Origin of the sequence: Dokdonella fugitiva, from assembly GCF_004342425.1 — a bacterium.
In the GTDB taxonomy this organism is placed as follows: domain Bacteria; phylum Pseudomonadota; class Gammaproteobacteria; order Xanthomonadales; family Rhodanobacteraceae; genus Dokdonella_A; species Dokdonella_A fugitiva.
Genome location: NZ_SLWQ01000001.1, coordinates 1 through 57,671, shown reverse-complemented (window position 1 = coordinate 57,671; position 57,671 = coordinate 1). Strand labels below are relative to the sequence as shown.

37 protein-coding genes and 1 tRNA gene (1 of these 38 running past the window's edge) are annotated in these 57,671 nt (G+C 69.9%); 29 read left to right on the top strand and 9 right to left on the bottom strand.

Annotated elements, in window-relative coordinates:
• The 5 genes from EV148_RS00185 to EV148_RS00170 form a co-directional block, all read right to left on the bottom strand.
• Window positions 1-245, bottom strand: partial view of a tetratricopeptide repeat protein gene (locus tag EV148_RS00185; protein ID WP_131991679.1) — the 5' portion only. 1,603 nt of this gene lie to the left of the window's left edge; only the first 245 of its 1,848 coding nucleotides appear in the window; the start codon lies at window positions 243-245; its stop codon lies off the left edge, out of view.
• Between the two features lie 49 nt (window positions 246-294).
• Window positions 295-3,330, bottom strand: coding sequence for a spermine/spermidine synthase domain-containing protein (locus EV148_RS00180; protein ID WP_158287240.1), 3,036 nt, complete (start codon window positions 3,328-3,330; stop codon window positions 295-297).
• A 71-nt stretch (window positions 3,331-3,401) separates the two neighbouring features.
• The gene (gene tfpZ, locus EV148_RS18280) at window positions 3,402-4,145 is read right to left on the bottom strand and encodes a TfpX/TfpZ family type IV pilin accessory protein (protein WP_158287239.1); all 744 of its coding nucleotides are present in this window, start codon (window positions 4,143-4,145) and stop codon (window positions 3,402-3,404) included.
• A 158-nt stretch (window positions 4,146-4,303) separates the two neighbouring features.
• Window positions 4,304-5,725: a sigma-54-dependent transcriptional regulator gene (locus tag EV148_RS00175; protein WP_131991673.1), complete on the bottom strand. Its 1,422-nt coding sequence runs from the start codon at window positions 5,723-5,725 to the stop codon at window positions 4,304-4,306.
• Between the two features lie 106 nt (window positions 5,726-5,831).
• Window positions 5,832-7,469 (bottom strand): ATP-binding protein, encoded by a 1,638-nt coding sequence (locus tag EV148_RS00170; protein WP_131991670.1) that lies wholly within the window; start codon window positions 7,467-7,469, stop codon window positions 5,832-5,834.
• A gap of 193 nt (window positions 7,470-7,662) precedes the next feature.
• Here EV148_RS00170 and sucC point away from each other — a divergent pair, with 193 nt between their 5' ends.
• The 4 genes from sucC to EV148_RS00150 all read left to right on the top strand — a co-directional run bounded on the left by sucC (window position 7,663) and on the right by EV148_RS00150 (window position 14,461).
• Complete coding sequence (gene sucC, locus EV148_RS00165; RefSeq protein ID WP_131991667.1) at window positions 7,663-8,829, top strand: ADP-forming succinate--CoA ligase subunit beta; 1,167 nt, start codon at window positions 7,663-7,665, stop codon at window positions 8,827-8,829.
• A gap of 17 nt (window positions 8,830-8,846) precedes the next feature.
• Window positions 8,847-9,716 carry a succinate--CoA ligase subunit alpha gene (gene sucD / locus EV148_RS00160; protein ID WP_131991664.1) on the top strand — a complete coding sequence of 290 codons (870 nt, stop codon included), beginning with the start codon at window positions 8,847-8,849 and terminating at the stop codon, window positions 9,714-9,716.
• Between the two features lie 367 nt (window positions 9,717-10,083).
• Window positions 10,084-12,753 (top strand): cadherin-like domain-containing protein, encoded by a 2,670-nt coding sequence (locus tag EV148_RS00155; RefSeq protein ID WP_131991661.1) that lies wholly within the window; start codon window positions 10,084-10,086, stop codon window positions 12,751-12,753.
• Window positions 12,754-12,814: 61 nt separating this feature from the next.
• A complete protein-coding gene (locus EV148_RS00150) occupies window positions 12,815-14,461 on the top strand; it encodes an NAD+ synthase (RefSeq protein WP_131991658.1) in 1,647 nt (548 codons plus the stop codon).
• On the opposite strand, the gene EV148_RS00145 is transcribed toward EV148_RS00150, so the two are convergent.
• On the bottom strand, window positions 14,462-15,301 hold the full coding sequence (locus EV148_RS00145) for an outer membrane protein assembly factor BamD (RefSeq protein WP_131991655.1): 840 nt from the start codon (window positions 15,299-15,301) through the stop codon (window positions 14,462-14,464).
• A 170-nt stretch (window positions 15,302-15,471) separates the two neighbouring features.
• Here EV148_RS00145 and rluD point away from each other — a divergent pair, with 170 nt between their 5' ends.
• The 3 genes from rluD to EV148_RS00130 are packed head-to-tail and all read left to right on the top strand — an operon-like array spanning window position 15,472 to window position 17,728.
• Window positions 15,472-16,464 carry a 23S rRNA pseudouridine(1911/1915/1917) synthase RluD gene (gene rluD / locus EV148_RS00140; protein WP_131991654.1) on the top strand — a complete coding sequence of 331 codons (993 nt, stop codon included), beginning with the start codon at window positions 15,472-15,474 and terminating at the stop codon, window positions 16,462-16,464.
• 14 nt (window positions 16,465-16,478) lie between these two features.
• On the top strand, window positions 16,479-17,213 hold the full coding sequence (gene pgeF, locus EV148_RS00135; protein WP_131991652.1) for a peptidoglycan editing factor PgeF: 735 nt from the start codon (window positions 16,479-16,481) through the stop codon (window positions 17,211-17,213).
• Window positions 17,210-17,728 (top strand): DUF4166 domain-containing protein, encoded by a 519-nt coding sequence (locus EV148_RS00130; RefSeq protein WP_199222687.1) that lies wholly within the window; start codon window positions 17,210-17,212, stop codon window positions 17,726-17,728. The genes pgeF and EV148_RS00130 overlap by 4 nt, the downstream gene beginning before the upstream one ends.
• A gap of 117 nt (window positions 17,729-17,845) precedes the next feature.
• Here EV148_RS00130 and EV148_RS00125 read toward each other — a convergent pair whose 3' ends face one another.
• A complete protein-coding gene (locus EV148_RS00125) occupies window positions 17,846-18,985 on the bottom strand; it encodes a saccharopine dehydrogenase family protein (protein WP_131991646.1) in 1,140 nt (379 codons plus the stop codon).
• A gap of 134 nt (window positions 18,986-19,119) precedes the next feature.
• Between EV148_RS00125 and clpB the strand changes: the two genes are divergently transcribed.
• The 3 genes from clpB to EV148_RS00110 all read left to right on the top strand — a co-directional run bounded on the left by clpB (window position 19,120) and on the right by EV148_RS00110 (window position 24,697).
• Window positions 19,120-21,702, top strand: coding sequence for an ATP-dependent chaperone ClpB (gene clpB / locus EV148_RS00120; protein WP_131991643.1), 2,583 nt, complete (start codon window positions 19,120-19,122; stop codon window positions 21,700-21,702).
• Between the two features lie 141 nt (window positions 21,703-21,843).
• On the top strand, window positions 21,844-22,146 hold the full coding sequence (locus EV148_RS00115; protein ID WP_131991640.1) for an FmdB family zinc ribbon protein: 303 nt from the start codon (window positions 21,844-21,846) through the stop codon (window positions 22,144-22,146).
• A 178-nt stretch (window positions 22,147-22,324) separates the two neighbouring features.
• Window positions 22,325-24,697 (top strand): winged helix-turn-helix domain-containing protein, encoded by a 2,373-nt coding sequence (locus EV148_RS00110; protein ID WP_158287238.1) that lies wholly within the window; start codon window positions 22,325-22,327, stop codon window positions 24,695-24,697.
• Window positions 24,698-24,704: 7 nt separating this feature from the next.
• Here the strand turns inward: EV148_RS00110 and EV148_RS00105 are convergent, their stop codons facing one another.
• The gene (locus tag EV148_RS00105) at window positions 24,705-26,228 is read right to left on the bottom strand and encodes a DUF7453 family protein (RefSeq protein ID WP_131991634.1); all 1,524 of its coding nucleotides are present in this window, start codon (window positions 26,226-26,228) and stop codon (window positions 24,705-24,707) included.
• A 265-nt stretch (window positions 26,229-26,493) separates the two neighbouring features.
• On the opposite strand from EV148_RS00105, the gene EV148_RS00100 reads away from it, so the two are divergent.
• The 17 genes from EV148_RS00100 to EV148_RS00020 all read left to right on the top strand — a co-directional run bounded on the left by EV148_RS00100 (window position 26,494) and on the right by EV148_RS00020 (window position 41,175).
• Entirely contained in the window at window positions 26,494-27,105 is a 612-nt protein-coding gene (locus tag EV148_RS00100) for a DUF3011 domain-containing protein (RefSeq protein ID WP_182517242.1), read from the top strand.
• Window positions 27,106-27,241: 136 nt separating this feature from the next.
• Entirely contained in the window at window positions 27,242-29,020 is a 1,779-nt protein-coding gene (aspS, locus tag EV148_RS00095; RefSeq protein ID WP_131991628.1) for an aspartate--tRNA ligase, read from the top strand.
• Window positions 29,017-29,718: an esterase/lipase family protein gene (locus tag EV148_RS00090; protein ID WP_241987927.1), complete on the top strand. Its 702-nt coding sequence runs from the start codon at window positions 29,017-29,019 to the stop codon at window positions 29,716-29,718. The genes aspS and EV148_RS00090 overlap by 4 nt, the downstream gene beginning before the upstream one ends.
• A 43-nt stretch (window positions 29,719-29,761) precedes the next feature.
• On the top strand, window positions 29,762-30,322 hold the full coding sequence (gene ruvC / locus EV148_RS00085; protein WP_241987926.1) for a crossover junction endodeoxyribonuclease RuvC: 561 nt from the start codon (window positions 29,762-29,764) through the stop codon (window positions 30,320-30,322).
• Window positions 30,319-30,912, top strand: a complete 594-nt coding sequence (ruvA, locus tag EV148_RS00080) for a Holliday junction branch migration protein RuvA (protein WP_131991625.1) — start codon at window positions 30,319-30,321, stop codon at window positions 30,910-30,912. Before ruvC ends, ruvA begins: the two co-directional genes overlap by 4 nt.
• A 16-nt stretch (window positions 30,913-30,928) precedes the next feature.
• Window positions 30,929-32,818: a potassium transporter Kup gene (locus EV148_RS00075; protein WP_131991622.1), complete on the top strand. Its 1,890-nt coding sequence runs from the start codon at window positions 30,929-30,931 to the stop codon at window positions 32,816-32,818.
• 208 nt (window positions 32,819-33,026) lie between these two features.
• The gene (ruvB, locus tag EV148_RS00070; RefSeq protein ID WP_131991619.1) at window positions 33,027-34,079 is read left to right on the top strand and encodes a Holliday junction branch migration DNA helicase RuvB; all 1,053 of its coding nucleotides are present in this window, start codon (window positions 33,027-33,029) and stop codon (window positions 34,077-34,079) included.
• A 48-nt stretch (window positions 34,080-34,127) separates the two neighbouring features.
• The gene (gene ybgC / locus EV148_RS00065; protein WP_241987925.1) at window positions 34,128-34,574 is read left to right on the top strand and encodes a tol-pal system-associated acyl-CoA thioesterase; all 447 of its coding nucleotides are present in this window, start codon (window positions 34,128-34,130) and stop codon (window positions 34,572-34,574) included.
• A complete protein-coding gene (tolQ, locus tag EV148_RS00060) occupies window positions 34,571-35,254 on the top strand; it encodes a protein TolQ (RefSeq protein ID WP_131991613.1) in 684 nt (227 codons plus the stop codon). The genes ybgC and tolQ overlap by 4 nt, the downstream gene beginning before the upstream one ends.
• Window positions 35,255-35,291: 37 nt before the next feature.
• On the top strand, window positions 35,292-35,732 hold the full coding sequence (tolR, locus tag EV148_RS00055) for a protein TolR (protein WP_131991610.1): 441 nt from the start codon (window positions 35,292-35,294) through the stop codon (window positions 35,730-35,732).
• A 4-nt stretch (window positions 35,733-35,736) separates the two neighbouring features.
• The gene (gene tolA / locus EV148_RS00050; RefSeq protein WP_131991607.1) at window positions 35,737-36,657 is read left to right on the top strand and encodes a cell envelope integrity protein TolA; all 921 of its coding nucleotides are present in this window, start codon (window positions 35,737-35,739) and stop codon (window positions 36,655-36,657) included.
• Between the two features lie 4 nt (window positions 36,658-36,661).
• Window positions 36,662-37,984 (top strand): Tol-Pal system beta propeller repeat protein TolB, encoded by a 1,323-nt coding sequence (gene tolB / locus EV148_RS00045; RefSeq protein ID WP_131991604.1) that lies wholly within the window; start codon window positions 36,662-36,664, stop codon window positions 37,982-37,984.
• A gap of 99 nt (window positions 37,985-38,083) precedes the next feature.
• Window positions 38,084-38,593, top strand: a complete 510-nt coding sequence (gene pal, locus EV148_RS00040) for a peptidoglycan-associated lipoprotein Pal (RefSeq protein ID WP_131991601.1) — start codon at window positions 38,084-38,086, stop codon at window positions 38,591-38,593.
• Between the two features lie 7 nt (window positions 38,594-38,600).
• Window positions 38,601-39,527, top strand: a complete 927-nt coding sequence (gene ybgF / locus EV148_RS00035) for a tol-pal system protein YbgF (RefSeq protein ID WP_131993862.1) — start codon at window positions 38,601-38,603, stop codon at window positions 39,525-39,527.
• Between the two features lie 7 nt (window positions 39,528-39,534).
• Window positions 39,535-40,254, top strand: a complete 720-nt coding sequence (gene queE / locus EV148_RS00030) for a 7-carboxy-7-deazaguanine synthase QueE (RefSeq protein ID WP_131991598.1) — start codon at window positions 39,535-39,537, stop codon at window positions 40,252-40,254.
• A gap of 113 nt (window positions 40,255-40,367) precedes the next feature.
• A complete protein-coding gene (queC, locus tag EV148_RS00025; protein WP_131991595.1) occupies window positions 40,368-41,048 on the top strand; it encodes a 7-cyano-7-deazaguanine synthase QueC in 681 nt (226 codons plus the stop codon).
• A 55-nt stretch (window positions 41,049-41,103) separates the two neighbouring features.
• Window positions 41,104-41,175: transfer RNA gene (locus tag EV148_RS00020), tRNA-Lys, on the top strand.
• Window positions 41,176-41,180: 5 nt separating this feature from the next.
• Here EV148_RS00020 and EV148_RS00015 read toward each other — a convergent pair.
• On the bottom strand, window positions 41,181-42,770 hold the full coding sequence (locus tag EV148_RS00015; RefSeq protein ID WP_131991592.1) for a multicopper oxidase family protein: 1,590 nt from the start codon (window positions 42,768-42,770) through the stop codon (window positions 41,181-41,183).
• 264 nt (window positions 42,771-43,034) lie between these two features.
• Between EV148_RS00015 and EV148_RS00010 the strand changes: the two genes are divergently transcribed.
• Window positions 43,035-52,994, top strand: coding sequence for a carboxypeptidase regulatory-like domain-containing protein (locus tag EV148_RS00010; protein WP_131991589.1), 9,960 nt, complete (start codon window positions 43,035-43,037; stop codon window positions 52,992-52,994).
• A gap of 107 nt (window positions 52,995-53,101) precedes the next feature.
• On the top strand, window positions 53,102-57,671 hold a 4,570-nt coding region (locus tag EV148_RS00005; protein WP_199222686.1), incomplete at its 3' end, for a transglutaminase domain-containing protein.

The following is a 57,671-nucleotide window of genomic DNA, read 5'->3' as shown; positions in this document are numbered from 1 at the left end:
TTGGTCTCGACGATGTAGAGCGCGACGCCCAGTGGCCGGTAGTACCCCGCCCACTCCGGAAACCCATGTGCGAGCAGGGCAGGCCATTGGCTGCGATCGGTCATCCAGCCCGACTCGAGCAGGAACTTGAAGTCGTCCCAGGCGAAACCGGCGCGGCGCACGGGCCAGTAGACCGCGATGGCGAGCACGGCTGCCGCCAGCGAAACGAGGGCGTCGCGCCGTGGGATCCGGAAAATGCGCGGCATCTGCGGCTCCGCTCGATGGGGTGCGTCGTCTTGGGCTCCGGGCCCGCCGTCAATGTACGCTTGCATCCTGCGTCCGAGGGGGCGCCTCGCCGGCCGCCTTGCGGTCCGCCAAGGCCAGCATGTAGCCACGATGCGCCAAGGTGACGCCATTGCCGGCCACATCGCGGCCGACCCCCTCGTCGATCGCGGCAACAGCGGCATAGTCCCCGCCGGCGATCGCCGCGAGCATCGCGGCGCGCAGCAGCCAGTCCTTCGACGTCACCGACAGGTACTCGCCCTTCTCGCCCAGCAATGCGGTGGCGTCTCGCTGCACCACCGGCCAGTCGGCTCGAGCCAAGGCGGCGACGATGTCGAGCACTGCCCGCACGGGTTTCGTCTGGGACGTGCAGTGGATCCACTCCGGCGTATTCCAGAGCTCGCGTGCAGCCGCGGTATCCATGTATGGAATCGTGCGGCCGGCGACGTGCACGATCGCGTCGATCGTGCGGCCGTCGAGCTTCTCGTCGCCATCGCATGAACCTACGGCATCCCTGAGTACGAGGGCGCTGGCAATCGCCTCGGCATCTGCATTGCCCTGTCCGATGTGGCCGGTCCGCAATGTCGATGCCAGGCGCGCGGCGCGATGCACGGTCCCGGTGAACGCATACGACGGGTTGTCGGTGATCCTGTCCGCAGGCGGCAGCGACAGTCCGGCGATCGCCGCGCGATAAGGCAGGTCCGCCTTGGGGAGGCCGGCGATGGCGTACGCCGCGAGGCCTACGAATCGCGTCTTTGGTGCTTCGAGGGACAGGGTCGGGTGGAAATCGGACGTGGTGCGCCCGGACAACGCGTCGAACAGGGGTTCGAGTGATCGCCTGTCGCCCAGCCGGTGCACCTCGATGTCGTCCACGCTCGCGATGTCCACGCGCTCGACCAGGCCCTTCAGTCCCGCGTCGGCAAGCGCTTCCGGATGAAGGTCGCCGAGTGGGCCGTCGGCTCGCGCGACGATGAGCATGTCCGCGTCGTACGAGAGGTAGATGCGATAGTCGTGGAAGGACGAGGAAAGCGCGTGGGCGACAGAGGCGACGAGCTCGTCGTTGATCTCGTACAACTGGATCCATTGCACGAAGATGCCGCCCGGCTGCAGGTGGCGCGGCACGAACTCGTAGAACTCCTTGCTGAACAGGCTGGCGACGCCGGAAACCCACGGATTGGACGGTTCGGCGACGACAATGTCGTAACGTGAGCGGTTGGTCGCGAAATACGTCTTGGCATCCTCGATGTGGATGTGGGACCGTGGATCCGTGTAGGCGCGCTCGACGAATTTGCCGAACACCTTGGCGCCCTCGACCATTGCAGGCTCGATCTCGATCGTATCCACGCGCTCCAGTCGCGGATCGCCGAGCAGGGTGTGCGTGGTCAGGCCGGAACCGAAACCGATGACGCCGGCCGTGCGTGGATGCGGGTTGTACAGCAGGGGCAGGACGCCGGCCATCACCATCGTGATTTCATCGGCCGACGGCTTGCCGTCCGGCGCCATGCTGATGCCCGCGTCGACCTTGCCGTTCGTGCTGATCGTGACCAGCCCGCCGCGACTGGCCCGCGTCGCCACGCTGGCGGTCTTGCCGTCACGATAGAACAGCACCTTGAAGCCCTGCTCGGAGATCGTGCGGATGCCGCTACGATAGACGCCGCCCGCCATTGCGTCGGGATCGAAGCGCGCGGCTACGAGCGCGACCGCGAGCGCAAGGCCGGAGGCGACGAGCGCGCCCAGGTAGGTGCCGTCGGTGCGCGTCGTCGCGGTGCTCGCGCGGCGCAGCAATACCAGGCCGAGGACGAGGTCGCCGGCTGCGCTGGCGCACATGGCGAGCTTCAGTCCGAGGATGGGAATCAGGAAATGCACGGTCGCCAGCACGCCGACGATGGCGCCCACCGTATTGGCGGCATAGATGCGGCCGACGCTCGCTTCGCCACCGCCGCCGCGCAGGAGGGCGAAGGTGAACAGCGGAAGCGTCATGCCGGCGAAGAACGCCGCCGGCGCCATCAGCACCATCGAGACCGTCGCGGTGACGATGTTGTACAAGGCGTATCCACCGTCGCTGCGGGACAGCGCCTTCATGAACCAGGCGACCCAGTCGAACGAGCGGTCGTAGAGCACAAGGCTCGCCAGTGCGGCGAGTCCCATCCCGATCTGGACGAAACCGCCGATCCTGATCGGTTGCGCATAGCCGTCAATGCGCTTGCGTATCCACAGTCCGCCGAACGCGAGTCCGCCGATGAATGCGGCGAGCATGAGTTCGAACGCATGCACGGTGCTGCCGAATGCGAGGCTCAGCATGCGAACCCAGCCGATCTCGTAGACGAACGAAGTGGCGCCCGTGATGAATGCGGCGACGAGCAGCAGGCGCGTGATCCCGCCGCGCCCGTGCAAAGCCGCGGTTGGCGCGGCCGCGGCCGGCACCTCCTCCGGCGATCGCGCGAGCAGCCATGCCGCGATCGCGACGACGAGATTGAGCACCGCGCCGAAGCGCATCGCGCCGGGCAGGCCGACGGCGGGCAACAGGATGAACGTTGCCACCAGCGCGCCGATGGCCGCGCCGAGGCTGTTGGTGAAGTAGAGGCCGCCGAGGATGGCGCCGTCTTCCTTGCGCAGGCGGCGCATGAGCCCATTGCTCATCAACGGAAAGGTCGTGCCCAGCAGGACCGCTTGCGGCAGGATCAGCAGTGCACCGCTCGTCCACTTGAACGCCTGTACGGCCCAGCCGCCAGGCATGGCCGGGAACGCGCTGTCGTAGGCGAAGCCGGTCGCGGCGAGATAGATCGGATGGAACAGCGCGGCAGCGATGCCGATGACCAGCTCGACCACGGCATACGCGCGCAGCAGGTTGCGCCACTGCAGGCTGCGCCGGCTCGCCCACCAGGCACCGAGTGCCATGCCGCCCATGAAGATCGCTAGGACCAGGCTCTGCGCGTAGGCGGCATGGCCGAGGTAGAGGCCCAGGTATTGCGACCAGATCGACTGGTAGATCAGGCCGGCCGTGCCGGAAAGCGCGAATACGAACAATGCTGCCGGCTTCAGCCAGCGCGACCCCTGATGCTCCGCCATCGCTTGATCCCCGCCCTTGTATTCATCCGAGCATACACGAGCGTGCGCGTCGTTCGACGTGGCGTGGTTCGCTACCAGGGGTCGATCGGCAGGGCATCCAGGGGCGCGCCTGTCCCGGCGTCGAGCAGCATGGTCAATGTCGCCCGCCGCGCGGCCAGGGGAACCCAGCGGACGTCCGTCGCCTCGCGCCCGTTCGCATGCAGCCATGCATCGATGGCGCTCCGGGCATCGGGGTGGCTCTTGAGAAGGTCATCGATGGTCTTGGCACGTTCGAGCAGCTGCGCGGCGGCCACGGCATAGTCGGCGTAGTACTGCGGCATCACGGCGATGTCCTTGCCGCCGGGCCCGGCGAGGATGATGCGGTTGCGTTCGGCGACGTCGGTCGGCGGCAGGGCGCCGATCACGCGCGGTCCCGTCCAGGGTGGCGCGGCAAAATCGGGACGCTTCGCCTTGGCGTAATCGGTCGGATCGATGTCGTTCGCGGCGACCAGGTTGAAGCGGTCGACGTTGGCGACGACGAAGGCCGGGCGCGCGCGCACGACTACCGACATGCCGTAGAGGAACGCGCACGCCTGCGCGATCGCGATCACCGTGAGGTCGAAACGCATGCCCCACTTGCCGGCGCGGAACACGATCAGGGTCAGCAGCGGGCCGAGCACGACGTCGACGCCGAGCAGCAGCAGGACCAGCTTGTCCGCGCCGGCCGCATGGCTGTAGGGACGCGGATACCACACGCCGAAAATCAGCGTTGCCGCGACCAGCGCGACGAGTGCGCTGATGCAGACGTGGATGCCGGCAGCCTTCCAGCGGGACATGCGGGGACCTCCTCGATGGACTCGGGAAAATATATGGCAGATGCGCCGCGATGCGCGAGCGCTCACACGGGTCGCAGGCGACGGCGGGTAGCCCCATTCGCCGCGTCGCGGAGGGATGCACCCGGCGGCGAGTGCGACGGCATCGCGCTGCCCGACGCCTACTCGATGCCGAGCTTTTCCAGCCGGTAGCGCAGCTGGCGCAGCGTCAGCCCGAGCTGCTTCGCCGCCGCGGTGCGGTTCCAGCGCGTCGCCTCGAGCGCCTTCATGATCGCCGCGCGCTCGGTCTCGGCGACGGCGGCGGCGAGGTCGCTCGGGAAGCCTTCGTCCTCGGGCGGTTCGGCCGCGTGGGCGGGCGGGCGGGGCTCGAAGTGCGACCCCGCGGGCGGCGTCGGCGTGTTCGCCCACGCCTCGGCGGAGGCGCTCGCCGCGCGATCGCCGGCGGCGAGGCGCAGGTCGCCGATGCCGATGCTGTTGTTCTCGCACAGCGCGACCGCGCGCTCGAGCACGTTCTCGAGCTCGCGCACGTTGCCGGGGAAATCGTAGGACAGCAGCGCCTTGAGGGCCTCCGGCTCGAGCCGTGCGGGCGCGGTGCCGTTGTCCTTGCCGAGGCGTTCGAGCACGCGTCCGGCGAGCTTGGGGATGTCCTCGCGCCGGTCGCGCAGCGGCGGCACCTTCAGCTCGATCACGTTGATGCGATAGAACAGGTCCTGGCGGAACGAGCCGAGTTCGACCAGTCGCGCGAGGTTCTTGTGCGTCGCCGAGAGGATGCGTACGTCGACGCCGACCTCGGCGCGCGCGCCGATCGGTCGCACGGCCTTTTCCTGGATCACGCGCAGCAGCTTCACCTGCATGTGCATCGGCAGTTCCGCGACCTCGTCGAGGAACAGCGTGCCGCCCTGGGCGGCATGGAACAGGCCGTCCTTGTCGGTCTGCGCGCCGGTGAAGCTGCCGCGCTTGTGGCCGAAGAACTCGCTTTCCATGAGTTCGGACGGGATCGCGCCGCAGTTGACCGGCACGAACGGCGCGGTCGAGCGCGGGCCGAGTTCGTGGATGAGGCGGGCGACGAGTTCCTTGCCGGTGCCCGACTCGCCGGCGATGTAGACCGGCGCCTGGCTGCGCGCGACCTTGGCGATCGTCGCGCGCAGGTCGTTCATCGGCGCCGAATCGCCGATCAGCTTGTTGCCGCTGTTGGACTGCTCGGCGCGCTTTTCCTCGGACAGCTTGAGTGCCGTCTGCACGAGGCGGCGCAGCACGCTGATGTCGACCGGCTTGGAGACAAAATCGAACGCGCCGGCCTTGAGCGCGTCGACCGCGGCATCGACGTTGCCGTACGCGGTGATCATCGCGATCGGCGTTTCCGGGTACTGCGCGGCGACCAGCGCGATGATCTCCTGGCCGGAGCCGTCGGGCAGGCGCATGTCGGTGAAACACAGCGCGTAGCGGCGCTCGGCGAGTCGCTGCCTCGCCTCGGCGACGGTCGCCGCGGTTTCGACGATGAGATCCATGCGACCCAAGGTGAGCGTCAGCAGCTCGCGGATGTCGCGTTCGTCGTCGATGACCAGTGCGTAGTGCTTGCTCATGCCGTCGGGGTCGGGCTTTCGGTCGGGAGGCTGCGCAAAGGGTAAATCGCGCGGCAGTACAAGGCAAAGGCTGCGGGTTTGTGCTAGGGCGCCCTTCAGCCGATCGTCAGGCCGACTGCGGCGCGATGCGCGAGGCGAGCAGCGCTCCGGCCGGCGTCAGGGTGATGCGGAAACAGGCGCCACCGCCCGCCACCGGGACGTATTCGAGCGAGGCCTGGCTCGCCTCGCTCATCTGCTTGGCCAGGTACAGGCCGAGGCCGGTGCCGTACTCGTGGGTGGTGTAGAACGGCTCGAAGATCTGCGCGGCGACCTTCGGCGGGATGCCCGGCCCGCGGTCGATCACCTCGAGCAGCGGCGGTCCCTTGTCGACCGCGAGGCGCGCGACGACGCTGACGCGTGCGGGCTGGTTCGGCTGGCGGCCATAGCGCAATGCGTTCTGCACGAGGTTCCAGACCACCTGCTGCAGGTGCTGCGGGTCGACCATCGCCTCGAGCGTGCGGTTGTGCGTGACGGCGCGCAGCTGATCCTGGCCGAGGTCGTTGGACTGCTTGTAGTCCTCGACGAAGGCGAGTACCCAGGCATTGAGGTCGATCGTCTCCGGGCGCGAACGTTCGCGCCTGGACAGCTGCAGGATGTTCTCGACGACGTCGTTGGCGCGCGTGCAGTGGTTGTTGATGATGTCGACGAGGCGCTTGTCCTCGGCATTGAGCTCGGGCGACTCGGCGAGCAGCTGCGCCGAATAGCGGATCGCCGCGAGCGGGTTGCGGATCTCGTGCGCGATCGACGCCGACAGGCGGCCGAGCGACGACAGGGTGAGTTCCTCGGCGCGTCGCGACAGCAGGGACGTGTCGTCGAGGAAGATCAGCACATTGGTGTCGTCGTTCGGCGCGAGGCGGGTGAAGCGCGGGATCACCTCGGGCACGTCGTGCGCGAGCGCCACCGCGGTCTGGTCGCTCTTGCCGGTATGGCGCCAGTGGTACAGCCGGCGCGACAGCTCCGGCGCCGCCGAGCCGAGCTCGCGCTGGTTCGGCGGCGGATTGCCGATCAGGTGCCAGGCCGACTCGTTGATGCGCAGGATGTGGTTGGCGCGGTCGACCAGCAGCACGCCTGTCTTCATGCGCTGGATGATGAGGTCGTTGATCTGCTCGAGGTTGAGCAGGTCCACGCCGCGCCGCGCGGCGAGATCCTCCGCCGCGCGCATGTGCCCGCCGAGGTAGCGCAGCAGCGCGGCGACGATGAAGTACGCGACCACGACTGCGATCGTCTCGACGCTGTTGTTTTCCCGGCCGGGCTCGCTCAGCAGTTGATACGCGTACGGCACCGCGACGCCGAGCGCCGCGGCGGTCGCGAACACGTAGGCACGGTGCGGCAGCAGCAGCGCGGCGATGCCGACGTTGACGAGCAGCATCATTGGCACGAGGCTGTGGCCGGTCAGCGCGATCAGCACCAACGACGCGGCGACGATGTCGATCAGCAGCGACGTGCTGATCGTGCCGGCGAGCCGGGAGCGCAGGCGCTCCGTGCTCACCAGCAGCGCGAGGGCGACGACGAGGTAGACCGCCGAGGCCGCCTGGCCGAGCAGCGGGCGCGAGACGCGCACCCAGTCGACCGCGAACGGGCTGAACACGAGGCCGACGTACACCACGGCTTCGAGGCAGCGGTAGAGGTTGAAGAAATACAGTTCGCGCCGGGTGATGTCGCCCGGTGATGCCGTCGTGTCAAGCAATTGGGCACCCGTGCTCACGTAGGCTCCGTGGCGCCAGTATAGCCTGCGGGGCCTGCCGCAGCGGCGACGGTGGCGCTTCTTTTGCTTTCACCGCGGCCATCCCCGAGAATAGGCGACCCGTTTTTCCGTCGGCTCAGCGTCGACGCTCCCCGGATAGCGCTGCCGCGGTGATTCGCGCCGCGCGCGTGCGTCCCTTCGCACAAGGTGTCTCATGAATTTCCACGAATACCAAGCCAAGGAACTGTTCGCCGAGTACGGCATCCCTGTGCCGCCGGGCAAGGTCGCCGCGACGCCGGAGCAGGCGGTCGAAGCCGCCCGCGCGCTCGGTGGCGAGCAATGGATGGTCAAGGCGCAGATCCACGCGGGCGGCCGCGGCAAGGCCGGCGGCGTGAAGTTCTGCCGTTCGCTCGACGAGGTGAAGGCGGCCGCCGCGGGCATGCTCGGCCGGCGCATGGAGACCTACCAGTCCGGCGGCCGCGCGCTGCCGGTCAACCTGGTGCTGGTCACCGATGCGACCGACATCGCCAAGGAGCTGTACCTGTCGATCCTCGTCGACCGCGGCAGCAAGACGGTGTCCTTCATCGCCTCCGCGCAGGGCGGCGTCGATATCGAGCAGGTCGCGCGCGAAACCCCCGAGGACATCCACACGATCGAGGTCGATTTCGTCGAGGGCCTGCAGCCCTACCAGTGCCGCAAGCTCGCTTTCGACATGGGCCTCAACGCCAAGCAGGCGAACCAGCTGACCAAGATCATGCTGGGCCTGTACAAGCTTTTCAACGAGAAGGACCTCGCGCTGGTCGAGCTCAACCCGCTCGCGATCGTCGCCTCGGGCGACCTCATGGCGCTCGACGGCAAGGTCAATTCCGACGACAACGCGGAATTCCGCCATCCGAAGCTGGTCGCGATGCGCGACGAGTCGCAGGAAGACCCGGCCGAGGCCGCCGCGGTCAAGAACAACCTCAACTACGTCACGATGGACGGCAACATCGGCTGCATGGTCAACGGCGCCGGTCTCGCGATGGCGACGATGGACGTGATCAAGCTCGCCGGCGGCGAACCGGCGAACTTCCTCGACGTCGGCGGCGGCGCGACCAAGGAACGCGTGACCGAGGCGTTCAAGCTGATCCTGTCCTCGGACAAGGTGCAGGCGATCCTCGTCAACATCTTCGGCGGGATCGTGCGCTGCGACCTCATCGCCGAGGGCATCATCGCCGCGGTCAAGGAAGTGGGCCTCGAGATCCCCGTCGTCGTGCGCCTGCAGGGCACGAACGTCGAGAAGGGCCGCGAGCTGCTCGCCAATTCCGGCCTCGCGATCACGCCGGCCGACGATCTCAACGACGCCGCGCAAAAGGCGGTCGCGGCGGTCAAGGCCGCCTGAGCGAAGGACACGAACACATGAGCGTTTTGGTCAACAAGAACACCAAGGTCATCACCCAGGGCTTCACCGGCCAGCAGGGTACGTTCCACTCCGAGCAGGCGCTGGAATACGGCACCAAGCTCGTCGGCGGCGTCACGCCGGGCAAGGGCGGCGGCACGCACATCGGCCTGCCCGTCTACGACACCGTGCTCGATGCGGTCAACGACACTGGCGCCGACGCGTCGATGATCTTCGTGCCGCCGCCGTTCGCGGCCGACGCGATCCTCGAAGCGGCCGATGCCGGCATCAAGGTCATCGTCGCGATCACCGAAGGCATCCCGGTGCTCGACATGCTGCGCGTCAAGAACGTGCTCAAGCAGCGTCCGGGCACCGTGCTGATCGGACCGAACTGCCCCGGCATCATCACGCCGGGTGAATGCAAGATCGGCATCATGCCGGGCCACATCCACAAGCCGGGCAAGGTCGGCATCGTGTCGCGTTCGGGCACGCTGACCTACGAGGCGGTATTCCAGACCACCAACGTCGGCCTCGGCCAGTCGACCTGCATCGGCATCGGCGGCGACCCGATCAACGGCCTCAACTTCATCGACTGCCTCAAGCTGTTCCAGGACGATCCGCAGACCGAAGGCATCATCATGGTCGGCGAGATCGGCGGCAGCGCCGAGGAGGAAGCGGCCGAGTTCATCGCCGAGTACGTGAAGAAGCCGGTCGTCGCCTTCATCGCCGGTGCCTCCGCTCCGGCCGGCAAGCGCATGGGCCATGCCGGCGCGATCATCTCCGGCGGCAAGGGCACCGCGGCGGCGAAGTTCGCGGCGCTGGAAAAGGCCGGCGTCACGACCGTGAAGTCGCCGGCCGACCTCGGCAAGACGCTCGCATCGAAGATGTAGGCGTCGGGAGCAACCCGCGTTGATGATGAAGGGCCGCGGGGTGATTCGCGGCCTTTCGTTTTTCGGGCGCGAGTGCTGAAGGCCGGCTGGCCGCACCGGCGGCATGCGTGAGCATGCTTCCGTGGGAGCGGTTGTTCCGCGCGCGGACACGCCGCACAGGTTCGTTCGCGCCGAGCGCGGCCCGCGGCGAACGAATGGGATGGGCGCCGCTTCCGTGGGCGACGGAAGCCGCGATGCCTTGCGGGCTTCCGCGAGGCGCCACGCGGGCGACGCCCGTCCGGCAAACCTGAACGCACGACCGAATGTCCACGCCCGGTCCGAAACGACGTTAGGATGACACCCAGCGCGCCGTGTCCGGGGAGGGATCATGCGCCGTCGCCTCGTTCCGCTGTTCGCCCTCGCCTGCACGGCGGTCGTCTCCGCGCAGATCCTGCCCAGGGACCCCGCTGACGAGGGCGTGCCATCGGTCACCGACGCCTCGGTGCCGCTGACCTACGTCGGCGGCGACGGCAGCGTTTCGATCGGCATCAATCGCGAAGGGCGCACCGAGGGCCAGTTGCTCGGCGTGTTCGCGCGCAACAATGCGCGCGCGCTCGTCGGGCAGGTGTGGTGGGACCAGTCGGGCGCGGGTGGCGCGCAGGCCGATTTCAACTGGCTCTGGGGCGGCGATCCGGTCGCCGCGCGCATGCATCCGGACCAGGCGACCGTGAGCCGCCTCAGCTTCGCGCTCGACCAGAACGGGCAGCACGACCGCAAGGCGACGCTCGGCTTCGGCATCGAGCGGCGCGCGTATTCGGTCGAGGCATGGCTCGCCCACGGCGTCAGCGGCGCGCGCGGCGCGCGCCACAGCCTGCACGACGACGTCGTCCAGCTCGACGGCAGCGACGAAGTCGGCAGCTACACGCAAGCCGAGACGACGACGACCGACACGCTGTTCGAGAGCCGTCCCTACGGCACCGAGATCGGCCTGCAGTTCGGCCACGTGTTCGAGCCGTTCGCGATGCGCGTGCATGGCGGCGCGAGCACGCAGGATGGCGACGGCGCGCGTGCGACGACGTTCTCGCTCGGCCTCGATACGCCGCTCGGCACGCGTGGCTGGGGCTTGTCCGCGCTGGCCGAGCACGTCGCGCGCCAGGGTGGCGCGGGCGGCGGCGACGACGATCGCCTGTCGCTGTTCCTGCGTTACGAGTTCGGCCGGCACGGTGCCTTCACGCCGACCGCGAACCTCGAGGACCCGGCGTGGATTTCCCGCTCGCTCGCGCGACCGTCGAGCGCGCACCCGCGCACGGTCGAGAGCTATCGGCGCACGCGTTCGCAGACGGTGTCGGTCACGCGCGGGCCGCGCCAGTACACCAACCACTTCCCGCTCGCGCAGGCCGACGTCGCCAACACGAGCACGGGCGTCGCGCTCGCGATCGACGTCCTCGCCAACGACAGCGATGCCGACGGCGATGCGCTCGCCATCACCGCCGTCACCGCGCCTGCGCACGGCACGGCGGTCGCTTCCGGCGGCACGATCCTGTACACCCCCGCGGCCGGTTTCAGCGGTTCGGACACGTTCGCCTATACGATCGCCGATGGCCATGGCGGCAGTGCGGGCGCGAACGTGACGGTGACCGTCGGCATGCGGCCGAACCAGCCGCCAATCGCGCGCGACGATGTCGCGACGACCACCTCCGGGCAGCCGGTCACGATCGCCGTGCTCGCCAACGACGGCGACCCGGACGGCGATGCGCTCGTGCTCGCGAGCGTCGGCGTCCCGGGCCACGGCACCGCGTCGATCTCCGGGCACGGCATCGTCTACCGGCCTGCAGCCGGCTACAGCGGACCCGACGCCTTCACCTACGTCGTCGAGGATGGCCACGGCGGCCAGGCGAGCGCGACCGTCACGATCACCGTCGCCGTGCAGCCGAACCGCAATCCGGTCGCGCGCGCGGACGCGGCGACGGTCGCGAGCGGGCAGCTCGTCGCGGTCGACGTGCTCGCCAACGACATCGACGCCGACGGGGACGCGCTGTCGCTCGCATCCGTCGGAGCACCCCTGCACGGCAGCGCGGCGATCAGCGGCAACCGGGTGCTGTACGCGTCCACGCCCGGTTACGTCGGCGCCGACGCGTTCGTCTACACGATCAGCGACGGCCGTGGCGGCATGTCGACCGCACGCGTCGCTATCACCGTCACGGCGTCGCCGAACCGTCCACCGGTCGCGCTCGACGACACCGCGACCGCGACGTCCGGCGGCGGCGCGGTCGCGATCGCGGTGCTCGCCAACGACAGCGACCCTGACGGCGATCCGCTTGCAATCACCGCGACGACGCCGCCCGCGCTGGGCACGATCGTGATCGCCGGCGGAGCGATCAGCTACACGCCGCCCGCCGGCGTGGTCGGCATCGATCGCTTCACCTATACGATCTCGGATGGTCGCGGCGGCAGCGCGAGCGCCCTCGTCACGGTCAACGTGACTGCGGCGCCGAACCAGCCGCCGGTTGCCGTCGACGACACGGCGACGACGCCGTTCGCGCAGCCGGTGCAGATCCCCGTGCTCGCCAACGACAGCGATCCCGACGGCGACGCGCTCGCCATCACGGGCGTCACCGCGCCGCTCTACGGCACCGTCGCGATCATCGGCAACGCGGTCCTCTACACGCCGCTGGCCGGCTTCAGCGGCGTCGATCGCTTCGCCTACACGATCTCGGATGGCCGCGGCGGCAGCGCGACCGCATTCGTCACCGTGATCGTGTTGGCGGCGCCGAACCGGCCGCCGATCGCGGTGAACGACAACGGCGGATTCAACCAGACGGTGATCGCCGTGCTCGCCAACGACAGCGATCCGGACGGCGATCCACTCACGATCATCGCGGTGACGCAGCCGGTCGCGGCCAGCGGCGCCCCGGCCGGCAGCGTCGCGATCACCGGCACGACCGTGACCTGGTCGCCGAACGGCTATCTCGGCGCGGCGGCGTTCACCTACACGATCAGCGACGGCCGCGGCGGCACGGCCACGGCCATCGTCAACGTCGTGACCGGGATTCCGTAGCGAGCGCGGGCGTCGGACCGCTGGGCTTACAATGGCGTTTTCGTGCCGCCCGCCACGCCGCATGCCGAAGTTGCGCATCGCCCTTGCCCAGTTCGATTTCCCGGTCGGCTCCGTCGCCCGCAACGAGGAGCGCATCGCCGCCCTCGTCGCGCAGGCGCGCGACGAGCACCGCGCCGACCTCGTGCTGTTTCCCGAACTCGCCCTGAGCGGTTATCCGCCCGAGGACCTGCTGCTGCGGCCGAGTTTCCTCGCCGAATGCGAAGCCGCGCTCGGCCGCCTCGCCGCGGCGACGCGCGGCATCGTCGCCGTGGTCGGCTGGCCGCAGGCCGCCGGCTCCGTCGTCTACAACGCGGCGAGCGTGCTGCGCGACGGCGCCGTGGCCGCGACCTATCGCAAGCGCGAGCTGCCCAATTACGCGGTCTTCGACGAACGCCGCTACTTCGACGTCGATCCGGATCGCGACGACTGCGTATTCGACGTCGGCGGCGTCCGCGTCGGGCTCATCATCTGCGAGGACCTGTGGTTCGCCGAGCCGTTCGCGGGCACGGTCGCCGCGGGCGCCGAACTCGTGCTGGTGCCGAACGCATCGCCGTTCGAGCGCGACAAGCACGCGCAGCGCGACGCGCTGCTCGCCGAGCGCGTGCAGGAGTCGCGCCGCGACGGCCGCGGCGTCGGTGTCGCCTACCTCAACACGGTCGGCGGGCAGGACGCGGTCGTGTTCGACGGCGCGTCCGTGCTCGCCGACGGTGACGGCCACGTCCATCCGGCCGCGCGTGCGTTCGAGGACCACTGGCTCGTCGCCGACTACGATGCGGCGACGCGCCGCTTCACCCCGGTCGCCTGGCCGGTCGAGGAGGACGAAGGCCGCGACGCACTCGCCTGGCGCGCGATCGTGCGCGGCACGCGCGACTACTGCGTGAAGAACGGCTTCTCCAAGGCGTGGATCGGCCTCTCCGGCGGCATCGACTCCGCGCTCGTGCTCGCCGTCGCGGTCGACGCGCTCGGCGCCGGGAACGTGACCGGCGTACGCCTGCCGTCGCGCTACACCTCCGAACTCAGCAACGACCTCGCCGACGAGCAGGCGCGCGCGCTCGGCGTCCGGATCATGAGCGTGCCGATCGAGGCGCCGTTCCGCGGTTTCCTCGACGCGCTCGCGCCCGCGTTCGCGGGCGTGGACGCCGACGTGACGGAGGAGAACCTGCAGTCGCGCTGCCGCGGCGTGATCCTCATGGCGCTGGCGAACAAGTTCGGTGGCCTGCTGCTGACGACCGGCAACAAGAGCGAGTACGCGGTCGGCTACGCGACGATCTACGGCGACATGTGCGGCGGCTACGCGCCGATCAAGGACCTGTACAAGACCGAGGTGTTCGCGCTCGCGCGCTGGCGCAACGCGGTCGCCGGCACGCCGGTGATCCCGCCGGCGGTGATCGCGCGCCCGCCGTCGGCGGAATTGCGCGAAAACCAGACCGACCAGGATTCGCTGCCGCCCTACGACGTGCTCGACGCGATCCTGCTGCGACACGTCGACCAGGAGCAGTCGCGCGAGGAGATCGTGCGCGCCGGTTTCGACGCGGCGACGGTCGAGCGCGTGCTGCGGCTCGTGAAGATCAGCGAATGGAAGCGCCAGCAGGCGGCGCCGGGGCCGAAGGTTTCGCGGCGCGCGTTCGGCCGCGAACGCCGCTATCCGATCACCTCGGGCTGGCGCTGATCAGCCGCGGTTCTGCAGCGGGATCAGCTTCCACCAGTTCGAGCGGTAATTCGGCCAGCGGCCCTTGAGCGACGGGTGGTCGGGGTAGTTGAGCTCGAGCACGCGCCTGGCGTCGTCGGCGAGCTTGTCCTGGCCGAGCTCGTGGTAGCTCCTGACCATGATCGCGAGCGCGTCGCCCGCCTGCGGCGTCTGCGGGTAGGTCTCGATGATCGACTTGGCGCGGTTCGACGAGGCGACGTAGGCGCCGCGCTTGAGGTAAAAGAGGGCGATGTTGAGGTCCGACTGCGCCATCATGTTGCGCAGGTGGACCATGCGCTGGCGGCTGTCCTGGGCGTAGCGGCTCTGCGGATAGCGCGTGAGCAGCGCGCCGAAATCGTCGAACGACTGGCGCAGGTTGGCCTGGTCGCGCTGCGTCATGTCGAGGCCGACGTAGCGCTCGAGGAAGCCGCCCGAGCGGTTGAAGTTGATCAGCCCGCGCAGGTAGTAGGCGTAATCGACGTGGCGGTGCGTGGGATAGGTCTTGATGAAGCGGTTGATGGTGGAGTACGCATCGTCGGGCTTGTCCGACTTGTACTGCGCATAGGCGAGATTGAGCTGCGACTGCTCGGTGTACGGGCCGAACGGGAAGCGCGCGATCAGGCGCTGGAACGTGCGCACGGCATAGTCGTTGTTGCCCGACTGCAGCGCTTCGTTGCCCTGCTGGTAGAGCTGCTCGACCGACAGCGTGTCCATCGGGTCGCCCTTCTTGCCACGATGGAACAGGGAGCAGCCGGCGAGCGCGACGAAGAGCGCGAGCAGGACGAGGCGCAGGACGGGACGGAAACTGGAGGAGACTCGCATGCGGGTGGCAGGCTCTGCGATGATGGACGGATGGAGTGGGTCCGGCTGCATCTGCTGGCCGGGTCCGCCGGAGCGACCGGCCCGCGACGCTACCACGCGCCGCGCGAAACACCGATCATAACCCGAAACCCCGCCGGCGCTGGAAGCGCCGTTTCCCGGCATTCCCGAGCATGAGCGAACCCGAATCACGCCTGAACGAGCGGCCGTCGACCGCAGCGCGCCTTGCCGCCACCGTGCCCGACGGGCTGGCCGGCCGGCGCTTCGACCAGGCGCTCGCCGAGCTGTTCCCGGACTACTCGCGCTCGCGCCTGACCGCGTGGATCAAGGCGGGCGCGGTGCGCCTCGACGGCGAAGTCGTCCCGCCCCGGCAGATCCTGCGCGGCGGCGAGGCGATCGAACTCGACGTGCGCATGGAGCGCGAGATCGGCGCACAGGCGGAAGAGATCCCGCTCGACATCCGCTACGAGGACGCCGATGTCATCGTCGTCAACAAGCCGCCCGGCCTGGTCGTGCATCCGGGCGCGGGCAATCCCGCGGGCACCCTGCAGAACGCGCTGCTGCACCATGATCCGAAGCTCGCGGAGATCCCGCGCGGCGGCATCGTGCACCGCCTCGACAAGGACACCTCGGGCCTGATGGTCGTCGCGCGCACGCTGCGCGCGCATACCGCGCTGGTCGAACAGCTGTCCGAGCGCGACGTGCACCGCCAGTACGCGGCGATCGTCTACGGCGCGATGGTCGCGGGCGGTCGCGTCGACGCCCCGATCGGCCGCCATCCGCACGACCGCCTGAAACAGGCCGTGCGCGAGGATGGCCGCGAGGCGATCACGCACTACCGCGTGCGCGAGCGCTTCCGCACGATGACCCTGATCGAGTGCCGGCTCGAAACCGGGCGGACGCACCAGATCCGCGTGCACATGGCGCACGTGCGCCATCCGCTCGTCGGGGACGCGCAGTACGGCGGCCTGCTCAAGCTCCCCAAGGGCGCGACGCCGGAACTCGCCGCGGCCCTGCGTGGCTTCAGGCGCCAGGCACTGCACGCGGAGAAGCTCGAGTTCGCCCACCCGAAGAGCGGCAAGCCCGTCGCGGTCGAGGCGGAACGCCCGGCCGACATGGAGGCGCTGCTCGCAGCATTGCGTGCGGACACGAAGGAAAACGGCTGAGCGCGCCGATGGCCATGCCTGCGCAAGGCGTGATCCTGCCCGACTGGCCGGCACCCGCGAACGTGCGCGCTTGCGTGACGACGCGCCAGTTGCCCGGTCATTCGCTGCCGCCGTTCGAACGCTGCAACCTCGGCGGGCGCAGCGGCGACGCGCCGGACGCGGTCGCGGCCAATCGCGCGTCGCTGCCGGGCCTGCTCGGCCTGCCGTCGGCACCGCTCTGGCTGCGCCAGGTGCATGGCGTCGACGTGCTGGATGCGGACGCCGGCGGGCGCAGCCGTGACGCCGATGCGTCCGTCACGCGCAAGCCCGGCACCGTGCTCGCGGTCCTCACCGCCGATTGCCTGCCGGTGCTGTTCTGCAGCGCCGACGGCGATGCCATCGCCGCCGCGCACGCGGGCTGGCGCGGGCTCGCGGCCGGCGTACTCGAGGCGACGCTCGCGCGTCTCGACGTGGGGCGCGTGCATGCGTGGATCGGCCCGGCGATCGGCGCGCGCTCGTACGAAGTCGGCACCGAGGTACGCGATGCATTCGTCGCGACCGACGCGGGTGCCGATGCGTGTTTCGTGGAAACGCGCCCCGGCCACTGGTCGTGCGACCTCGCCGCGCTCGCGCGGCGCCGCCTGGCGCGCGCGGGCGTCGAAAGCGTGCATGGCGGCGGTTTCGACACCTTCGCCGACCCCCGCTTCTATTCGTACCGGCGCGAGCGCGACACCGGTCGTTTCGCATCGCTGGTGTGGATCGCGCCGTGACGCTGTTCGAGCGCCTGCTCGGCAGTGCGTTCGATACGCTCGGCCCGCGCGTGCGCAAGCTGCATCACGACGCAGGCACGCGTCGCTACGCGGGCGAGGTCGAGGTCGAACGCGGCCACCATCCACTCGCGACCCTCTGCGCGTGGGCGACGCGCCTGCCGCCCGCGGGGCGCGGGCCGATCGAAGTGGAGATCGCCGCCGATGCGGCCGGCGAGCGCTGGTCACGCCACGTCGGTGCACACGTGATGCGCTCCCGGTTGTGGGCGCGCGGCGGACTGCTGCATGAACGCCTCGGCGCAGTCACGTTCGCGTTCCGCCTCGCTGCGCACGGCGGTGCGATCGAGTGGACCGCCGTGCGCGCAAGCGCGCTCGGCCTGCCGCTGCCGGCACGCTGGTTCGCCGCGGTCGGCGCGCGCGAGGCCGACCGCGACGGGCGCTACACGTTCGAGGTGACCGCCTCGCTGCCGATCGCGGGCTTGCTCGTGCGCTATCGCGGCTGGCTGGCCGTGGGTTGATCGACCAGCCGGGGCAAAGTCCGCGAGGGCCGCCGTTACCTCGTAGGGTATACGCACAGCGCGTGCCGCCGTTCCCACACGACCACGTCGTGCGGCAACGCGTACGGCGCGCAGGCGTCAAACCGCTTCGATCGTCGTGGTGATCGCGTAGCCGTCGAGCGCGGCGAGGAATTCGTCGAGGGTGAAGAGGTCCAGGCAGGGGCCCGCGCCGGCGCCGGCGAGTTCGTCGCGCGCGAGCTTCCTCGCGAGCACGATCGCCGCGGTCGCGGGCACCTGCGGTCCGTCGCCGTGCGTCGCGACCAGGCGCCAGCGCAGATGCAAGGGTACGTCCTCGCGATCGACGCCGCGCAGCTCGAGCTGCATCAGGCCGGTGTCGCTGCCGCTGTCGAGCCAGCGTTCACTCAGCGCGAGCAACGCCGGCGCGTGGCGCGCGAAGTCGCGCAACACGCCGCAACGCACCGCCCACGACGCGAGCCAGAGGCCGAAATGCATGCGTCGCAGCTCGAGGCCGGCGCGGAAATCGCAGCTGCGCAGCGACGGGTACCGCTGCGCGAGCACGCACAGGTCGGGCACTTCGCAGCGCGCGAGCCAGCGGGTGCCGATGCCGGGGACGCGCAACCGGCGCAGCGACTGCCAGCCATGCGCGCGTCGCCAGTGCCCGCGATCGAGCAGCGGATACGCACGACCGACGTAGCCGAGGATCGCACGCGTCGTCGCGAGCCCGCGCGGCGTCCGATTGCCGGGGCTGATCGCGGTTTCGATCGCGTCGAGCCGGCCGAAACGGTCGGCCAGCGCCGCGACGACGGCGCCGCTGAGGCCGGGCACGCTGCTCGCTCCGCTGATGGCCCGGCGGCCCGCGGCACGCGCTTCGGCGTCGAGCGCGGCGAAGCCGGCGACGAAGTCGCGACCGTCGGCGAGATCGACGTAGTGCGCGCCGAGTGCGAGCGCGGCGCGCGCGACGGCGTAGTCGCGGTGCTGGAACGGCCCGGCCGTGTGCACGACGAGCGCGGGGGCGAGCGCGGCGAGGCGTTCGCCGAAACCTCGTGCGTCGATGTCGAGCGCCATTGCCTCGATCGTCGCGCGCGCGCCGCCGCGGTCGAGTTCCGCGGCGAGGGCGCCGGCCTTCGCCGCGTCCCGTCCGGCGACCACCAGTTCGAGGCCGTCGTCGCCGGCGAGGGCACGCACGATGCGCGCGCCGAACAGGCCGTAGCCGCCGAGGACGACGATCCGGAAGGGACGTGCGGCGCGCTGTTGCATCGGTCGGTCGAAGTGACGGGGATCAATATCCTAGCCTGCCGGTTTGCTTGAATCGGGCCGTTTCGCGCCGCATCTTCGGCGCAGCCCGCCGCGCAAGTCGCGGCCCGAAGAACCCGAAGAGGACATCCGCGACCATGCGAATGGACAAACTCACGTCACGCTTCCAGCAGGCGCTCGCCGACGCGCAGTCGCTCGCGGTCGGGCGCGACCACAACATGCTCGAGCCCGTGCACGTGCTCGCCGCGCTGCTCGACCAGCAGGGCGGCTCGACCGTGCCCCTGCTCGCCCAGGCCGGCGCCAACGTCGCGGCGCTGCGCACGCGCGTCGGCCAGGTGCTCGACAACCTGCCCAAAGTCGCCGGTCAGGAAGGCAACATCAACGTCTCCAACGACCTCAACCGGCTGCTCAACCTGACCGACAAGCTCGCCCAGCAGCGCGGCGACCAGTTCATCGCGTCGGAGCTGTTCGTGCTCGCCGCGCTCGACGACCGTGGCGAGGCCGGTGCCGCGCTGAAGGCGGCCGGCGCGACGAAGGCGAACATCGAGGCCGCGATCGAGAAGATCCGCGGCGGCGAGAAGGTGCAGTCGGAGAACGCCGAGGAGCAGCGCCAGGCGCTCGAGAAGTACACGATCGACCTCACCGCGCGTTCGGAGAAGGGCAAGCTCGACCCGGTCATCGGTCGCGACGAGGAAATCCGCCGCGTGATCCAGGTGCTGCAGCGGCGCACCAAGAACAACCCGGTGCTCATCGGCGAACCCGGCGTCGGCAAGACCGCGATCGTGGAAGGCCTCGCCCAGCGCATCGTCAACGGCGAGGTGCCCGAAGGCCTGCGCGACAAGCGCGTGCTGTCGCTCGACATGGGCGCGCTGATCGCCGGCGCGAAGTTCCGCGGCGAATTCGAGGAGCGCCTCAAGGGCGTGCTCAACGACCTCGCCAAGCAGGAAGGCCAGGTCATCCTGTTCATCGACGAGCTGCACACGATGGTCGGCGCCGGCAAGGCCGAGGGCGCGATGGACGCGGGCAACATGCTCAAGCCCGCGCTCGCGCGCGGCGAGCTGCACTGCATCGGCGCGACGACGCTCGACGAATACCGCAAGTACATCGAGAAGGATGCCGCGCTCGAGCGCCGTTTCCAGAAGGTGTTCGTCGGCGAACCGAGCGTCGAGGACACGATCGCGATCCTTCGAGGGCTGAAGGAGAAGTACGCCGTACACCACGGCGTCGAGATCACCGACCCCGCGATCGTCGCCGCGGCGACGCTGTCCAACCGCTACATTGCCGACCGCCAGCTGCCGGACAAGGCGATCGACCTCATGGACGAGGCGGCCTCGCGCATCCGCATGGAGATCGACTCCAAGCCGGAGGAGCTCGACCGCAAGGAGCGCCGGCTGATCCAGCTGAAGATCCAGCGCGAGGCGCTGCGCAAGGAGAAGGACAGGGAATCCAAACAACGCCTCGCCGACCTGGAGACGGAGATCGCCTCGCTCGAGCGCGAGTATTCCGACCTCGAGGAAGTGTGGAAGAGCGAGAAGGCGACCCTGCAGGGCGCGACGAAGATCAAGGAACAGATCGAGCAGGCGAGGCTGGAACTCGAAGCCGCGCAGCGCCGGCAGGACTACGCGAAGATGAGCGAGATCCAGTACGGCCGCCTGCCGGAACTGGACAAGCAGCTCAAGGCCGCGCAGGAAGCCGAAACGAAGGGTTTCACCCTGCTGCAGGACAAGGTCACCGCCGAGGAGATCGCCGAGGTCGTCTCGCGCTGGACCGGCATACCGGTGTCGAAGATGCTCGAAGGCGAGCGCGACAAGCTGCTGCGCATGGAGGACGAGCTGCACAAGCGCGTCGTCGGCCAGGACGAAGCCGTGCGCGCGGTCGCCGATGCGATCCGCCGCTCGCGCGCGGGGCTGTCCGATCCCAACCGGCCGAATGGCTCGTTCCTGTTCCTCGGCCCGACCGGCGTCGGCAAGACCGAGCTCTGCAAGGCGCTCGCGGGCTTCCTCTTCGACAGCGAGGAGGCGATGGTGCGCATCGACATGAGCGAGTTCATGGAGAAGCACTCCGTGAGCCGTCTGATCGGCGCGCCGCCGGGCTACGTCGGCTACGAGGAGGGCGGTTACCTCACCGAAGCGGTGCGGCGTCGCCCGTACAGCGTGATCCTGCTCGACGAGGTGGAGAAGGCGCACCACGACGTCTTCAACATCCTGCTGCAGGTGCTCGACGACGGCCGCCTCACCGACGGGCAGGGCCGCACGGTCGACTTCCGCAACACGGTCATCGTGATGACCTCGAACCTCGGCTCGCAGTACATCCAGGAGAACACGGGCGACGACGAGGCGCAGTACGTGCAGATGAAGGCCGCGGTGATGGGCGTCGTGCAGGCGCACTTCCGGCCCGAGTTCATCAACCGCCTCGACGAGATCGTCGTGTTCCGCGCGCTCGACAAGCGCCAGATCCGGCAGATCGCGCGCATCCAGATCGCGTACCTCGAAAAACGACTCGCCGAGCGGCAGCTGGGCCTCGCGATCAGCGACCAGGCGCTCGACCTGCTCGGCAATGTCGGCTTCGACCCGGTCTACGGCGCGCGGCCGCTCAAGCGCGCGATCCAGCAGCAGCTCGAAAACCCGCTGGCGCGGGAGATCCTCGAGGGCCGCTTCCGGCCCGGCGACACGGTGCGCGTCGATGCCGAAGGCGGACGCCTCGTGTTCTCGGGCGCCTGACGGCACCGACGGGCGCGCGTCCAGGCCGGGCGCGCGCCGGCGTGCCGCCGCGGCGGTACTTGCAAATTTCCGGCGCGCCCGCATGCTGCATGCCGTTTCGGTGCCGCACGGCGCCTGCCACAGCCGATGGAAAGTTCGCGTATGCCGATCTACGAATTCGAATGTTCCTCCTGCCAGGCCGTCTTCGACCGCCTGCAGAAGCTGTCCGACCCCGATCCCGTCGATTGTCCCGAGTGCGGCCAGCCGCGCGTGAAGCGACGCGTGACCGCGCCCGCGTTCCGCCTCGCCGGCAGCGGCTGGTACGAGACCGACTTCAAGAAGGACGGCGACACCAAGCGCAACCTCGCCGGCAGGGACGAACCCCCCAAGGCCGAGTCGAAGGCCGAATCCGCCAAGCCGTCCGACTCGAAGCCCGCCGCGAAGGCCGAGAGCGCGGCGTCCTGACTTCGCCGCGCGGCGCCCCCGTGCCGCGCCGCCATCCCCGTTTCCCGCATGCGCCGCAGCCGTCCCGCGGCGCATGCGTTCGTGCGCGTCGCGTCGCCGCCCGCGTCCGCCAGTCGCATCCCGTGCACAACGCGCGCGTGCGATGGTGCGCCACGTGCCTGCACGCTACGCTTGCGCCGTGACCCACCGCAGCTATCGATTCGATCGCTACACGATTTCGCCGGCGACGCGCGAGCTGCGCTGCGACGGCGCGCTGGTGCCGCTGTCGCCGATCGTGTTCGACTGCATCGCATGGCTGCTCGAGCATCGTGATCGCGCCGTCGGCCGGGACGAACTGGTCGCCGCCGTCTGGGGGCGCGCGGACGTCGCCGACACGCAGGTCGTGCAGGCGGTCCTGAAGGCGCGGCGCGCGGTCGGCGACACCGGCGAGGAACAGCGGGTGATCCGCACGATCCCGCGCTTCGGCTATCGCTGGGTCGCGGAAGTCGACGCCGACGAAGCGGACGCGCCGCGGCCGGCCATCCCGCCGCGGCGCACGCCCGCGAGCGAGGGGGCGCCGCCGGCGCCGCTGCGTGCCGGCCATGCACGTGGCGCACGCCTGGCCGCGGTCGCGGCGGCGCTGCTGCTCGCGGCCGGGGCATGGTGGTTCGGCGGATCGCTGCTGCGACAGCCGGCCGGCCCGCAGGTACCGCAGGCAAGGCCCGAGGCGGCGGCATCGCAGGCGACCGCAGTGCTGCCGGCGACCGTCGCCGCCGGGCGCGACTGGAGCTGGCTGCGACTCGGACTGATGGACCTCGTCGCGGACCGCCTGCGCGATGCAGGCGTCGTCGTCGTGCCGAGCGACGCGATCGTCGCGCTCGCCGGAGAGGCCTCGGACGCCGAATCGGCCGAGCGCGTCATGCGCGCGGCGTCGTCGCCGCGCTGGACGGTCCTGCCGTCGGTGCAGCACGGTCCGGCCGGCTGGTCGGTCGGCCTGCAGCTGCGCGACGGGGCCGCGCCGCCGCGTGGCGTCGACGCCGTGGCGGACGATCCGGCCAGCGCGGCGCGCGAAGCGGCGCGGCGCCTTCTGGCCCTGCTCGGTCGCGACGGCGCGGGAGACACCGCGGCCGGCGGCGACCTCGTGCCGCGCCTGCGCGCCGCCCTGCTCGCCAACGACTTCGGCCTCGCGCAGGCGACGCTGGATGCGGCCACGCCGGCGCAGCGCGCATTGCCCGAAGTGCGCCTGCTGCAGGCGCAGACCGATTTCGGGCGCGGCCGTTACGACATCGCCCATGACGGGTTCACGCGCCTGCTCGGCGAGCTCGGCGAGGACGCGAGCCCGCTGTTGCGCGCGCGCATCCTCAACGGTCGCGCCGCGTGTTCGATCCGGCTGATGGCGCTCGCGCGCGCCGAAAGCGACTTCGGCCAGGCCTTGGCCCTGATCGGCGACCGCAACGAGCCCGCGATCGCCGGCCAGACCTACAGCGGCCGCGGCGCCGCGCGCGCGATGCAGGGCGACGCCGACGGCGCCTACGCCGACTTCGCGCGTGCGCGCATCGCGCTGCGCCTCGCAGGCGACACGCTCGCGCTCGCACGCGTCGAGTTGAACGAAGGCGCGCTGCGCGCGCAGCGCGGCCACCCGGCCGATGCGCTGGCGAGCTTCGGCCGCGCCGCGGACGAGTTCGAGCGGAGCAACGCGCGCAACGAACTGGCCGGCGCACTGGTCAACCAGGTCGAGGCGTACCTGGACCTGCTCGAACCCGCGCAGGCGCTCGCGGTGGCCGAGCGTGCGCAGGCGCTGGCGCCGCGCCTGGACGATCGCGCGGCGGGGCGGCTGATTGCGTACTGGCACGCGAGCGCGCTCGCGGCGGTCGGGCGTCTCGCCGAGGCGCACGAACGGCTCGATGCGCTGATCCGCGCACCGGAGGTGCTGCAGGACCCGGTCCTGCTCGCGATGAGCCGAGCGCGCAAGGCGGCGCTGTCGCTCGCCGCGGGGCAGGTGGACAGCGCGGCGGCGGTGTCGTGGCAGGTCGTCGACGGCGGGGCCGGCGGGCCGCTCGCGTCCGTGCGCGGCGACGCTTGGCTGACCCTCGCACGCGCCCTGAGCGCACAGGACCGTGCCGACGAGGCGGGGCGCGAGGTCGCGCGCTTTGATGCGTGGGCGCGCGCGAGCGGCGACGAGTCGAGCATGCTGTACGCGCGCCTCGCGCAGGCCGAGGCGGCATGGAGCGAGCGGCGGCGCGAGGCCGCGGCAGCCGCGTATGCCGATGCGCTCGCGCTCGCCGAGCAGGCCGGCGTGCCGCTCGGGATCGCGCGTGTCGGCGTCTCGTGGGGCACGGTGCTGATCGCGGAAGGTGAACTGGAGGCGGCGGCGCAGGTCGTCGGTCGCCTCGCGCGCTGGTCTGCGACCGATTTCGCCTGCGCGCTGTTGCAGGCGCGCCTGTATCGCGCACTCGGTCACGTCGCGGCGTGGCGAGAGACGCTCGAGCACGCGCGCTCCCTCGCCGGGGAGCGCGCGATTCCGGCTGCGGTCGCCGACGAGCGCCCGGCCACCCCGCTCATCGCGGGGTGAGCCTCGCTCAGGCGCCGCCGTCGAAGCCGTCGCGGAAGATCACGTCCGGGCTGCTCGCGCAGGTCGTCAGGACGACGTCGGCCGACAGCGCGAAGCCGGGCGTCGCCGAGCCGACGCGCAACTGATTGGCTTGGTTGATCGACGGCCAGCCGTCCATCGAACCGCCCCAGCTGCCGCCGAACGGCGTCGGCGTGCCCTGCACCGCGAGCACGTCGAGGCTTGCGTCGGCATGGCTGACGAGCAGGGTGTTGAGTTCACTCGAGTCGGACATGAAGCGCCGGGTCCAGACCGCGAGATCGCCGTTGTCGGCAAGCGCGTTCATCGGGTTGCGCGAATAGGCGAGCTCCCACGCGATGCCGTCGCCGATCGCGTCGTACGGCGCCAGCGCGCGCCGCCACTGGCCGGGCTTGCCGACGACCCAGGCCAGCGCCGACGTGTCGGAGGTTTCGCTGAAGAACGCGATCTCGCCGTTGTTGTTGAGCAGCGGCGCTCCAAAGTCGTTGTAGGTGCCGCCGCCCGGCACGGCATCGCCCGCCCGCACCAGCCATTCGTGCGTGCCTTTCGTGCCGAGGAAGAGCCCGCCGGCCGCCACGCCGCCGCTGACGTAACCGCGGAACGAGACCTGGCCGCTCTCGTTGATGCCCGGCACCGGGCCGCCCGCAATCGAACTGCCGTCCTCGAAGCCCCAGAACTCGGTACCGATCGCCCAGAAGGTGCCGCCGCCCGGCGCCGGGTCGCCCGCGGCGACGTACTTGGTCAGGGTACCGTCCTGCCAGAGCAGCACGTCCGAGCCGTCGCCGTCGTCGGTGGTCGCGAGGAACGCGATGGTGCCGACGTTGTTCATGCTACCCATGCCGAGCCGGGTGATGGTGCCGCCGAGCGGCGAGGGATCGCCCACGGCCGCGACCTTCACGATGGTCCCGGTCGTCGCGCGGTACAGGAACAGGCCACGCGGTGCGCTGCCGCCGGTGACGTCGGCGAGGAACAGCACGTCGCCGGCATCATTGATGTCCGGGGTCGCAAAGGTCGAGAGGAAGAAGCCGGTGAAGGTGCCGCCGATCGGCGACGGGTCGCCACAGGCGTCGCTCGAGCCGGAGCCGCCGCCCGGGCCGCAGCCGAGCGCGACGATGCGCAGGCCGTCCGCGTCGGCGGTGAACACGCCCTGGTTGCGGGCGGCGTCGTCGACGAGCGCCGCGAACGCGATGCGCCCGTGGTTGTTGAGCGTGGCCGCATGCATGAACGAGAGCGGGCTCAGCGTGCCGTCCTCGCCGTCCGGCAGCGGCAGGCCGTGCCAGGCCACCGGGGCCGCATCGCACAGCGCGGCGCCGGCCGGCGTGGTGGTTGCGAGCGGCCGCGCGGCGCTCGGCGGCGCGAGCGTGGTGCGCGCCGCGCGCTCGACGCGCGTGCCGTCGATCTTGCGGTCGGCGACGGTGGCCCCGCCGTCATGGTGAAGGATCGTCTGCGCGCCGGCGGGCGCAGTCGAACACGCGAACAGGAGCATCAGTGGCAGCAGGAGGTGGCGATGGGTCATGGAGCGCGATCCTGGTCGAGTGAAGGGATGCCGCCGCGGCGACGGCGCCGCGAACGCGCCCGGAGTATTGCAGCGGGCCCGCGCGAGCCGGTTTGCGCGGGATTGCCGCGACGTTTGCGCGACGTTTCCGTTGCATTTCGCCGTGCTCCGCGAGTGCCCCCGTTCGAGCCCGGCATCGTCGCGCGGCTCTTGCTGCGCCGCGCTACGCGTTCGTTCAGGCTTCTGCACTAGACTCCAGTGGACCAATACCAATGGGGAGCCAACCATGCGCAAGCCTGTCCGTGCCATCACCACCGTGCTGCTGTCGCTGTGCGCGACTGCCGCGATCGCGGCTCCCGCCGCCAGCCAGCTCGCGACGCCGATGATTGCCGCGACCACCGCGCAGCCCGGTGGCTGGCGTCCCGGTCCGGGCTGGGACCGCGACATCGAAGTGCGCTGCGGCAGCGTCGACTACCGCTACCGCATGTGCGAGGTCGACACCGGCCGCGGCGGCGACGTGCGCCTGGTCCGCCAGATCTCCAAGACGCCGTGCCGCGAAGGCAGCAACTGGGGCTGGAACCGCGCCGGTGTGTGGGTCAACGAGGGCTGCGAAGGCGTATTCCGCGTGCAGCGCCGCTGGCATGGCGACGACCACGGTGGCGGCGACTGGCGTCCGGGACCGGGTTTCGAAACCGCGATCCGCGTGCGCTGCGGCAGCGAGGACTATCGCTATCGCATGTGCCAGGTCGACACCGGCCGCGGCAGCGACGTGCGCATCGCGCGCCAGGTCTCCAAGACGCGCTGCGTCGAAGGCCAGAACTGGGGCTGGAACCGCGCCGGCATCTGGGTCAACGGTGGCTGCGACGCCGAGTTCATGGTCAACCGCCGCTGGCGCTGAGCCCGGCTCGACGATCCGTCGAACGCCCGCCGCATGGCGGGCGTTTGACCTGGCCGAACGCCGCATTGCGGCGCAGCACAATCCTCCGTAGCATTCCGCGCCTGTTTCCGCGCCGCACCGGCGCCAGCGGACTTCCATGCGCACACATTATTGCGGCCTCGTCGACGAGGCGCTGATCGGCCGGACCGTCACCCTCTGTGGCTGGGCCGACGTCGCCCGCAACCTCGGCGGGCTCTGCTTCATCGACCTGCGCGACCATGAAGGCATCGTGCAGATCGTCGCCGAACCCGCCGACACCGACGGCAATGCCGAGGTGATCGCCGCGGCGGCCGCGGTCGGTTACGAGGATTGCCTGCGCGTGACCGGCGTCGTGCGCAAGCGCGAAGCGGTCAACGCGAAGATCCGCACCGGTCGCGTCGAAGTCGTCGCGACGAAGATCGAGCTGCTCAACAAGGCCGAGCCGCTGCCATTCCATGCGCACGAGAACCCGGGCGAGGACATCCGCCTCAAGTACCGCTATCTCGACCTGCGCCGCCCGGAAATGCAGCAGATGATGCGCACGCGCATCCGCCTCGTGCAGGCGCTGCGCCGCTGGCTCGACGCACGCGGTTTCCAGGACATCGAAACGCCGATCCTGACCAAGGCGACGCCCGAGGGCGCGCGCGACTTCCTCGTGCCGGCGCGCATGCATCCGGGCGAGTTCTATGCGTTGCCGCAGTCGCCGCAGCTGTTCAAGCAGATCCTCATGATGGCGGGCTTCGACCGCTACTACCAGATCGCGCGCTGCTTCCGCGACGAGGCGCTGCGTGCCGATCGCCAGCTCGAATTCACCCAGCTCGACATGGAGTTCGCCTGGGTCACCGAGCGCGACGTGCAGGACACGGTCGAGGAAATGATCCGCGTCGTGTTCCGCGAGGTGAAGGGCATCGAACTGGCCGACCCGTTTCCGCGCATGACCTATGCGGAAGCGATGCGCCGCTACGGTTCGGACAAGCCGGACCTGCGCATCGCGCTCGAATTCACCGATGTCGCCGAGCTCGTGAAGGGCTGCGAGTTCAAGGTGTTCACCGACTGGGCCAACCATGCCGACGGCCGCGTCGTGGCGCTGCGTGCGCCGGGCGGCGCGCAGTTCTCGCGCAAGCAGATCGACGACTACGCCGCGCACGCGGCCAAGTTCGGCGCCAAGGGCCTGGCCTGGATGAAGATCGAGGACGCGGCGAAGGGGCGCGAGGGCATCAATTCGCCGATCGCCAAGTTCCTCGACGACGCGACGCTCGCGGCGATCGTGCAGGCGACCGGCGCGCAGACGGGCGATGCGATCTTCTTCGGTGCGTCGACCTGGAAGGTCGCCTCCGACTTCATGGGCGCGCTGCGCCTGAAGCTCGGCAAGGACCTCGGCCTCGTGGCCAACGGCTGGGCGCCGCTGTGGGTCACCGATTTCCCGATGTTCGAGTGGGACGACGAGGAAAAGCGCTACGTCGCCCTGCATCATCCGTTCACCGCGCCCGCGGTGGACGACGAGGCCGACCTGCGCGCGAACGCGCGGATCGCGGTGTCGCGCGGCTACGACATGGTACTCAACGGCAACGAGATCGGCGGCGGCTCGATCCGCATCCATCGCTCGTCGATGCAGAGCGCGGTGTTCGACCTGCTCGGCATCGGGGCCGAGGAAGCGGAAGCGAAGTTCGGCTTCCTGCTCGACGCGCTCAAGTACGGCGCGCCGCCGCACGGCGGCATCGCGTTCGGCATCGACCGCATCGCCGCGCTGATGGCCGGCACCGAATCGATCCGCGACGTGATCGCGTTCCCCAAGACGACCAGCGCGCAATGCCTCATGACCGGCGCGCCGTCGCCGGTGCCGGAGGCACAGCTCGCCGAGGTGCACATCCGCGTCGCGGAGCGCAAGGCGGAATGACGCGCGCGTCGCGCCGGCCGATCGATCCGCGCGCGGCGCGAACGCCGCGCGCGGCAGTGGATTCCGCGCCGCGCGAACACGTGATCCTGCTGCATGGTATCTGGATGCGCGGCATCACCCTGCTGCCGCTCGCGCGTCGCCTGCGCCAGGCCGGTTACTCGGTCGAGACGATCGACTACGCGAGCGTGTTCCGCGGCATCCAGCCCGCGGTCACGCGCCTGCGCGAACGCATGCAGGCGCAGGACGCCGGCGCGGTGCACTTGGTCGGCCACAGCCTCGGGTCGCTGGTCGCGCTCGAGGCGACGCGCGGCGTGCGCGGCCTGCCCAAGGGCGGCATCGTCTGCATCGGGCCGCCGCTGCGTGGCAGCGCGGTCGCGCGCGCGCTGACCGCATTCCCGGGTGGACGCCTCCTGCTCGGACAGAGCGCGGAGCCGCTGCTCGAAGGCGTCGATGCATGGAAGGGCTCGCGCCGCGTCGGCGTGATCGCCGGCAAGCTGCCGTTCGGCCTCGGCATCACGCTCGGGCCGCTGGTCGCGCCGCACGACGGCACCGTGTCGGTCGAGGAAACGCAGCTCCCCGGCATCAGCGACCACCGCACGGTCGACGCCTCGCATACGGGCCTGCTGTTCTCGTCCGAAGTCGCCGACCTCACGGTCGCGTTCCTGCGCGCGGGCCGTTTCGCGCCGACGCCGCGCTGAGCGCTGCGCTAGACTGCACCCTTCTCGCCGAGCCAACGGGATCGTGTCGATCACTGCCTTCCAGCCAGCGCTCGCCGTCGTGCGCATCCTCGGCATCGACCCTGGCAGCCAGCGCACCGGGATCGGCATCATCGACGTCGATGCGGCGGGCCGCTCGCGCCACGTGTTCCACACCGCACTCAAGGTACTCGACGGCGACGACGACGCGTTCGCCGCGCGCCTCAAGCGCATCTTCGACGGCATCGGCGCGATCGTCGTCGAGTACGCGCCGCACGAGGTGGCGATCGAGCGCGTGTTCGTTTCGCACAATGCCGATTCCGCGCTCAAGCTCGGCCAGGCGCGCGGCGCGGCGATCTGCGCGGTCATGCAGCACGGCCTCGGCGTCGCCGAGTACGCCGCGCGCGAGGTGAAGCAGGCGGTGGTCGGCACCGGCGCGGGCGACAAGGCGCAGGTGCAGCACATGGTCGGCCTGCTGCTGCAGCTGCCGGGACGCCTGCAGGCGGATGCAGCCGACGCGCTCGCGATCGCGCTCGCCCACGCGCACACGCGTTCGAGCCTGCAGCGGCTCGGCCTGCCGCGCGACGCGTGGAGGCGTCGTCGATGATCGGCCGGCTCAAGGGCGTCCTCGTCGCCAAGCAGCCGCCGTGGCTCGTGATCGACGTCGGCGGCGTCGGCTACGAACTCGAGGCGCCGATGTCGACGTTCTTCGACCTGCCCGAAGTCGGCCGCGAAGTGAGTCTGTGCACGCACTACGCGGTCAAGGAAGACACGGTCGCGCTGTACGGTTTCCTGCGCGAGGCCGAACGCAGCCTGTTCCGCACGCTGCAGAAGGTCTCCGGCGTCGGCGCGAAGATCGCGTTGTCGGTGCTCTCCGGCGTCAGCGTCGACGAGTTCGCGCGGCTCGTGCAGGGCGGCGACGTCGGCGCGCTCACGCGCATCCCCGGCATCGGCAAGAAGACCGCCGAGCGCATGGTGGTGGAACTGCGCGATCGCGTCGACGGCCTCGCCGGTGGCCTTCCGGTCGCGACCGGCGCTGCGCCGGGCGCGGTCGATCCGGTCGCCGAAGCGAGCGTCGCGCTGCAGGCGCTCGGCTACAAGCCGGCCGAAGTCACGCGCCTCGTGCGCGACGCGGCCGCCCCCGGCGATCGCGCCGAAGAGATCATCCGCAAGGCGCTCAAGGCGGCGCTGCGCTGAGGAAAGAGACTGCGACATGAGCGAGGACATCGGCAACGGCGACGACGTCGGCACGCGTACGCGCGCGCTCGTGCTCGGCGCGATCGGCGTCGTCTACGGCGATATCGGCACCAGCCCGCTCTACACGATCAAGCAGACGTTCGGCGTGCACGGCGCGCCACCGACCACGACCAACGTGCTCGGCGTGCTGTCGCTCGTGTTCTGGTCGCTCATCCTCGTGGTTTCGGTGAAGTACGCCGGCTTCATCATGCGCGCCGACAACAAGGGCGAGGGCGGCATCATGGCGCTGACCGCGCTGGCCCAGCGCAGCGTGCGCTCGAGCCAGCGCGCGCGCTGGTGGATCGTCGTGCTCGGCCTGTTCGGCGCCGCATTGTTCTTCGGCGACGGGGTCATCACGCCGGCGATCTCCGTGCTCGGCGCGGTCGAGGGCATGGAAGTGCTCGCGCCCGGCCTCGCGCATTGGGTCGTGCCGCTCGCGGCGCTGATCATCGTCGGCCTGTTCGCATTCCAGAACCGCGGCACCGGCAAGGTCGGCGCGGTATTCGCACCGGTGATGATCCTCTGGTTCCTTGCGCTCGCCACGCTCGGCATCTGGCACGTCGCGCAGCACCCGGCCGTGCTGCGCGCGCTGTCGCCGTACTACGCGATCGAGTTTTTCGCGCAGGCGCGCTGGACCGCGTTCTTCACGCTCGGCACGGTCATCCTCGCGATCACAGGCGCCGAGGCGCTCTACGCGGACATGGGCCACTTCGGCCAGAAGCCGATCCGCTGGTCGTGGTTCGGCTTCGTGCTGCCCGCGCTCGTGCTCAACTACTTCGGCCAGGGCGCGCTGCTGATCGCCGACCCGAAGGCGGCCGAGAACCCGCTGTTCCTGATGGTGCCGCCGGTGCTGCTCGTGCCGATGATCGTGCTCGCGACCGCGGCGGCGGTGATCGCCTCGCAGGCGGTCATCTCGGGCGCCTTCTCGGTCACGCGCGAGGCGATCCAGCTCGGTTTCCTGCCGCGCATGCAGGTGCGCCACACCTCGCACGAGCAGATGGGGCAGATCTACCTGCCATGGATCAACCGCATGCTGCTCGTGCTCACGCTCGCGGTGGTGGTCGGTTTCCGTTCTTCGGACAACCTCGGCGCCGCCTACGGCATCGCCGTGGTCGGCACGATGACGATCGACTCGATCCTCGTCATGATCGTGTTCCGCCGCATGTGGAACTGGAGTCGGGCGCGGGTCGCGCTGGTCGGCATCCTGTTCCTGTTCGTCGACCTCGCCTTCCTCACCGCCAACGCCGACAAGGTCGAGCACGGCGGCTGGTTCCCGCTCGTGCTCGGCACGGTGATCTTCACCCTGATGGCGACCTGGCGGCGCGGGCGCGAACTCGTCGTGCGCGAGATCAAGCACGGCGGCCTCGCGCTGGAGCCTTTCATTTCCTCGATCGTCGCGCACCCGCCGCTGCGGGTGCCGGGCACCGCGGTGTTCCTCACCGCGAACCAGGAGGGCGTGCCGCACGCGCTGCTGCACAACCTCAAGCACAACAAGGTGCTGCACGAGCGCAACGTGATGCTCACGGTCGAAACCGTCGACACGCCGATCGCCGAGAACGACGAGCGCGTCGGCGTCGAGCCGCTCGGCGACGACTTCTACCGCGTGACCCTGCGCTTCGGCTTCGCCGAGGACCCGGACGTGCCGAACATGCTCGAGACGGTCACCAATTGCGGCCAGCCATTCGACATGATGGACACCACCTTCTTCCTCAGCCGCGAGAGCATCGTCGCGACCGACCGACCCGGCATGGCCCTCTGGCGCGACAAGCTGTTCGCCTTCATGCAGCGCAACGCGATCCCGGCGACCGCGTTCTTCCAGATCCCGGGCAACCGGTTGATCGAGCTCGGGACGCAGGTGGAGATCTGAGTGGCCGGGATTCGGGATTGGTGATTCGGGATTCGGGATTCGGGATTCGGGATTCGGGATTCGGGATTGAAGCCGGGCGACGGGTGGCTGAACACAGGCCGTGGCCCGGTTCCTGTGCAGCTACCTTGCCGCTGGCCCGACGGTCATAATCTGCGAATCACGCGTTGCAGTCCTCCACGCAAATCGACCGAATCCCCAATCCCCACCCATGGACCGCCTCACCTCCGCCAACGCAACGCGCGACGACGACCTCGTCGAGGCGACGATCCGCCCGCAGCGGCTCGACGAGTACCTCGGCCAGGCGACCGTGCGCGAGCAGCTCGGCATCTACATCGAGGCGGCGCGCCGGCGTGGCGAAGCGCTCGACCACGTGCTGATCTTCGGTCCGCCGGGCCTCGGCAAGACCACCTTGTCGCACGTCATCGCCAACGAGCTCGGGGTCAACCTGCGCTCCACCTCGGGCCCGGTGCTCGAGCGGCCGGGCGACCTCGCCGCACTGCTGACCAACCTGCAGCCGCGCGACGTGCTGTTCGTCGACGAGATCCACCGCCTGTCGCCGATCGTCGAGGAAGTGCTTTACCCCGCGCTGGAGGACTTCCAGATCGACATCATGATCGGCGAAGGGCCGGCAGCGCGCTCGATCAAGCTCGACCTGCCGCCGTTCACGCTGATCGGCGCGACCACGCGCGCGGGCCTGCTCACCGCGCCGCTGCGCGACCGCTTCGGCATCGTGCAGCGGCTCGAGTTCTACAGCCCGCTCGAGCTCACCGCGATCGTGCGCCGCGCGGCGAAGATCCTCGGCATCGTCTGCGACGCCGACGGCGCGACCGAGATCGCGCGCCGCGCGCGCGGCACGCCGCGCATCGCCAACCGCCTGCTGCGGCGCGTGCGCGACTACGCCGAGATCAAGGCGGGCGGCACGATCACGCGCGACGCGGCGAACGCGGCGCTGGAGATGCTCAAGGTCGACGCCGAGGGCTTCGACGCGCTAGACCGACGCCTGCTCACGACGATCATCGAGAACTTCGACGGCGGCCCGGTCGGCGTCGAGTCGCTCGCCGCGGCGATCAGCGAGGAGCGCGGCACGATCGAGGACGTGCTCGAACCGTTCCTGATCCAGCAGGGCTTCCTCGTGCGCACCGCGCGCGGGCGCATGGTGACGGGCAAGTGCTGGCGCCATTTCGGCCTCGCGCCGCCGCGAAGGGCGGGGGCGGAGGATCTGTTCGAAAGCCGTGAATCGGGAATGGGGAGTGGCGAATAGGGGAGGCAAAGCCGTCTTTCTCCGCCCTGCCGCCGATTGTCGATTGGAGTGCCTTTGAACCATTCCCGATTCCCGATTCTCCATTCCCGGCCTGTCTTCGCCTGGCCCTGCCGCGTCTACTGGGAAGACACGGACGCCGGCGGAGTCGTCTATCATGCGCGTTACCTGCACTTCCTCGAGCGCGCGCGCAGCGAGTGGTTCCGCGCCTCCGGCATCGGCCAGCAGCGCCTGCGCGAGCAGGAAGGCATCGTCTTCGTCGTGCATCGCATGGAACTCGCGTTCGACGCGCCGGCCCGCCTCGACGATCTCCTGAGCGCGACCGTCGCGATCGAGGACCTGCGCAGCGCGAGCTTCACCGTACGCCAGCAGTTGTTGCGCGAACCCGAACCGAAGGCGCTGGTCGAAGCGAAGGTGCGCATCGCCTGCCTCGACGCGCAGAAGCTCCGGCCGCGCCCCATCCCGAACCACCTGCTCCAGGAAATCACCCCTGCATGAACTCGGAATTGAACGTCCTCGCCCTGATCCTCGGCGCCAGCCTGCCGGTCAAGCTCGTGCTCGGGATCCTGATCGGCTTCTCGATCGCGTCGTGGTTCATCATCTTCCGCAAGAAGGCGCTGCTCGATCGCGCCAACGCGAGCGCGGACGAATTCGAGGAGCGCTTCTGGTCGGGCGCCGACCTCGCCGGCCTCTTCAAGGAGATCAGCGGCGCCGGCGAGCGCGTCAGCGGCAGCGGCGCGATCTTCGAAGCGGGCTTCCGCGAGTTCGCGCGCCTGCGCCAGCGTCGCGGCGTCGACTCGCGCGCGCTGCTCGAAGGCGCGCAGCGAGCGATGCGCGTCGCCTCGACGCGCGAGGTCGACCGCCTCGAGCACAGCCTCGAGTTCCTCGCCAACGTGGGTTCGATCAGCCCGTACGTCGGCCTGTTCGGCACGGTGTGGGGCATCATGATCGCGTTCCAGGGCCTCGCCAACGTCAAGGAAGCGACCATCGCGATGGTCGCGCCGGGCATCTCCGAGGCGCTCATCGCCACCGCGATGGGCCTGTTCGCCGCGATCCCCGCGGTGTGGGCGTACAACCGCTATTCGACCAAGCTCGAACGCATCAGCCTGCGCTACGACACGTTCGTCGAGGAATTCTCCTCGATCCTGGCGCGCCAGGCGCACGTCGACGACGCCTGAACCCCGCGCCGTCCCGCCCCGCGTTGGAATCCCCTGCATGCAGAACCTGAAATCGCGCAAGCGCCGCAAACTCAAGGCCGAGATCAACGTCGTGCCGTACATCGACGTCATGCTCGTGCTGCTGATCATCTTCATGGTGACCGCGCCGCTGCTCAACCTCGGCGTCGACATCCAGCTGCCGCAGTCGGCGGCGAAGGCGATCCAGAACGACAAGGAGCCGGCCGTCGTCAGCGTCGACGAGGGCGGCGCGCTGTTCCTCACCCTCGGCGCGTCGCAGCGCGAGCCGATCGACGCCGACACGCTGGTCAAGAAAGTTTCAGCTTTCGTCCGCGAGAATCCGCAGGTGCCCGTGCTGGTCGCCGGTGACCAGCGCGCCGATTACGGCAAGATCTACCAGGCGATGGTGCTGTTGCAGTCGGCGGGCGTGCCGAAGGTCGGGCTGATGAGCCAGCCCGTGCAAGCGGAACAGGCCCACTGACCGGATGGAGACGTTCGGCGACAAGCTGCGTGCGTTCGCGCTCGCGATGGCGCTGCACCTCCTGTGCATCCTCGCGCTGCTGGCCGGATTGTGGTGGACGCATGAAACGCGCCCGGTGAGCATGCCGGGTCCGGTGATCGAAGCGACGCTGGTCGGGCCGACTGCGGCGCCGAAGGCGCGGTCGGGAGCGGCCAAGCCGCAACCACCGAAGCCGCAGGCGAAACCGGAACCGCCCAAGCCCGAGCCGCCGAAGCCCGAGCCCAAGCCGGTTGAACAGCCCGAACCACCCAAGCCGGAGAAGCAGACGCCGAACGAACTGCAGAAGCCGAGCCAGGTCGACCAGGAACGCGTCGCCGCGCTCGCGCAGGAAAAGGCCGAGCAGGAGAAGCGCGAGCAGGAGGAGAAGGTCCGCCAGCGGCAGGTCGAACTCGAGGAGGAGAAGCAGCGCAAGCTGCGCGAAGAGCAGCAGAAGCAGCTCGCCCAGATCCGCAAGGAGCGCGAGGCGGTCGAGAAGAAGCTCAAGCTGGAGCGGGAACGTCTCGCGCAGATCGAGGATCGCAACCAGAAGCAGGCGCAGGCCCAGGCGCAGCCGGAGACGGAGCACGAGGCGGAGCAGGCGCAGACCGGCGCGGGCGGGCGGGACGACGACCTCACCGCGCGCTACGCGGCGGCGATCCAGGCGGCGGTGACGAACAACTGGAATCGCCCGGACAATGCGCAGGCGGGCCTGCGTTGCGTGCTCAACATCGCGCAGATCCCGGGCGGCGACGTCATCAGCGTGTCGATCGGCACGCCGTGCAACGCCGACCCGGTCACGCGCACGTCGATCGAGCAGGCCGTGATGAAGGCGGCGCCGCTGCCGTACCAGGGTTACGAGAAGGTGTTCCAGCGCAACATCAAGTTCAACTTCAGATACGACGGATAGGCCGATGACGAATTTCGCGGGAATCCTGGGCAGGCTGGCATTGATCCTCGTCGGCGCCTGCGGCCTTGGCCGTGCGGCGCACGCGCAGCTCGACATCGACATCGTCAACGGCAACGCGTCGGCGCTGCCGATCGCGGTGATCCCGTTCGGCTTCGACGGCGCGAGCGTGCCGCCGGAATCGAACGCCGGCGAGATCGTGCGCGCCGACCTCGCGCGTTCGGGCCAGTTCCGCACCTTGCCGAAGAACGACATCATCGAGTTCCCCACCCGGCAGAGCGAAGTCAAATTCGCGACCTGGCGCCTGCTCAAGCAGGACTGGCTCGTGGTCGGGCGCATGGCCGACGGCGACGGCGGCACGTTGCGCGTGGAATGGGAACTGTTCGACGTCGCCAGCCAAGCGCTCAGGGCGAGCGGCGCGATCACCGGCCAGCGCAGCGGCCTGCGCGACATCGCGCACCAGGTCGCCGACGCGATCTACGAGAAGATCCTCGGCGTGCGCGGCGCGTTCTGGACGCGCATCGCCTACATCACCGCGACGGGCACGCCGCCGAAGAACATGTCCTATGCGCTGATGGTCGCCGATTCGGACGGCTACAACCCGCAGGTCGTCGTGCGCTCGCGCGAGGCGCTGCTGTCGCCGGCCTGGTCGCCGGACGGCAGGCGCATCGCCTACGTCTCGTTCGAAAGCGGCAATTCGGCGATCTACGTGCAGGACCTCGGCACCGGCTCGCGCCAGGTCGTGTCGAGCAGCCGCGGCATCAACAGCGCGCCGGCGTTCTCGCCGGACGGCAACCGCCTCGCGGTGAGCCTGTCCAAGGGCGGCAACCCGGACATCTACATCCTAGACCTCGCCAGCCGGCAGACGACCCAGGTCACGCGTCATTTCGCGATCGACACCGAGCCGCGCTGGGCCCCCGACGGCCAGACCCTGTATTTCACCTCCGACCGCTCCGGCAAGCCGCAGATCTACCAGGTCCCTCCCGGCGGCGGCGAGCCCACGCGCGTGACCTTCGCCGGCCAGTACAACGCCAGCCCGAGCGTCGTCGACGCCAAAGGCATCAAGCTTGCAATGGTGCAGGGCAACGGAAACGTGTATCGTATTGCGGTCCTCGACCGGGCGACGAGCCAGAACACCCTGGTGTCCCCGGGCAGCCAAGACGAAGCCCCGAGTTTCGCACCGAACGGAAGCATGCTGCTGTATGCCGCCAGCGAAGGAATACGCGGCGTGCTGTACGCCGCATCTGCCGACGGACGCGTGCGTCAACGACTGGGCCTCGCGGAGGGGGACGTGCGTGAACCCGCATGGGGCCCGTATCGCCAGCGCTGACGCGTCCGGTACGGGAGCGGCGAGTCGCCACTGCTCCGCTTGAACGTCGATTCAGGTTTATTCCAACACTATCTGCCCAGTTCACGAAAGGGAACCACCATGAACACTACCGTCCGCATCGCATTCTCGGTCCTGCTCGTCGCCGGCGTTGCCGCGTGCGCGAAGAAGAAGGTCAAGCCCGAACCGCCGGTCGACAACACGCCGGTGACGGAAACGCAGTCCACGGAAACGACCGGCCGCTACACGAAGGACAGCCTCGACACGGATTCGTGCCTGCGCCAGCGCGTGGTCTACTTCGACCTGGACCGCACCGAGATCAAGTCGGAGTTCCAGGCGCAGATCGCCTGCCACGCCGAATACCTGCGCCAGTTCCCGGAAGCGCGCGTGACGCTGGAAGGCAATGCGGACGAGCGCGGTTCGCGCGAGTACAACCTCGGCCTCGGCGAGCGCCGCGGCAACGCCGTGCAGGCCGCGCTGAGCGCCGCCGGTGCGTCGTCCTCGCAGCTCAACGTGACGAGCTACGGGGAAGAGCGTCCGGTCTGCCGCCAGCACGAGGAATCGTGCTGGTCGAAGAACCGCCGCGTCGAGATCGTCTACACCGCGAAGTAAGAACGTGATGGCGCACTTGAAGTCGAGTGCGATCGCGACGGCGGCCTTGTCGGCCGCCGTCTTCGCGTTCGCGGCACCCGTTTCGGCGCAGCAGCGCCTGTCGCTGGCCGAGCGCGTCGAGCGCCTCGAGCAGCAGGCGAACGGCCAGGGCAGCGGCGCGGTCGACCTCGTCAACCAGATCCAGGCGCTGCAGTCGCAAGTGCAGTCGCTGCAGGGCCAGGTCGAGGAACTCAAGCACGCGCTCGACGAGGCCAAGCAGCGCAACAGGGACCAGTACACCGATCTCGACTCGCGCATCGCCCGCCTCGAAGGCCGTGGTGCGACCCCGGCCGCCGCGCCCGCCGGTGCGCGCCCCGCGGCGCCCGAACAGCCGCCTGAAATCGACCTCGCCAACCCGGGCGGCCATGCGCCGGCGCCGGGCGGCGCCGGTCGTGCGAATGTCGGCGAGCTCACCGCGGACGACCGCGCGGCGATCGCACCCGGTGACGCAGCACCGGTCGAGCCGCCCGCGACCAGTCTCGCCAAGGCCGCTCCCGCCGATCCCGCCGCGGAAGGCTCGACCTACAACGAGGCATTCGCGGCGTTGAAGGACGGCCGCTACGCCGAGTCGGCGCGGCGCTTCCAGGCGTTCATCGACCAGTATCCGAACAGCGACCTCACCGGCAATGCGTACTACTGGCTCGGCGAGTCGTACTACGTGACGCAGAACTACAAGATCGCCGAAGAGGCGTTCCAGACGCTGCTCGCACGCTATCCCAACAGCCAGAAGGCGCCCGACGCGCTGCTCAAGGTCGGCTACAGCCAGTACGAGCAGAAGCAGTGGGACCAGGCCGAGGCCACACTTAACGACGTCGTGCAGAAATACCCGGACACGACCGTCGCGCGCCTCGCGCAGGGTCGCCTGCGCGCGCTGCAGTCGGAAGCGCGCCACTGAGCACGCCATGACGACCGTCGCCGCCCGCGGCGCCGCGGCCGGCGACGCCGTCGTCTCCGCAGGCGCGAATGCCGTCGCATCGTCGCCGGAGCGGCTGCGCATCACCGAGATCTTCCATTCGCTGCAGGGCGAAGCCGACGCGGTCGGCTGGCCGACCGTCTTCGTGCGCCTGACCGGCTGCCCGCTGCGCTGCAGCTGGTGCGACACCACGTATTCGTTCCATGGCGGCGAGTGGCGCACGATCGATGCGGTGCTCGACGACGTCGCCAAGTACGGCGTGCGCCACGTCTGCGTCACCGGTGGCGAGCCACTCGCGCAGAAGCGCTGCCTCGCCTTGCTCGCGCGGCTGTGCGACGCGGGTTACGAGGTCTCGCTGGAGACGTCCGGCGCGCTCGACGTCGGCGAAGTCGATGCGCGCGTGCGGAAAGTGATCGACCTCAAGGCGCCCGGTTCGGGCGAAGTCGCGCGCAACCTCTGGTCGAACGTCGACCGCCTGTTGCCGCACGACCAGGTCAAGGTCGTGCTCGCCGATCGTGAAGACTACGACTGGGCCGTGGCGCGCGTGCGCGAGCATCGCATCGACGCGCGCTGCCAGGTGCTGTTCTCGCCGGTACATGGCCGTCTTGCACCGCGCACGCTCGCCGAGTGGGTCCTCGCCGACCGTCTGCCCGTGCGCATGCAGTTGCAGTTGCACAAGCTGTTGTGGGGGGAGGAGCCGGGGCGGTGATTCGGGATTCGTGATTCGTGATTCGTGATTCGGATTGGCGGTCACCACTCTGATCCCCCATCGCGAATCACCAATCCCGAATCACCAATCACCAATCCCGAACGGAGTGATCGATGGCCAATGAAAACCAACGCGCCGTCGTGCTCGTGTCGGGCGGCATGGACTCGGCGGTGACGCTCGCAATGGCGCGCGCGCGCGGCCACGCGTGCTACGCGCTGAGTGTCGACTACGGGCAGCGTCATTCGTCGGAACTCGATGCAGCGCGGCGCGTCGCGCTCGCGCTCGGCGCGGTCGAACACAAGACCGTGCACGTCGACCTGCGCAGCATCGGCGGCTCGGCGCTGACCGCCGACGACATCGCGGTGCCCGACGAAGGCGGTTCCGGCATCCCGGTCACCTACGTGCCCGCGCGCAACACGATCATGCTGTCCATCGCGCTCGGCTGGGCCGAAGTGCTCGGCGCGCGCGACATCTGGTGCGGCGTCAACGCGGTCGACTACTCGGGATATCCCGATTGCCGGCCGGCCTTCATCGAGGCGTTTGGCCGCCTCGCCGAGGTCGCGACCAAGGCCGGCGTCGAAGGCGCGCACCTCGCCGTGCACGCGCCGCTGCTCGACATGGGCAAGGCCGACATCGTGCGCGCCGGCCTCGGGCTCGGCATCGATTTCGCGCAGACCGTGTCCTGCTACCAGGCCGACGCGGACGGCCGCGCCTGCGGCCATTGCGACGCCTGCCGCCTGCGCGCCGACGGCTTCCGCGTGGCCGGCGTCGCCGACCCCACGCGCTACCGCTGACGCGCCGGGGCGGGTAAACTGCGCGACCCCCGCGGTGATCGCGGGCGCCTCCTGTGGGCCGTTAGCTCAGCGGTAGAGCAGCGGACTTTTAATCCGTTGGTCGATGGTTCGATCCCATCACGGCCCAAGTCCTCAGTCGACGACCGCGAACGCGACCATCATGCCCTGGTCCTCGTGCTCGAGGTTGTGGCAGTGGAGCATGTAGGTCTGCGTGCCGGTGTAGGGCTGCGCGAAGTCGATCGCGATGCGCACGCGCTCGCCGGGCCAGACGACGACGGTATCCAGCAGGCCCAGGTCCTGCGCGGTGCGGCCATGGGACGCGACGACGAGCGCGCGCAGCTGCGACGGGCTGTTCCTGCGATCCACGACGCGGAACGGGAAGCCGTGCAGGTGGATCGGATGCGGCATGCTGCGGAATTCGTTGACGAGCTCCCAGACTTCATGGTCGCCGCGCCGCACGGTGAACGCAGGGGCGTGCGCGTGCGGGGCGAGCAGGAAGTTCCAGTCGTTGATCATCCAGCGACCACGGTCGGAGATGCGGATACGGAACGTGCGCGTCGCGGCCGGCTTCGCCGCCATTGCCGGCAGCGGCGCCGCGATGCTCGACGGCAGCGCGGTGCGCGCGGGCCGGTTCGCGGTCACGCGCAACTCCATGAGGTCCATGCGCGCGCCCATCGGCGCGGCACCGGGATGTTCGAGCATCGGATCCTCGCCGGCCGCGGCGGCATCGTTCTCCATCGGGTCGTAGGCGAGGCTGCGCACGCGCACCACGTCGCCGGCGCGCAGCGACGACAGGTCGAGCAGCAGGTCCGCGCGCTGGGCCGGCGCGAGGTAGAGCTGCGTGAGCGCGAGCGGCCTCTCGAGCAGGCCGCCGTCGGTGCCGAGCAGGTGATGGCCCAGGAGCGTCGTACCGTGCACGAACGCGAGCTTGAACATGCGCGCGTTCGACACGTTCGCCACGCGCAGGCGATACGCCGCGCGGTCGACGTCGAGATGCGGCTCCGGCGTCCAGTTCACGAGCACGCGGTTGCCGATCCAGTCGTCAGCGCCGGCCTTGTACGCGATCTCGTTGTTGCGGCCGAGCTGCTTGTCCGCGAGCAGCAGCGGGATGTCGCGCTCGCCCCAGGGAATGCCGAGGCGCTCGCGCAGGGCGAGTTCCTCGTCGTCCTCGACCAGCAGCAGGCTGGCGAGGCCGTGGTGGATCTGCTCGCCGGTGTGGAAGTGCGGATGCGCGTGATACCAGTACAGCCCCGCGCGATTGCGCACCTCGTAGGCGTAGCGGTAGCGCTCGCCGTGTCGCACGGGATGCAGCCCGCTGCCGTCGTTCGCCTCGTCGTTGCCGAGGCCGTGCCAATGGATCGTGGTGTCCTGGCCGATGCGGTTCACCAGTGTCGCCTCGACGCGTTGGCCGCGTCGCGCGATCAGCAGCGGATCGTGCGCGTGCTTGCCATCGATCGTCGTCGCGAAGTTCCACACGTTGGTCGCGCGGCCGCTGAACACCGGCAAGGTGTCGACGCGTGCGGTGAGTTCGACCGGTTGCGCGAGCCGCAGCTGCGCGAGCAGGCCGCTCGCGCCGGGCCTGCGCAATGCGCGCGCGAACGGTGCGGAGCTGGCCGGATCGTGATCGGGGCCGCCTGCAGGCGCGCCCCGCGCCCATCGCTGCGACGCCAGCAGGCAGAGGCCGAGGCTCGTGACGGCGGCGCGGCGGGAATGATCGATCATGGCGTGCGCGATCCTTTGCTCGAGTGGCGGCCATTCCGGACGGCATGCGTGAACCCGCGCACAAAACGCCGTCGGCCCGCTGCCTCGTCCTTCTCATTGTACGTGGTGCGTGCTAGCGTCAACGGTTGAAATGTCGCATCGGGGAAGTTGTGGACGCAATGTCCGCGACGATCGCGGCAGGGTCCGGGGAAATCGGCAGCGAACGGTCGTGCTCGCGAGCGCGACCGCGTTCGGTTGGTGCAAGCCAGGGAGCAGGAGGGGAGCATGATCCGCATGTCCGGTCGCGTCGTCGCATGGGTGTCGGCGTTCATCGTATCGATCGCATCCGCGCAGACACAGCCGCCCGAGATCGCGCGCGGCGTCGCATGGCTGACGGCGCAGGTGCAGGCGGATGGCCGGCTCGCCGGCGAAGACGTGTCGATGGCGTTGCCGCTGCAGGCGCAATCCGAGAGCGTCGTCACGCTGAGCCAGCTCGCGAACGCGCCTTCGGCGCTCGTCGCGCGCGTGCGCAACACGTCCGGCGCGATGAGCGAGTTCCTCGCCCGGCGTGCCCTGGCCATCGCGTCGGCGCGGCAGGGCATCACCGCGCCGATCGCCGATCTCGCCGCGCTGCGCAACCCCGACGGCGGTTTCGGCAGCAGCCCCGGCTACGCGAGCGATGCACTCGACACCGCGCTCGCGCTGCAGGCGCTGGCGCAGGCCGACGGCGCGGACACCGCGGTGGCTGCCGCCGCGATCGGCTGGCTGCAGGCGGCGCGTCGCGTCGATGGCGGCTGGGGCATCGGCGACGGCAGCAGCCTCTACATCACCTCGCATGTGCTCGTCGCGGCGCAGGCATGGTCGGCGCGCGTGCCCGAGGCCGCGCCGCTCGCGGCTGCCGCGAGCGACCGCGTGCTGGCCCTGCGCGACGCCGACGGTGTCTACGCGACGGCCTTCGAGAACGCGGTCGCCGTGATCGCATTGACCACGCGCACGGCGCAGCCCGCCGTGCTGCAACCGCTCGTCGACGCACTGCGTGCCGCGCAGCAGGCCAACGGCAGCTGGTCCGACGATCCGTATCTCACCGCCCTGGCGTTGCGCGCGCTGTGGGCAGCGGCGCACGCACCGCCCGAACCGACGAGCGGCACGATCGTCGGCCGCGTCGTCGATGCCGCGACCGCGGCGCCGATCGCCGGCGCGACGATCCAGCGCATCGACGCGACGCCCGCGTCGGTGAGCTCGGCCGGCGACGGCTCGTTCGCGCTCGCCTCGCTCGCGCCGGGCGCCTTCACCGTGCGCATTTCGAAAGTGGGTTACACCGCGCGCGAGTTCTCCGTCCAGATCGGCGCGGGGCAGACGCTGCAATTCGGCACCGTGCAGTTGTCGCGCGCGTCGCTCACCGCCGACCTTTCCGGCACAGTACGCAGCAATACCGGCGCGGCACTCTCGGGCGTGATCGTTTCGGTCGGCACCGCTTCCGCGTTGACCGATGCCGCCGGCGCGTATTCGCTCACGGAACTCGACGCCGGAGCGGCGACGATCCAGGTCACGAAATCGGGCTACCGCACGGTGACGGCCGACGTCGAGTTCGTCGCCGGCCAGCATTACAGTTTCTCCCCGACGCTGTATCCGACCAGCACGAATCCGCCAGCGACGGCGACGCTGCGCGGCCGCATCGTCGACGCCGCCACGCAACAGCCGCTCCCGGGCGCGCGCGTCACGCGAGGCTCCACGACGATCAATACAGGCGCCGACGGTCGCTTCGAGCTGGCCGGATTGCCGGCGGGTGCGTTCGCACTCGACATCGCGGCGGACGGCTACCTGGGTGTCACCGCGAGCGGCTCGCTCGCCAACGGCGTCAACGACATCGGCTCGATCGGCCTGAACGCGGTGCCGGCGACGAGCACGCTCAGCGGACTCGTCAGCGACGCGGCCAGCGGCACGCCGATCATCGGCGCCAGCATCGTCGTCGAAGGCCAGGGCGGCAACGCCGTCAGCGGTAGCGACGGCCGCTACACGATCGCCGGCGTCAGTGGCAGCCGCGTCACGCTGCTGGTGACCGCATCGGGATACCTGAGCAGCCGCGTCGACGTGAGCATTCCGCAGCCGGGCAACATGACGCTCGACCTGCAGCTGACCGCGGTGCAGGCGTCGGGCCTGGTGTTCGAGGAAGTCGGCGTCGACAAGCCGGTGTACGGCCCGAGCGACAAGATCGAACTCGAGATCGAAGTCAGGAACACGACCGATGCCGCCGCCGAAATGGTCGTCGACGCCGACGTGCGCGACCCGCAAGGCAACGTCGTCTACGTGTTCCGCGCGAATGCGCACGGCGCCGGCCAGTTCCCGCCGAACCTGCCGCTGACGTTCGCCGCCGCGAGCACGACGCCGGTGGAAATGGAGTGGGCCGCGCAGCGCCTCGTCGCCGGCAACTACACGATCTATGCGCGCGGAACCGACGCGGCCGGCCACGTGCAGGCGGACGGCAGCACGCAGTTCGTCGTCCGTTCCGAGCCCGTCCTGCGTGGCGGGGTCACGCCGGACCCGCCGCTCGCGCAGGCTGGCACGAACGTTCCCGTGCACCTCGGTGCGAACCTCATCAACGTCGGCAATGAAGCGGTGCCGGCGGGCCAGCTCGACCTCTCGATCGTGCTGCAGAACGCCGACGAGGACACCTCGACCGTGCCGCAGACGAACGTCACGCCGATTGCGAGCGGCACGCCGTACGCGAACGCGCGCGGTCTCGTCCGTGACGGCCAGGGCAACCTCTACACGGTCAACTCGAGCGACCGCAAGGTACTGCGCATCGACGCGCAGACGCACGCGGCGAGCGTGCTCGCGACCGCGCTCGATGCGCCGACCGGGATTGCCGTCGATGCGGACGGCACGGTCTACGTCACGTCGGGCGCCAAGCGCATCTCGGTGATCAGCCCGGCCGGCGCGGTGACCAGCATCAACGCGTTGCGTATCACCTCGCTGACCGCGATCGACACCGATGCGAACGGCGACCTCGTGCTGGCAGGTTCCTTCAGCGGCAGCGAGGACGGCGTCGCGATCTCGGGCGAGCAGCGCCTCGTGCGCCGCGCCCCGGACGGCAGCGAAACCGTGCTCTGGCGCAACGGCCTGTCGCAACCGGTCGGCATCACCCGGGACGACGCCGGCAATTTCATCGTCGGCAACTATGCCGACAACACGCTCGCGAAGGTCACGCCGCAAGGCGTGGTGACGCCGTTCGCGCGCGGGCTCAACCGTCCGTATGGCCTCACGCGTGATGCCGCCGGTGCCGTGTACGTCGCCAATTCCGGCAACGGGACGATCGCCAAGGTGGGCACCGACGGCGAGGTCACGGAGTACGCGGCCGGGCTGCAGAGCCCGATGGACGTACGCTTCGACGCGGGCGGCACCCTCTATGTCGCCAACCAGGGCGGCGACAGCATCGTCGCGATCGCTGCCGACGGCCAGCAGCACGTGTTCGCCAAGGGCGTCGCCAACCAGCCGCAAGGCATGAAGTACGACGACGACGGCGACCTCTACGTCGCCAACGACGACGGCAGCCTGCGGCGCGAGGCGCCCGACGGCAGCGTCACGACGCTCGCGACCGGCCTGAGCGCGCCGCGCGGACTCGCGTTCACCGCCGACGGGGCGGTGCTCGTCGCCAATCGCAGCGACGGCACCGTCGCGCGCGTCGACGATGCCGGCAAGTCGACGTTCGCGAGCGGCCTCGCCAACCCGTACGGCATCGCGGTCGACGGCGACGGCAACGTCGACGTGGCCGAAAACGGCGCCAACCGCATCCGGCGGTATGCCGCCGACGGCACGCCGATCGACCAAGTCGAGACGGTGCTCAGCAGCCCGGGGCAGACGCGCGTCGACGCGCAGGGCCGCGTGTACGTCGCCAACACCGACTTCATCACCGTGATCGAGAACGGTACGCCGCGCATCCTCGTGCGCGCGTTCGCGGCGAGCGCGATCGCGGTGGATCCGGTCAACGGCGGGTTGCTCGCGATCCGCAGTCGCGACGTCTATCGCATCGCGCTCGACGGTACTGCGACGAAGCTCGCGACGCTCGCGTTCACGCCCTACGACGCCGTCGTCGACGCGGCGGGCACGATCGTCGTGCGCGACTACTCGGGCAAGCGCCTGCACACGCTCGATGCGGGCGGCGCCGCGACCGTGCTCGCGACGCTGCCGGACTACCCGAGCCACCTCGCCGCCGACCTTGCCGGCCACGTCTACGTGCGCCTCAACAACGGCAAGCTGTATTCGGTCGCCACGGATGGCACGCTCACGCAGATCGTCTATTCGCTCAACGAAACATTCTCCGTGCTCGGCTTCGGCATGGACGACCAGATGCTCGTGTGGACGACGTCGAATCGCGTCTACACGCTCGATCCGGCGACGGCGGCGATCACGCGGATCAAGGACGCGGTCTCCGGCGTGACGGGCCTCACGCGCGACGCGGCCGGGCAGTTGACGCTCGCATTCGGTACCGCGCAGCAACTCGACGCCTACGATGCGGGCGGAGCGCTGGTCTCGCGCCTCGACGGCTTCCTCACGCCGACGGACATGCTCTGGGACGGCACCTCGCTCAAGTTCGTCGACAGCGGCGGTCGCTTCTACACGCTCGCTCCGGGCGGCTATCCGGCAAAGCTCGGCACGTTCAACGTGGCCTATCTCGCCAAGGCGGGCGCCGACATCCTCGGCAGCTACTCGGGGCGCATCGTGCGCTGGACCGGCAGTGGCCAGGCCGATCACGCGACCGTCAGCGGCAGCACGCTGAAAGGCGTCGCGGGTCGCGCCGATGGCCGTTTCGCCGCGGGTGACACGGCCGCGAGTCGCGTCATCGAATTCAACGCCTCGCGCCAGGTCGTCGCCGACCATGCCGGCATCGTGCGCCCGCAGGGACTCGCGTTCGACGCGCAGGGACGGCTGTACGTCGCCAACTACGGCGCGGGCACCGTCGCGCGCCTCGACGCCAATGGCGTCGCCACCACGGTGACGACGGTTTCGACGCCGCGCTATCTCGCGTTCGACGCCGATGGCGACCTGTGGATCACGCGCTCCGGCGGCGTCACGCGCGTGACCCCGGCCGGCGTCGCGAGCACGGTCGGTGATGCGGTGAACATGCAAGGCATCGTCGCCGACGGTGGCCAGGTCTACGCCGTCGACCAGACCTATTCGACCTTGCGCCGCCTCGCCGGCACGACGTGGAGCGCGTTCGCGGCCGGCCTTTCGAACCCGACCACGCTGCGCACCGGCAGTGGCGACGCCGTGTACGTCGCGAATCGCAACAGCAACACGATCGTCGAATACCACCAAGGCCAGCTCGAGACCGTGGCGGTCAACCTCGCGGCGATCGATTCGATCGGCATCGCCGAGGACGGCGCGCTCTACGTCGGCCGCGATTCCGGCCTCGTCAATCGCGTCGCGCCTGGGGGTGGCGTCGAGGCGCTGCGCATCCAGGGCGCGCTCGCGAGCGCCGCGGTCTACGGCATCTCCGGCACGTCGCGGCAGTTCTACGTGCTCGCCGGTGCCGGCGTTCTCTACGACGTGCGCCTGACACAGGCGCAGACGCCCCCCGCGGTCGGAACGGTCGTGCACACGGCGCACGTGCCGATGAACGCGATGGCACCCGGCGACGACTACACGCATTTCGATTTCGGCGACTGGCTGCCGCCCTACGGCGGTGATTTCCGTGTCACGGTGTCGCGCGCCGGTGTCGCCGAGCCGGCCGTGAACTTCGTCCACGTCGGCCCGCACGCCAACGGCGAGCTCGTCGCGCTGCGCAGCGAACTGCCGCCCGGCGACCAGACGCTGCCGATGTGCATGAACCTCACCGGTGCCGACTTCACCTCGATTTCCCGCGTCGAGGTCGACCAGGTTCGCCGGCTCGCGTCGATCAGCACGCCGAACGGCATGGCAGCCGACCGCGCCGGCAACGTCTATTACACCGATTCGACGCACCTGTACCGCACCGACACGCAGGGCGCGACGACGACCCTGCTGAGCGGGCTCGCCACCGCGTTCGGCCTCGCCGCCGACAGCAGCGAGAACCTCTACTTCACCAACCGCAGCGGCAGTGGCAGCACCTACCAGCTGCTCCGCGTCGATCGCGATGGCCAATCGTCGGTGCTGGCCAACCTCGGCGTCACGCGGGCGAATGGCGTCGCCGTCAACAGCCGCGACGAGATCCTCGTCGGCACGGCCGGCAAACTGCTCAAGGTGCTGCCGGACGGCACCACCTCGATCGTCACGACCACGGGCCTGCCCGATCCGCGCGGCATCGCGATCGACGGCAAGGACAACATCTACGTGCAGAACAATTCCGGCTATGTCTCGGAAATCCATCCGGACGGCTCGGTCACCGACCTCTACACGAGCAACAACGGGGTCGAGGATCCGTATTTCGAAGGCGACGGCTACCCGAACATCGCGGCCGACTGCGCCGACAACCTCTACGTCGCGAGCTACCGCTGGGACGCGATGGGCGTCGCCTCCGCCGAAGAGCACAAGATCGCGCAGATCGTCGCGCGCACCGGCCATGCCGCGGTGCTGTTCGACACGCTCAACGTCAATTCCATCATCAACGACATCGACTACCTCGCGTTCGACCGCTTCGGCAGCCGCCTGATGATGTACAACGACTACGAGCACATGATCTGGCAGGTGCCGGTCACCTGCGGCGCGATCGGCGTCGACGCGCACATCCTGACCGTGCCGGGCCAGTCGATCACGGCGGCGACCAAGGCGCCGGCTGCCGTCGTCGCGCAGGCGGACGGTCGCACCGAGTACGTCTGGAGCCTGCGCGACGTCAGCGCCGACGGCGACGGCGTCTGCTTCGATACCAACCTGCGCGGCCTCGCGCTCGGCGAACGGCGCAAGGCGGTCGACTCCGCGTTCATCGACTTCCACAACAGCTTCTCGACGGAAGACGTGACCTTGCCGGTCGGCGTGCCGCTCATCCAGGTCGCCAACCTCGTCGGCGTCGGCGTCGCCACGGACCGCGCGGAATACCACGCCAACGAGACCGTGCACATCACCACCACGCTCGCGAATGCGAATGCGACGACCGTCGCGGGCGCGCTCGTCGTCGAGGTCTACGACGCCAGCGGCGCCCGCGTCGCGACCGTGCAGCAGCAGGACGCGACGATCCCGGCCAATGGCGAGACCCTCGTCGAGGGCACGTTCGCGGTCGGCGCGATCCTCGCCGGCGGCTACGAGGCGCGCGCGACGCTGAGTGACAACGGCCTCGCGCTCGCCAGCGGCAAAGCGGCATTCACCGTGCTGCCCGACGGCGCGCAGGCGCTCGCGACCTCGCAGGTCGCGACGGACCGGCAGTCCTACCAGCCGACCGATCGAGTCGTCATCAGCTCGCGCGTGACCAGCCTGCTCGCGAACGCGATCCTCGAGAGCCTGTCGCTCACCGTGCAGGTGTACGACGCCGACGACGTGCTGCAGTTCACGCAGGGATATACGATCAGCCAGCTGCTGCCCGGCGCGCACAAGGACTACATCTCGCCCCAGATGCTGCAGAACGCGCACGCCGGCATCTACACCGTGCGCCAGACGCTCGCCGACGCCGCCGGCCACGTGCTCGACACGCAGCAGACGCAGTACCAGGTCGGCTCCAGCGACGAGACCGGCTTCGGCCTCGTCGGCGCGATCGCCGCCGATCCCGTCGACGTGACCGCGGGCACTCCGGTGCAGCTCGACGGCGCGGCGACGAATCATGGCAATGCGGACATGCACGCGGTGCCGCTGACGCTGCGCATCGTCGATCCGCAGGGCGGCGCGCCGTGGAGCTGGCGCATGACCGCGGACATCGCCGTCGGCGCGACCGTGCCGGTGCCGCAACCCTGGCCGACCGACGGCGTCGCGGAGGGCATGTACGTCGCCCTGCTCGAGGCGCACGTCGGCGGACAGGACCGCGTGCTCGCGCAGACGACCGTGCACGTGTCGGCGCCGGCCATCCATCTCGACGCGAGCGTGGCGATGAGTGCGCATCCGCGCCTGTCCGCACTCGTCCTCGTCGATCCTGCCGCGCCGGCGGCGTATCGCGACCGCGTCGCGCTGGCGCTGGACGGGCTCGGCTATACGAGCGCATTCGCGACGACGGCGGACGATTTCGATGCGGGCCTGCGCTCGGGCGCGCACCGTGCGTACCTGCTGTTCGCGCCGTCGGTCGCGCTCGATGCGACGACGGAGCGCCTGCTGCGCGAAGCGGTGCACCGGGGCGACGGCCTCGTCGTCGGCGACGGCCGGGCGACGCTGTCGGCCGCGCTCGCACAGGCGACCGGCGTGTCGCCGGGCAACGCCCTCGCGTCGATCGGCATGGCGAGCCTCGTGATCGACGCAGGCGCTCCCGGCGGCGCGGCTCGCCTGGCGGTGGATCCGCCGTTGCCGGCGCGCATCGTCGAGCCGACCCGCGCGGACACGCTGGCCGAGCTCGAAGGCCGCTTCGACGTCGCGCCGACGATGGGCACGCTGCGCGACGCGGTAGAGGCGCAACTGCGCGTCGACATCGGCTATGCCGGCAACGACGCCGGCACCGGCGGCAGCCGCCTCGCGCTCGCCTCGGTCGGACGCATCGCCGACGCCACCGGCCACGACCGCTACACCGTCTGGCGCGTGCGCAACAGCGGCGACGCGACCCGCTCGCTCACGCTCGCGGCGACGCCGGGCGCGTGGGCGCTCGCGTTCACGAGCGCGCCGCACACGGATGCATTCATCGCGAGTCCGGTCGTCGCGGGCAGCGCGCAACACGTACTCGCCGAGGCGGGCACGACGATCCAGTCGGCGGCCGCCCTCGCGACGCCGTTCGTCGATGCGCGCATCGTTGACATCGGTGCGAATCCCGGTGCGATCGCACTGTGGGCGAACTCGTCCTCGATCGACTACGGCCTCGAATGGACCGGCAGCCAGCACGAGAGCCATGGTGCGATCCATGCAAACACCGGGATGCGGTTCGCCGGAGCGCAGAACCTCATCGATGGACCGGTGCACTACGTGACCCGGTTCGACAACGCCGGCAGCCAGAACACGTTCACGTCGACGCCGCGCGTCGTCATGCCGCAGCCGTTGCCGCAGCTGCTCGACCTCGACGACTACCGCCCCGGCGGCGCGATCCAGGCGGCGCTCGGCGCGGCCTACCTCGACCAGTCGGGCGAGTGCGCGAAGAACCACCGCTGGCAGCGCAACGGCAGCCACGTCGTGCTCGCGCCGGGCGTGTACTGGATCCCCTGCGACGTGAAGATCAACGGCTCGGGCGCGAGTGGTACGGTCACGATCGTGAGCACGGGCTCGATCGAGCTCAATGGCTCCAGTGCGAACTTCCAGCCGTACTACCGCGGCGTGCAGTTCGCGACGACGAAGGCGGGTGATGGCGCGGTGAAGCTCGCGACCTCGTCGCTGACGCTGGGCGGCCTCGTCTACGCGCCGGGGGGCGAGCTGCAGGCTTCCGGTTCGAACAGCATGTATCGCTGCTCGCTGATTGCCGACACGATCAAGCTGGCTGGTGCCAAGACGACGATCGATCCGCGCCAATGCGCCTGGGCCGGCATCGAGCGGCGGTCGCCGGCGGTGCTGCTGAACGCCTTCGGCTCCGGCTGGGCCGGCTATGCCGCATTCGGCTGGCCCGCAGCGCTGGATGCGATCGATCGCACGGGTGGTGGCCCGCTGGACCAGCTCTTCCACGGCGTGCTCGATCGCGTCACGCCCGACCAGCCGCTGCTGCGCAGCGGCGCGCAGGTGCCGCTCGCCATCGAGGTGCACAACCTCGGCGATGCATTCCACGGCACGTTGCACCTCGACGCTGCCGGCGATGCGGGCGTGGTCGTGCCGGGCGTGCCGGAATGGCTGCTCGACCTCGGCATCGCGGGCACGTTCGATGCCGATGCGGTCGTGCAGCTCGGTTCGGGCACGACGACGGCGGTCACGGCACGCGTGGCCGCACAGGCGCCGCTCGCGGTCGATCCGCTCGCGCAGGCGTCGCTGTCGATCGCGCACGTCGCCGGCGAGACGCTCGCGGGCCTCGTCGCGGACCTTGCCGCGCTGCCTGGCCGCGATGGCGCACTCGATGTGGCGCTCGCGGATCTGCAGGCCGCGCAGACGGCCTTCGCGGGTGGCGATCGCAGCAGGGGCCTATCCGCGCTGCTCGATGCGGCCGAAGCGAGCGGGCAGTCGACGCGTGCGCAGGCCGGGGCGTATCGCACGCGCATCGACTGGGTGTTGTGGCGGGAAAGCCGCTGAGAGGGGCAGGGCGATCGGCCTTCGCGATCCGTCGCATGCCGATCGCCGCGACACGACGCGCCCGGTCTGCCGGGCGCCCACGAATGGAGTCAGGGGCAGGTGGAACGATGAACAGTCCAATCCGATCGAATGCGGTGCGCTCCGTCGCGCTCGCGCTGTTGGCGGCCGGCGGCACGTTGCTGTGCGCGGCAACGACGTTGCTTGCACCGGTCGACGCGAGGGCCGCGGCGTCCACGGCCGTTGCGCCGAAGATCGCCAACGCGATGCCGCAGCGGACGCGCTTCGTCGCGCCGCTCGCGGGCCATCGCGTGCCGCACGCGAGCGCGGACGCCTACCGCGACGCCGCCTACCTGCCTCGTGGCGCGTCCAGGCTCGCTCCAGGCGCGGCGCCCGCCAAGGATGCCGCGGCCACGTCCGCACCGCCGGGCCCGGGTGACCTCGCCGAGAACGACGAAATCGTCCTCACGCCCGCCATCCGCGATCTCGCCGAATCGCTCGGTCGCAATCCGGTCCGCATCTACAACTGGGTGCGTGACCACGTCGCGTTCGCCGCGACCTGGGGCTCGATCCAGGGTGCGGATGCGACCTTGCAGACGCGCCGCGGCAACGCGTTCGACACGGCAGGCCTGCTGATCGCACTGTTGCGCGCCAGCGGCGTGCCGGCGCGTTACGTCTACGGCACGATCGAGATGCCCGCGGCGGCGGCGCAGAACTGGGTCGGTGGCGTGGACGTTCCGGAAGCGGCCGTCGCGCTGTTCGACCAGGGCGGCATCCCGGTGCAGGGCATCGCGAGCGGCGGCAGCATTGCCGCGATCCGCATCGAACACGTCTGGGTCGCTGCCTGGGTCGACTTCGATCCTTCGCGCGGCGCGGTCAACCGTTCGGCGCGCACATGGGTTCCGCTCGACGCGTCGTACAAGCAATACCGCTACTCCGCGGGCCTGCCGATCCGCAGCGACGTCCCGGTCGATTCGAATGCGCTCGCCGCGCAGCTCGGCCAGGGCGCGACGATCACGCAGGACGGCGTCAGCGGCCTCGACACGTCGGGGCTCGGTGCGGCGTACATCGACTTCGGCAACCGCATCGAAACCTACATTGCCGCGCACAAGCCGAACGCGACCGTCGCCGACGTGCTCGGCTCGCAGGCGATCGTCGCCGAGGGCCTGCCGATCCTCGCCGGCGCGTTGCCCTACCGCACGGTCGCGCTCGGTGCGGTCTATGCGGAGTTGCCCGACACGCTGCGCTGGAAGGTGCGCTACGGCCTCTATGCGGATGCGTACGAACACAGCCAGGACCATCCGATCGTCTCGCTGACGCGCTCGATGCCGGCCCTCGTCGGCAAGCGGCTGACGCTGTCGTTCGCCGGCGCGACGGCGGCCGACGACGCCCGCCTCGCGACGCAACTGGATGCCTCGCCACTGCCGGCGGCGCTCGCGGCGACGACGATCCGCATGAAGGCGCAACTCGCGCTCGACGACGAAGCGCCCGCGAGTGGCGGCAGCATTCCGCTCGGTACGGCGCTGGTCGGCAGCCTCGCGGTCTTCGAGCCACAGGCGGGCAGTTGGAGCGAGACGCCCGAAGCGCGCGTCGTCGCCGGTGAAACGCAGGCGTTGACGATCGTCGGCCAAGGCGTGTCGCCGGCGGCACTCGCGGCCGGGCGCGAGCGTCTCGCCGATACCGCCGCGCGCCTGTCGGCACACGACTACGCAGGCATCGATCGCGAACACCTCGTCGGCGACGTGCTCGGCTACGCCGGCCTCGCCTATGCGACGACCGTGGCCGGCGTCACCGACCTCATGTGCCGCGGCTGCGGCATCGTCGGCCACGCATTGCCGACGATCGTCCGCGTCGGCACGCGCGCCGACGTCCTCGTCGCGAACGGATTGCCACAGAGCGTGCGCTTCCCCGGCCTCGCGCTGACGGTCGAGGCGATCGGCCGCACGACGGTCGCCACTGACGGCGACGCGCGACGCGCACTCGCATTCCAGCGCACGTACGGCGAGCGCGCGTCGACCTATGCGCATCTCGTCCTCGACGCCCTGTTCGCCGACGCGGATCACGCCGGCCGCGCGAGTTCGACCGTGCGTGCCCTCGGTGCTGCCGCCACGGCCGGCCAGACGATCTACCGCCTGACCGGGGCGAACGCGGCGACGCTGCTGCCGCTGATCGACGCCGACCCGGCCGCCGTGGCGACCGTGCGCGATGGCGTGCAAGCCGGGCGCACTGCGACGATCAGCCGCTCGAACGTCGCGATCGACGCGTGGAATGGCGTCGGCTACCTGCTCGAAGACGCGGCCAGCGGCAGCGGCGACTACGAGATCAGCGGTCGCGAATCGGCCGAGCTCGACGTCGCCGGCGGCTGGCTGCCGCTCGCGTTCGCAGGACCGGCGCTCACCGTACGCGGCGACGCGATCGCCGCGGCCGTGCAGGGCACGCTCGCGGCCGAGACCGCCTACTACGGCACAGCGGTCGCCCTGCTCGCCGACTACGGCACGATTCCGTGGTCGAACTTCCTCGGCGCGGCCGCGGTGCAGAGCCAATGGTGGCTGTGTGCCTTGTGGAACGGCCTGCCGGCGGGCCTCGGTGACATCGGCACGTCGATCGTCAGCACGATCGTGACCGGCGACACGACCACGCTGCCCGGCGCGTCGCAGACGAACAATCCGCCGTACTTCACCAGTGCGCCGGTCACGGGCGGTGCGCTCGGCCAGCCGTACCAGTATTTCGCGTCCGCGGTCGATCCCGACGGCGATGCGCTGACCTTCCAGCTCGTCACCGGGCCGGCCGGCATGTCGATCTCCGCCGGCGGACTGCTTTCGTGGGCGAGCCCGGTGACCGGCTCGTATCCGGTCACGCTGCGCGTGTCCGACGGCCACGCGAACGTCGAGCAGGCTTTCACGCTCACGATCGGGCAGGTCATGCCGCTCGACCTCAACCTCGCGGTGGCGCCGCAGTTCGTCAACGAAGGCGACGTGGTCACGATCACGGTCGCGACGACCGGCGGTTCGGGCACCGTCGTGAAGTCGCTCGCGATCGACGGCGTGGACGTGCCGCTGGATGCGAACGGCCAGGCGCACGTCTCCGCGAGCGGCGCCGGTGCGCACGCGGTCGTCGCGAACGCGACCGACAACAAGGGCACGCTGGAGCGTCGCGGCGCCTTCGGCGTGCACGTCGAAGGCGACACCGCGCCACCGACCGTGCAGATCACCGCGCCCGCCGACGGCGACGTGCTGACGAAGCCGACGCCGGTCAGCGGCATCGTTTCCGACGCCAACACGGCCTTGTGGACGCTGTCGATGTCGCCGACCGGGCGCAATGCATGGCGCGAACTCGCGCGCGGCACCGGCGCGGTCAACGGCGCGCTCGGCACGTTCGATCCCACCGGCGTCGAGAACGGCCAGTACGACCTCGGTCTCGTCGCCTGGGACGCCAACGGCCGTTCGGCGAGTACGGTCCAGCATGTCGTCGTGCAGGGTGACCTCAAGCTCGGCGCATTCACGGTCAGCTTCAACGACATCCAGCTCGACGTCGGCGGCGTGCCGCTGACGATCACGCGCACCTACGATTCGCGCAAGAAGGACGAAAAGGGCGATTTCGGCTACGGCTGGACCCTGTCGTACCAGAACGTGAAGCTGCAGCGGAACAAGCCGCTCGGCGAGCAATGGGAGATGTACCAGCCCGGCTTCCTCACGTTCTGCATCCGGCCGATAGGCAAGCGCGTGGTGAGCATCGCGCTGTCGGACGGCAAGGTGCACCAGTTCGACGTCGCGGCGAGCGAAGAGTGCGCGCTCGGCCAGGTGCCGAGCGTGTTCTCGATGGTGTTCAAGCCGCGCCCGGGCACGACCAGCACGCTGGATGCGCTCGACAGTGCGAGCCTGCTCTACCAGGGCGGCACGGTGTACGACCCGGACGAAGGTATCGCGTTCGACTCGGGCCTGTACCAGCTGACGACACTGGAGAACTACAAGTACATCCTGCGCAGCACCGACGGCGCGAACACGTTCAAGGTCGTGCAGATCACCGACCCGAACGGCCAGACGCTCGTGCTCAACGCGCAGGGCGCGTTCGCCGGCAACGGCGCCGCGCTGCAGTTCACGCGCGACCCGGAAGGCCGCATCACGCAAGTGACCGATCCGTCGGGGCGCAAGGTCAAGTATGCCTACACGGCGGCGGGCGACCTCGACAGCATCACCAGCCCGATCAACAAGGTCAGTCGCAACCAGTACGCGACGGTGCCGGCTTCACTCGCGCACCTGCTGACAAGCTACACCGACGCGGCCGGCGTGCAGCAGGTGCGCAACGAGTACGACGCGAGCGGCAAGCTCATCGCGCAGTACGACGCGCTCGGCCACAAGGTCGACCTCTCACAGCGCGACCTCGACACGCATACGCAGGTGGTGACCGACCGCAACGGCAACACGACGACGTACACGTTCGACGACCAGGGCAATATCACGAAAATCGTGGCGCCCGATGGTGCAGTCACGACGGCGACGTTCGACGCATTCGGCAACCAGCTCTCGCAGACCGATGCGCTCGGTCGCACCACGTCGACCACTTACGACGCATCGTCCGGCACCGTGCTCACGCAGACGGATGCGCTCGGGAACACGACGACGTCGGAGTGGAACTTCTACACGATGATGGGGAACCACACCCCGCAGAACCTGAAGTCGA

Excerpts from the sequence above, each read along its gene's own strand:
- EV148_RS00125 (WP_131991646.1), bottom strand. The coding sequence starts at position 18,985 with ATGCAACAGCGCGCCGCACGTCCCTTCCGGATCGTCGTCCTCGGCGGC.
- tfpZ (WP_158287239.1), bottom strand. The coding sequence starts at position 4,145 with ATGTCCCGCTGGAAGGCTGCCGGCATCCACGTCTGCATCAGCGCACTC.
- EV148_RS00145 (WP_131991655.1), bottom strand. The coding sequence starts at position 15,301 with ATGCGAGTCTCCTCCAGTTTCCGTCCCGTCCTGCGCCTCGTCCTGCTC.
- tolB (WP_131991604.1), top strand. The coding sequence starts at position 36,662 with ATGACGAATTTCGCGGGAATCCTGGGCAGGCTGGCATTGATCCTCGTC.
- ybgF (WP_131993862.1), top strand. The coding sequence starts at position 38,601 with ATGGCGCACTTGAAGTCGAGTGCGATCGCGACGGCGGCCTTGTCGGCC.
- ruvB (WP_131991619.1), top strand. The coding sequence starts at position 33,027 with ATGGACCGCCTCACCTCCGCCAACGCAACGCGCGACGACGACCTCGTC.
- sucD (WP_131991664.1), top strand. The coding sequence starts at position 8,847 with ATGAGCGTTTTGGTCAACAAGAACACCAAGGTCATCACCCAGGGCTTC.
- tolQ (WP_131991613.1), top strand. The coding sequence starts at position 34,571 with ATGAACTCGGAATTGAACGTCCTCGCCCTGATCCTCGGCGCCAGCCTG.
- tolA (WP_131991607.1), top strand. The coding sequence starts at position 35,737 with ATGGAGACGTTCGGCGACAAGCTGCGTGCGTTCGCGCTCGCGATGGCG.
- EV148_RS00115 (WP_131991640.1), top strand. The coding sequence starts at position 21,844 with ATGCCGATCTACGAATTCGAATGTTCCTCCTGCCAGGCCGTCTTCGAC.
- queC (WP_131991595.1), top strand. The coding sequence starts at position 40,368 with ATGGCCAATGAAAACCAACGCGCCGTCGTGCTCGTGTCGGGCGGCATG.
- clpB (WP_131991643.1), top strand. The coding sequence starts at position 19,120 with ATGCGAATGGACAAACTCACGTCACGCTTCCAGCAGGCGCTCGCCGAC.
- EV148_RS00015 (WP_131991592.1), bottom strand. The coding sequence starts at position 42,770 with ATGATCGATCATTCCCGCCGCGCCGCCGTCACGAGCCTCGGCCTCTGC.
- EV148_RS00150 (WP_131991658.1), top strand. The coding sequence starts at position 12,815 with ATGCCGAAGTTGCGCATCGCCCTTGCCCAGTTCGATTTCCCGGTCGGC.
- pgeF (WP_131991652.1), top strand. The coding sequence starts at position 16,479 with ATGCCTGCGCAAGGCGTGATCCTGCCCGACTGGCCGGCACCCGCGAAC.
- ruvA (WP_131991625.1), top strand. The coding sequence starts at position 30,319 with ATGATCGGCCGGCTCAAGGGCGTCCTCGTCGCCAAGCAGCCGCCGTGG.
- EV148_RS00155 (WP_131991661.1), top strand. The coding sequence starts at position 10,084 with ATGCGCCGTCGCCTCGTTCCGCTGTTCGCCCTCGCCTGCACGGCGGTC.
- aspS (WP_131991628.1), top strand. The coding sequence starts at position 27,242 with ATGCGCACACATTATTGCGGCCTCGTCGACGAGGCGCTGATCGGCCGG.
- EV148_RS00010 (WP_131991589.1), top strand. The coding sequence starts at position 43,035 with ATGATCCGCATGTCCGGTCGCGTCGTCGCATGGGTGTCGGCGTTCATC.
- EV148_RS00105 (WP_131991634.1), bottom strand. The coding sequence starts at position 26,228 with ATGACCCATCGCCACCTCCTGCTGCCACTGATGCTCCTGTTCGCGTGT.
- tolR (WP_131991610.1), top strand. The coding sequence starts at position 35,292 with ATGCAGAACCTGAAATCGCGCAAGCGCCGCAAACTCAAGGCCGAGATC.
- queE (WP_131991598.1), top strand. The coding sequence starts at position 39,535 with ATGACGACCGTCGCCGCCCGCGGCGCCGCGGCCGGCGACGCCGTCGTC.
- rluD (WP_131991654.1), top strand. The coding sequence starts at position 15,472 with ATGAGCGAACCCGAATCACGCCTGAACGAGCGGCCGTCGACCGCAGCG.
- EV148_RS00090 (WP_241987927.1), top strand. The coding sequence starts at position 29,017 with ATGACGCGCGCGTCGCGCCGGCCGATCGATCCGCGCGCGGCGCGAACG.
- EV148_RS00100 (WP_182517242.1), top strand. The coding sequence starts at position 26,494 with ATGCGCAAGCCTGTCCGTGCCATCACCACCGTGCTGCTGTCGCTGTGC.
- pal (WP_131991601.1), top strand. The coding sequence starts at position 38,084 with ATGAACACTACCGTCCGCATCGCATTCTCGGTCCTGCTCGTCGCCGGC.
- EV148_RS00075 (WP_131991622.1), top strand. The coding sequence starts at position 30,929 with ATGAGCGAGGACATCGGCAACGGCGACGACGTCGGCACGCGTACGCGC.
- EV148_RS00180 (WP_158287240.1), bottom strand. The coding sequence starts at position 3,330 with ATGGCGGAGCATCAGGGGTCGCGCTGGCTGAAGCCGGCAGCATTGTTC.
- sucC (WP_131991667.1), top strand. The coding sequence starts at position 7,663 with ATGAATTTCCACGAATACCAAGCCAAGGAACTGTTCGCCGAGTACGGC.
- EV148_RS00175 (WP_131991673.1), bottom strand. The coding sequence starts at position 5,725 with ATGAGCAAGCACTACGCACTGGTCATCGACGACGAACGCGACATCCGC.